A 57,671-nucleotide genomic window follows, 5' to 3' on the forward strand; every position below is an offset into this window, starting at 1 on the left:
GGTCTGAAAATCACCCGTCACGCCCCTCTCCGCACCCACCCCCTCCACCGCCCCCTCCCGCAGCGCGTCCCTCTCGCCTGGGTCGGGTGAGGGGGGAGGGGGGTGGTGGGGGTGGGTGGGGTGGTGCTGGGGGGTGGGTTGGTGGGGGTTCGGGATACTGGGGGTATGAGGCTGACCGAGTTCTGGCGACGGATGTATGCGCACTTCGGGGAGGGGTACGCGGAGTCGTTCGCGGCGGATCATGTGATGAGTGAGTTGGGTGGGCGGACGGTGCGCCAGGCGTTGGAGGCGGGGTGGGAGGCCAAGGACGTGTGGCGGGTGGTGTGTGAGACCCAGGGGGTTTCGGCGCAGTTGCGCTGACGGGTGGTGGGACAGACTGTCGGGGTGACTACGAGCGGAGAGCAGAGGGGCCGGGGCGAACCGGTGCGGGGTGGCGAGGGGGAGCGGTCGTGGGGTGGGATGCCGCCCTGGTTGCCGCGGGCGATGGTGCTGTTCCTGGTGCTGGTGGGGGTGTTCCAGCTCGCGGACTGGGCGTTCCGGCAGTTGATCGACCTGTTCGTGATGCTGCTGGTGGCGTTCTTCCTGTCGTTGGCGCTGGAGCCGGCGGTGGACCGGATGGCGGCGCGGGGGGTGCGCCGGGGGGTGGGGACCTTCCTGGTGTTCGTCGCGGTCGGGGTCGCGGTGGTGGGGTTCCTGGCGGCGCTGGGCACCTTGTTGGTGGATCAGGTGGCGAAGATCGCGGGGGACCTGCCGCACCTGGTGGACAACCTGATCGGCTGGGTCAACCGGACGTTCCACCAGGAGCTGTCGCTGGGGGAGCTGCAGAAGCGGCTGTTGAAGGACTCGGGGACGCTGGAGAACTACGTCCAGCAGGCCGCCGACAACGTCTGGGGGGTGTCCTCCACCCTGCTCGGGGGGCTGTTCCAGGCCTTCACGGTGGGGCTGTTCACGTTCTACTTCACCGCCGAGGGGCCGCGGGTCCGCCGGACGGTCTGTTCGCTGCTGCCGCCCGCCAAGCAGGGCGAGGTGCTGCGGGCCTGGGAGATCGCGCTGGCCAAGACCGGCGGCTACCTGTACTCGCGGGCGGTGCTGGCGGTGGTGTCGGCGGCCGGGCACTGGGTGATGTTCGCGCTGATCGACCTGCCGTACTCGGTGGCGCTGGCGATCTGGGTGGGCGTCATGTCGCAGTTCGTGCCGACCATCGGGACGTACCTGGCGGGTGCGCTGCCGGTGCTGGTGGCGCTCACCGTGGAGCCGGTGGACGCGCTGTGGGTGCTGGTGTTCACGGTGGTCTACCAGCAGGTCGAGAACTACGTGCTGCACCCGAGGATCACCGCCCGGACGGTGGACGTGCACCCGGCGGTGGCCTTCGGGGCGGTGATCGCGGGGGCGGCGCTGCTGGGCGCGGTGGGCGCGCTGATCGCGATCCCGGCGGCGGCGACCCTGCAGGGCTTCGTCGGGACGTACGTGCGGCGGTACGAGGTGGCCACCGACCCGCGGATCGACCGGGGGGAGCAGCGGCGGGCCCGGCGGGAGCTGCGCCGGGAGGCGGCGCGGCGGCTGCGGCGGATGGTCGGCGGCGACGGGGGATGACGGTCGGCGGGGCGGGTGGTCGGGAGGGATCCGGCGGCCCGCCCCGCGGTGTGTTCGGATCTGCCGGGGCTTGAATCGAACAGATGTTCCTTTGTACTCTCCGGCGTGGAGTTTTCCACAGGGCGAGCCGGGTGGGGCTCGTTTGTCAGTGGGACGCGCTAGCGTCGAGGACGATGAAGCGCACAGCACAGAACCCGAGGGAAAAAGCCATGGCAGGTACGGACAAGGAGAAGGCCCTCGAGGCCGCGCTCGCCCAGATCGAGCGGCAGTTCGGCAAGGGCTCGGTGATGCGCCTCGGTGAGAAGGCCAACGAGCCGGTCGAGGTGATCTCCACCGGGTCGACGGCCCTGGACGTCGCCCTCGGTGTCGGCGGCATCCCGCGCGGCCGGGTGGTCGAGATCTACGGCCCCGAGTCCTCCGGTAAGACCACCCTGACGCTGCACCTGGCCGCCAACGCCCAGCGGGCCGGCGGCACGGTCGCCTTCGTCGACGCGGAGCACGCGCTCGACCCGGAGTACGCCAAGAAGCTCGGCGTGGACACCGACGCCCTGCTGGTCAGCCAGCCGGACACCGGTGAGCAGGCCCTGGAGATCACCGACATGCTGATCCGCTCCGGCGCGATCGACCTGGTGATCATCGACTCGGTCGCGGCCCTCGTCCCGCGCGCCGAGATCGAGGGCGAGATGGGCGACTCGCACGTCGGTCTGCAGGCCCGTCTGATGAGCCAGGCGCTGCGCAAGATCGCCGGTGCGCTGAACCAGTCGAACACCACCGCGATCTTCATCAACCAGCTGCGCGAGAAGATCGGCGTCATGTTCGGCTCGCCGGAGACCACGACCGGTGGCCGGGCGTTGAAGTTCTACGCCTCGGTTCGGCTGGACATCCGCCGCATCGAGACCCTCAAGGACGGCACCGAGGCGGTCGGCAACCGCACCCGCGTCAAGGTCGTCAAGAACAAGGTCGCCGCGCCGTTCAAGCAGGCCGAGTTCGACATCCTCTACGGCATCGGCATCAGCCGCGAGGGCGGCCTGATCGACATGGGCGTCGAGCACGGCTTCATCCGCAAGTCCGGCGCCTGGTACACCTACGAGGGCGACCAGCTGGGCCAGGGCAAGGAGAACGCCCGTAACTTCCTGCGGGACAACCCGCAGCTCGCCGACGAGATCGAGCGGAAGATCAAGGGCAAGCTCGGCATCGGCCCGAAGACCGAGGAGCCGGCCGAGGGTGAGCCGGAGACCGCGGCTGCCGACGGCGCGGCCAAGCCGATCACCGCGACCGCCGCCAAGACGGCCGCGGCGAAGAAGACGGCGGCTGCCAAGGCCTGAGCCGTTGATGCAGTACGACATGGTGGGCGGCGGCCCGGCGGACCCCGAGGGCGACGACTTCGGCCCGCCGGACTGGTTCGCTGCGGTCGCCGAGGAGCCCGAGCCGGAGTTCGACCGGGCTCCGGTCCGGGCGGTGCGCGGCCCGGAGCCGGCGGAGCCCTCGGTCGAGGCGCTCGGGCTGGTCGCCGCCTCCGAGCTGCCCACCGGCCGGCGCCGGCGCCGCTCGGCGTTGGCGGCCGAGGAGTCGGGTGCTGCCGGCGAGTGGCGTGGGGCCGGGGCGGCCGGTCACGGGGGTGCGGCCGCCCCGCCCGCCCGCTCGCGCCGGGCCCGGCGCGGCGAACGCTCCGACCAGGGCCTGCCGGCGGAGGAGAAGGGCACCGCCCGCGGCTCCCGCAAGCGGGCCGAGGAGCAGACCGATCCGGAGACCCGCGCCCGGGACATCTGCCTGCGACTGCTCACCGGCGCCGCCAAGAGCCGCAAGCAACTCGCCGACGCGCTGCGCAAGCGGGAGATCCCGGAGGACGTCGCCGAGCAGGTGCTCACCCGGCTGGAAGAGGTCGGGCTGATCGACGACGCGGCCTTCGCCGCGGCCTGGGTGGAGTCCCGGCACGCCGTCCGGGGCCTGTCCCGGCGGGCGCTGGCCCAGGAGCTGCGGACCAAGGGCGTCGCCGCCGACCTGGTCGAGCAGGCCCTCGTCCAGGTCGACCACGACGACGAGACGGACGCGGCCCGGGCGCTGGTCGAGCGCAAGCTGCGGTCCACCCGCGGCTTGGACCCGCAGGTCCGCACCCGGCGGCTGGTCGGCGTGCTGGCCCGGCGCGGCTACTCCGAGGGCCTGGCCTTCCGGGTGGTGCGCGCCGCGCTGGAGGAGGAGGCCGCAGAGCCGGCGGGACCCGAGTGGGAGTAGCGGCGGTTCGCTCTCTTGGCCCGGACCAGGCCGAGTCTTGACCCTTTCGTGACCCGCACCTAGCCTCGCACGCATGAGGATCTCGGCGGGCACCGCTATCGGTGGCTCCCTGGTGCCGATCGTCGGGTCGGCCGTCGCCGTCCTGCTGGTGGTCGCGGTGCTGGTCGTCCTGGTGGTCAGGCGCGCACAGGCCGCCCGGCGGCAGGTGCTGGCCGAGGGGGAGCGCCGCCGGGCCGAACTCGCCCGGCGCGAGGATGACTTGGCCGAGGAGCTCCGTCGGCTGCGCCGGCGCGAGGACGAACTGGCCGCGCGCTCGGCCGAGTTGGAGCGCGCACGGGGCGAGGTCGAGGCGCTCGCGGCCCGCCGGGCGGCGGCCCTGGAGCACGCCGCCGGGCTCTCCGCCGAGCAGGCGCACGCCCAACTGCTGCGCGAGGCCGAGGAGTCGGCCCGGCGGGAGGCGGCCGTCACGGTCCGGGAGATCGAGCGCGGGGCCAAGGAGGAGGGCGAGCGCCGGGCCCGGTCCATCCTGGCCGGGGCGATCCAGCGGCTGGCCTCGGAACAGACCGCGGAGAGCGCCGTCACCGTCCTCCGGCTGCCGGGCGAGGAGATGAAGGGCCGGATCATCGGCCGCGAGGGCCGCAACATCCGCGCCTTCGAGGCGGTCACCGGCGTCAATCTGATCATCGACGACACCCCGGCCTCGGTGCAGCTGTCCTGCTTCGACCCGGTCCGCCGGGAGGCCGCCCGGCTCACCCTGGAGCAGCTGGTCGAGGACGGCCGGATCCAGCCGAGCCGGATCGAGCACGTCCACGAGCGCAGCCGGGCGGAGGTCGAGCAGCGCTGCGTCCGGGCCGGCGAGGACGCCCTGCTGGACGCCCGGATCGGCGGACTCCACCCCGAACTCGTCCGCACCCTGGGCTCCCTGCGCTACCGCGCCTCCTACGGGCAGAACGTGCTCGGCCACCTGCTGGAGTCCGCGCACCTGGCCGGGATGATGGCCGCCGAGCTGGGGGTGGACCCGGAGCCGGTGCGCCGGGCGGCGCTGCTGCACGACATCGGCAAGGCGCTCACCCACGAGGTCGAGGGCAGCCACGCGGCGGTCGGCGCGGACTTCGCCCGGCGGCACGGGGAGTCCCCCGAGGTGGTGCACGCGATCGCCGCCCACCACGGCGAGGTGGAGCCCCGCACGGTGACCGCCGTGCTGACCCAGGCCGCGGACGCCTGCTCGGGCGGACGGCCGGGGGCGCGCAAGGAGTCGCTGGAGCTGTACGTACGGCGGCTGGCCCGGCTGGAGGAGATCGCCCGTTCGCACGCCGGGGTGGCCGAGGTGTACGCGATGCAGGCCGGGCGCGAGGTGCGGGTGATGGTCCGGCCGGACACGGTGGACGACCTCGGGGCGGAGCTGATCGCCCGGGAGGTGGCCCGGCAGGTCTCGGCGGAGCTGACCTACCCGGGCCAGATCCGGGTGACGGTGGTCCGGGAGAGCCGGGCCACGGCGGTGGCCGGTTAGCTGGCCGAGTCGACCTGCTGGGGTTCGGGCTCCGGTGCCGTCCCGGGCTGGGGTTCGGGCTCGGGCTCGGGCGGGCCGGCGATCGGGGCCGGGCCGCCGCGGGCGCGGTCGGCGAGGGCCAGGAGGTCCTCGGCGGCGGCGCCCTGGGTGACGCCGACCAGGTGCCCGTCCGGACGGATCAGCAGGACGGTGTGCGGCCCGGCGCCCGGGTACTCCTCGGTGACCAGCACCTCGGCGGGCACCGGCAGCGCGGCGGCGACCTCGGCGAGCCGGGGCATCAGGCCGGCGCCCAGCCAGTGCTCGGTCGACCAGACGGCGGTGCCGGGGGCGACCAGCAGCAGCAGGAAGGTGGCGCCCAGCCGGGAGTGCAGGTGGTCCGGGGTGCCGTCGGCGGCCAGTACCGGGAGGTCCGGGACGAGTACGCCGGGGGCGGTGGCGGGCAGCAGTTCGCTGAGCGAGGTGGTGCTGCGGGCGCCGCGCTGGACCGGGACCCTCCCGGGGACGCCGGAGGGCGCCGCCGGGTAGGCGGGGGCGCCGCCGAAGCGGCCGGTGCCCAGCTGGCCGTCGGCGAGCATCGGGGCGTGCTTGCGGAAGCCGCCGACCAGCAGCGAGCGGCGGGTCTGCTGCCAGCCGCGCAGCGGGCGCAGCAGCGGCATCGCCTGGTCGACGGCGCGCAGCCGGGCGCCGACCGCGCCGCGCCGTTCGGCCTCGTAGCCGTCCAGCAGCGAGCCGCCGGGCTGGGGGCCGCCGGAGTGGAGGTGCCAGGCGAGGGCGAGCCGCCAGGCGAGGTTGTCGGCGTCGCGCAGCCCGTCGGCGAGGTTCTGCATGCCGAGGGCGCCGTGCAGGTGGGCGGCGTCGCCGGCGAGGAAGCAGCGGCCGTTGCGGAAGCGGGCGGCGAGGCGCTGCTGGGCGGTGTGGTCGGCGGCGGCGAGCAGCTCGTAGCGGGGGAGTTCGCCGCACCAGCCGGTGAGGGTGGCGGTGACCCGGGTGAGCAGGGTGTCGCCGGTGACGATGCCGGGCCAGGTGGCGTGCGGGTCGACCTGTTCGGTGGGGGCGGGGCGGCCGGGGGGCAGGCGCCAGTCGATCCGCCAGACGCCGTCGGGCAGCGGGCGGGCGGTGGCCTCGCGGTCGCCGCGCCACGGGGGTTCGCGGTGCAGCCGGGCGCCGTCGAAGGGCAGGTCGACCCGGACGGTGGCGATGGCGTTGCGGTCGACCGCGGGGCGGCCGGGGAAGCGGATCTTCAACAGCTTGCGGACGGCGGACCGGGCGCCGTCGCAGCCGACCAGGTGGCTGCCGCGCCACCAGGTGCTGGAGCCGTCCTGGGTGCCGTGGGTGCGGACGCTGACCCCGTCGCGGTCCTGTTCGAGTTCGACCACCCGGTTCAGCGGGACCAGCCGGACCAGCGGGGTGCCGGTCAGGGCGTCCCGCAGGCCGCGCTGGAGGCGGTGCTGGGGGAGGTGGAAGGTGGGCGAGTCGGTGAGGTCGATCCGCAGCACCTCCTGACGGCGGCGCCAGACCGCGAAGGAGTCCCACAGGGCCGAGTCGGAGACGGCCCGGGAGTAGCCGATCCGGGTCAGGAAGGCGGTGGAGTCGGCGCCGAGGACGACGCTGCGGGGCCCCTCCGGGCAGAGCCCGGAGCCCTCGTCCAGGACGACGGTCGGCACCTCGTGCCGGGCCAGCGCGAGGGCCAGGGCCAGACCGACCGGTCCGGCCCCGACCACGATCACCGGATCCATGCGGGGACCTCCGGGGACGAACCGGCCCATGGGCCGGCGTCAGTTACCGCTGCCGCATATGCCGCGTGGATGCTCCCGGGAGGTGTCACGAAGAGCAATGCAACAGTTCGCCTGGGTGTCCGTCAAGCAGCAGATGAAGTGCGCCGGTTCGCGCCGCGGCGGCCACGTGCTTCGATCCACCGCGCGAGCGCGGTCAACAGGAGGCACAGGACGATGTAGATCGGGGCGATCACCAGGACCACGGGGATGTAGGGGAAGCCCGCGGCGTTCATCGGCTGGCTGGCGATCTTCTTGCCCATGAACAGCAGCTCGTTGTACGTGATGATGTAGCCCAGAGAGGTGTCCTTGAGGGTGACGACCAGCTGGCCGATCATCGACGGCAGCATCGAGCGGACGGCCTGCGGCACCAGGATGCCGGACATCACCTGGGTCTTGCGCATCCCGAGGGCGTACGCCGCCTCGCTCTGGCCGCGCGGTACGGCGTTGACGCCGCTGCGGATGATCTCCGCCTGGACCGCGCCGTTGTACAGGGTGAGACCGAGCACCAGGGCCCACATCGGGTCCTTGGCGAAGAACGCGTAGTAGAGCGCGACGATCAGGATCAGCAGCGGCATCGCCCGGAAGAACTGGACGATCGAGGTGCAGGTCCAGCGGACCGGCTTGTGGTCGGACAGCTGTCCGGCGGCCAGCAGCGCGCCCAGGCTGAGCGAGAGGGCGGCCGCCAGGCCGAAGGCCTTGAGGGTGGACAGCAGGCCGTCCACGATCATCTGCTGGACGAAGGTGTACTGGAACGGGTCCCACAGGTCGGCGTCGAACTGGCCGTTGTCGGCGAGCGTGGAGACCACGTACCAGAGCAGGCCGGCGATGGCGACCGCCCCGAGGGCGCCGAACAGGCGGTAGCGGGCCCGGGCCCGGGGGCCGGGGGTGTCGTAGAGGACGCTCGCCGAAGCCTGGCGCTGGAACAGACTCATCGGGCCACCGCCAGTCGGGATTCCAGGAAGCGGAAGAACGAGGCGACCGTCGCGCTGATCAGCAGGTAGGCGCAGGCCACCCAGAAGAAGATCGCGAAGATCGAGTAGCCGCGCTCGGAGAAGGTCTGCTGGGCGCTGTACAGCTCACCGACGCTGAACGCGCCGGCGATCGCCGAGTTCCTCGGCAGGGCGATGAACACGCTGCTCATCGGGGCCAGCACGGTCCGGGCGGCCTGCGGCAGGACGACCAGGGTGAGGGTCTGGGCGAAGCTCATGCCGAGGCTGCGGGCGGCCTCCGCCTGGCCGAGCGGCACGGTGTTGATGCCGGAGCGGATCACCTCGCAGACGAACGAGGCGGTGTACCCGCCGAGCGCCACCACCGCGAAGGTGAGGTGGCTGAAGTGCACGCCCAGCGGCGGCAGGCCGAAGGTGACGGCGAAGAACAGCAGGGTCAGCGGGGTGTTGCGGAACAGCGTCACCCAGGTCGTGCCGAAGGCGCGCAGGACCGGCACCGGGGAGACCCGGAAGGCCGCCAGCAGGGTGCCCAGCAGCAGGGCGAGCAGGGCGCTGAGCGCGCTCAGCTCGATCGTCTGCAGGAAGCCGTCGCGGAACAACGCGAAGTTGTCCTGCTCGAACAGGAACCCCATCCGGCGGCCCTCCTCTCACAGATGGTCGGATCGGTTGGTCGGGGCCGGTCCCCCGGGGAGGCGGGGGACCGGGGGAGGATCAGTAGCGGTCGAGGGTGGGGACGGCGGGCGCGGCCGAGCCGGACGCACCGAGGGTGGCGTCGTAGGCCTTCTTCCAGTCGCCGTTGTCCTCGTGGGCCTTGAGGGCGTCGCTGATCGCGTCCCGCAGCGCCTTGTCGTCCTTGTTCAGGCCGACGCCGTAGTTCTCCTTGGTGAAGGGCTTGCCGACGACCTTGAGCTTGGGGGCGTACTTGGAGGCGTAGCCGTTGAGGATCGCGTCGTCGGTGGTGACCGCGTCGACCTCGCCGTTGAGCAGCTTCTCGACGCAGGCCGAGTAGGTGTCGAACTGGGTGATCTTCGGGCTGTACTGCTGGATGTTCTTGATCGAGGTCGAGCCGGTGGCGGTGCAGACGTTCTTGCCGCTGATGCTCTCCGGGCCGGTGATCGAGGTGTTGTCCTTCTTCACCAGGAAGTCCTGGCCGGCGATGTAGTACGGGCCGGCGAAGGAGACCGTCTTCTTGCGCTCGTCGTTGATGCTGTAGGTGCCGACGTAGAAGTCGATCTGGCCCTTGGCGATGGCCGGCTCGCGCTGCGAGGAGACCAGCGTCTGCCACTTGATCTGCTGCGGGGTGAAGCCGAGGTCGGCGGCGACCATCTTGGCGATCTCGATGTCGAAGCCGCTGCGGTCGCCGCTGGCGACGTCCTCCCAGCCGAGGTTCGGCTGGTCGGCCTTGGCGCCGATGATCAGCTGGCCGCGCTTCTTGGCCTCGGCCAGGACCGGGGAGTCGACCTTGACGTCGGTCTTGACCGTGTAGGTCGGCAGCGCCGGGGCGTTGCTGGCGCTCGCCGCGTTGGAGGAGGAGGCGGGGGTGCCGTCCTTGCCGCAGGCGGCGGTGGCGGTGAGCGCGACGGCACAGAGCGCCACGGCGAGGGTGCGGGAAGTCCTCATGAGGGTTGATCTCCTGGGGCTGGGCCACGGCGTCGACCGGGCTCTGGCGTCTGGAAGTTGGTGCACGTGCGGGGTCGGCCGGCGTCCTTTGCCGGCGGCGGCCCCGGTGGTCTCGGAGGTGTCCCGACCGGTCCCGGCCGTTCCGGCCGGGGGCCGGGCGTCAGTGGTGGAGGATCTTGGAGAGGAAGTCCTTGGCGCGGTCGGAGCGCGGCGCGGTGAAGAAGGCGTCCGGGGTGTTCTGCTCGACGATCTTCCCGTCGGCCATGAACAGCACCCGGTTGGCGGCGGAGCGGGCGAAGCCCATCTCGTGGGTGACCACGACCATGGTCATGCCGTCGGCGGCCAGCTGGCGCATGACCTCCAGCACCTCGTTGACCATCTCCGGGTCGAGCGCCGAGGTCGGCTCGTCGAAGAGCATCACCTTCGGCTTCATCGCCAGCGCCCGGGCGATCGCCACGCGCTGCTGCTGACCGCCGGAGAGCTGGGCCGGGAACTTGTCCGCCTGGGCCCCGACGCCGACCCGGTCGAGCAGCTCGCGGGCGGTCTTCTCGGCGTGCCCGCGGAGCACCTTGCGCACCTTGACCTGCGCCAGGACGACGTTCTCCAGCACGGTCTTGTGCGCGAACAGGTTGAAGCTCTGGAAGACCATGCCGACCTCGGCGCGCAGCCGCGCCAGCTCCCGGCCCTCGGCGGGCAGCGGGCGGCCGGACAGGGTGATCTCCCCGGAGTCGATGGTCTCCAGCCGGTTGATCGTCCGGCAGAGCGTGGACTTGCCCGACCCGGACGGGCCGATCAGCACCACGACCTCGCCCTGGCGGATCTCCAGGTCGATGTCCTGGAGCACGTGCAGCGCGCCGTAGTGCTTGTTGACCTTGTTCAGCACAACCAGCGGGGCGGCTGCGGGGGTGGAGTCCTCGACCGGGCTCTCGGACATCGCGCCTGCTCCCTAAACTGTGTCGAACCGGGGTAAACCCTGCCTGCCCCGGAAGTTCCAACTCCCTTGGGCGGCAATGGTGATAAGAAATCCGGGAGCCGCGACCGGCGGAGCCGCAGCCCCCGGTGGGGCGACCTTAGGAGCGGTGACGGTGCCCCGTCAGCCGATCTGAGCGGAACTTGAGGATCACGAAACGGCCACGCGATCCGTACGCACTGTTCGCGAGTGTGTCGACGGGGCATGTCACAGCGGGGATCCGGGCCGGTGCTCGCCGTCCCCCGCGGGCCCGGTCCGCGGTCGAACCTGGCGCCGGGCGGCACACTGGCCCATACTGCGCAGGACCGGTCCCGGACCGATCGGTCCGGTGATCACAAGGGGGAAGGAGGAGAACAGGATGCGACTGCTGCTCGTCGAGGACGACGAACGGGTGGCCGCGGCACTGGTCGCGGTGCTCGGCCGGCACGGCTTCCAGGTGCGGCACGCCCGCAGCGGGCACGAGGCGCTGGACGCCCTGGTGCCGGACGGCAACGACCCGTACCGCGTCGTACTGCTCGACCTCGGGCTGCCCGACCGCGACGGCTTCGAGGTGTGCAGCCGGATCCGGGCCGGCAGTGGAGTCCCGGTGATCATGGTGACCGCCCGCGCCGACATCCGCTCCCGGATCCACGGTCTCAACCTGGGCGCCGACGACTACGTCACCAAGCCGTACGACATGGGCGAGCTGCTCGCCCGCATCCACGCCGTCGCCCGCCGCGGCGCCCAGCCGTCCTCGGTGGCGGTGCCCGCGCCCGACGCCGTGCCGCAGCAGCGCGGCCCGCTGGAGTCCCGCGGCATCCGGATCGACCGGGAGCGCCGCCGGGTCAGCGTGGACGGCCGCGACGTCCCGCTCACCCGCAAGGAGTTCGACCTGCTGGCGCTGCTCGCCCAGAGCCCCGGCGTGGTCTACCGGCGCGAGCAGATCTTCAGCGAGGTCTGGCGCAGCGGCTGGGAGGGCAACGGCCGCACCCTGGAGGTGCACATCGGCTCGCTGCGCAACAAGCTGGCGCTGCCCGGCCTGGTCGAGGCCGTGCGCGGCGTCGGCTACCGGCTGATCCCCGACTCCCCGGCCTCCCCCGCGACCGACCGGACCCCGGCCTCCCCCGCGGAGCACTGACCGCACGTGCGCACCCGCCTGCTCGGCATCCTGATCGCCCTCATGCTCTGCGTCCTGGCCGCCCTGGGGCTGCCGCTCGCGGCGGCGTTCGCGGCGGCCGAGCAGAGCAGGGTGGTGGTCGACCGGCTCGACGACGCCGCCCGCTTCGCCCAGGACCTGCCCACCTCCGGCGCCTCCCTGGACTCCGCCCGCAAGGGCGACCCGGAGCCCGCCCCCGGCGACCTCAGCCGGCGGCACGCGATCGTCACCGAGGTCCAGCGCTACTACGACCTGTACGGCGTCCGGCTCGGCATCTTCCAGCGCGACGGCACGTCGATAGCGGTCGCGCCCGGCGACTGGGGGGTCCCCGCCGTCGGCTGGGGCGCCCAGGCCTTCCAGGAGGCGCTGGACGGGCGGCGCAGCCACAACCCGCCGCAGGTCTGGCCGTGGACCGAGGACCGGACGATCACCGTCGCCGCCCCCGTGGTGCGCGACGGCGACGTGGTCGCGGTGGTGCTGAGCGAGTCGCCGACCGGGGCGCTGCGGGCCCGGGTGCTGCACAAGTGGCTGGTGCTGGCGGGCGGCGAGGCGGCCGCGATGGCGGTCGCCGTGCTGCTGGCCGTCCGGCTCACCGAGTGGGTGCTGCGGCCCGTCCGCACCCTCGACCGGGCCACCCACGACATCGCCACCGGCCAGATGGCCGCCCGGGTCGCGCCCGGCGGCGGGCCGCCCGAACTCCAGCGGCTGGCACGCTCGTTCAACGAGATGGCGGACCACGTGGTGCACGCCATGGACCAGCAGAAGGCCTTCGTCGCGGACGCCTCGCACCAGCTGCGCAACCCGCTCTCGGCCCTGCTGCTGCGGGTCGAGGTGCTCGGCCTGGAGCTGCCCGAGGGGCACGAGGAGGAGCTCAGCGGCGTCCGGGAGGAGGGCTCCCGGCTGGCCCGGGTGCTGGACGACCTGCTCGGGCTGGCCACCGCCGAGCACGCCCGCCCCGAACCCGAGCAGACCGATCTCGCCCAGCTGACCCTCGCCCGGGTGGACGGCTGGCGGCCGGTCGCCGAGCAGCGCGGGATCGAGCTGCGCTGGGACGGCCCGGCACTGGCGATCGGGATGGCCGACCCGATCGGCTTCGGCTCGGCGCTGGACGCCGTCCTGGACAACGCGCTCAAGTTCGGCCCGGCCGGCAGCCAGGTGCGGCTGCGGGTCGTGGTGCGCCGGGACGAGGTCGCGGTGACCGTCAGCGACGCCGGGCCCGGGCTGACCGAGGACGAGCTCGCCCGGGCCGGGGACCGGTTCTGGCGCAGCGCGCGGCACCAGAACGTGGACGGCTCCGGACTGGGCCTGTCGATCGCCCGCACCCTGCTGGCGGCGGGCGGCGGCTCGCTGGGCTTCGCCCCGGTGCGGCCGACCGGGCTCGCGGTGACGCTGGCGGTGCCGCGGCCGGAACGGCCGTAGGGCCCCGGGCTGCCAGGGCCGCTGCGGCTGCCACGGCCGCTCAAGCTGCTACGGCTGCAACGGCCGTTACGGCTTTACGGAGCGGTAGTAGCGCGCGGCGCCCGTGTGCAGCGGGAGCGGGTCGGTGTAGACCGCGGTGCGCAGGTCGACCAGCTGGGCGGCGTGCACCTGGGCGCCGATCTGGTCCCGGCTGTCGATCACCGCCCTGGTCATCCCCTCGACCAGCCCCGGGTCCACGTCGTCCCGGGTGATCAGCAGGTTGGGCACGGCCATGGTGGCGACGGCGTCCTTGGGCTCGGCGTTCGGGTAGGTGCCCTTGGGCATGGTGGCCGCCCGGTAGGCGGCCACGCCGTCCCCCTCGGCCTTGTGCAGCGCCTCGGAGAGGTCGCCCAGCGGGACGACCCGGATCCTCATGTGGTCGGAGAGGTCGGTGAGCGCGCTGGTCGGCAGGCCGCCGGACCAGAAGAAGGCATCGATCTTGTGGTCGCGCAGCTCGTCCGAGCCGTCGCTGACGCCCCCGGGGACGGGGGTGATGTCGTGGTCCGGGTCCAGGCCCGCCGCGGTCAGCAGCCGCCTGGTGACCAGGTTCACCCCGGACTGCGGCAGGCCGACGCCCACCCGCAGGCCCTTGAGGTCGGCGGTGCGGTGCACCGGCGAGTCGGCCGGGACGATCAGCTGCAGGTAGTCGTCGTACAGCCGGGCGATCGCCCGGAGCCTGCCCTTGCCGGGGCCCTGGTAGGCGGCGACGGCGTCGGCGGTGGCGATGGCGAAGGTGTCCTGCCCGTCGACCACCCGGCGGAGGTTGTCCACCGAGCCCTCGGAGCTGTCCAGGGCCAGCCGCACCCCCGGCATGGTCTGCGAGACGTGGCTCTGCAGCAGCTGCCCGTACCGGTCGTAGACCCCGCGCGGGACGCCGGTCGCGAAGCGGGTCTCCCCGCGCGGGTAGCCGGGCGAGCGGCCCGCCGACAGCCACCAGCCGCCGAACCCGGCCACCAGCAGCACCAGGACCAGCACGGTCCGCCACAGCGGGCTGCGGGCCGCGCGGCGGACGGCGGCGCCGAGGCGTGACGGATCGGTGGGGGTCATGCAGGGATAGTGCCAGGCGCCCGGGCCGAACGGGAGGGGAACGGCCGGTGGAAAGCTCGGGGAGCCGTTCCGCGAAGATCCGGGGAAAGGCGGCCCGCGGCTGCCCGTACCCTGGTCTGGTGAGCGGTGAGAGCGGATTGAAGAGCTACAAGGTCGTCACGCACGGCTGCCAGATGAACGTCCACGACTCCGAGCGGCTGTCCGGCCTGCTGGAGGACGCGGGGTACGTCAAGGCCGGTCCCGAGGGCGACCCGGACCTGGTCGTGTTCAACACCTGCGCGGTGCGCGAGAACGCCGACAACAAGCTGTACGGCAACCTCGGGCAGCTCGCGCCGGTCAAGAGCCGCCACCAGGGCATGCAGATCGCCGTCGGCGGCTGCCTGGCCCAGAAGGACCGCGAGTCCATCGTGAAGCGCGCCCCCTGGGTCGACGTGGTGTTCGGCACCCACAACATCGGGCACCTGCCGGCGCTGCTGGAGCGGGCCGCGGTCGAGCGCAGGGCCCAGGTCGAGATCCTGGAGTCGCTGGAGACCTTCCCCTCCACGCTGCCCACCCGCCGCGAGTCGGCGTACGCGGCCTGGGTCGCGATCTCGGTCGGCTGCAACAACACCTGCACCTTCTGCATCGTCCCGGCGCTGCGCGGCAAGGAGGAGGACCGCCGCCCCGGTGACGTCCTCGCCGAGATCGAGGCGCTGGTCGACGAGGGCGTCATCGAGGTGACCCTGCTCGGCCAGAACGTCAACGCCTACGGCTCCGACCTGGGCGACCGCGAGGCCTTCTCCAAGCTGCTGCGCGCCGCCGGGCAGATCGAGGGCCTGGAGCGGATCCGCTTCACCTCGCCGCACCCGCGCGACTTCACCGACGACGTGATCGCCGCGATGGCCGAGACCCCGAGCGTGATGCACCAGCTGCACATGCCGCTGCAGTCCGGCTCGGACCGCGTCCTCAAGGCGATGCGCCGCTCGTACCGGCAGGACCGGTTCCTCGGGATCATCCGCAAGGTCCGCGAGGCGATGCCGGACGCGGCGATCTCGACCGACATCATCGTCGGCTTCCCCGGCGAGACCGAGGAGGACTTCGAGGAGACGATGCACGTCGTCCGCGAGGCCCGCTTCACCAACGCCTTCACCTTCCAGTACTCCAAGCGCCCCGGCACCCCCGCCGCGGAGATGGCGGACCAGGTGCCCAAGGAGGTCGTCCAGGCCCGCTACGACCGGCTGATCGCCCTTCAGGAGGAGATCTCCTGGGACGAGAACAAGAAGCAGGTCGGCCGCACCCTGGAGATCCTGGTCGCCGAGGGCGAGGGCAAGAAGGACGACCGGACCCAGCGCCTGTCCGGCCGCGCCCCCGACAACCGGCTGGTCCACTTCACCAAGCCGGACGAGCCGGTGCGCCCCGGCGACGTGGTGACCGTCGAGATCACCTACGCCGCCCCGCACCACCTGCTGGCCGAGGGCCCGACCCTCGCGGTGCGCCGCACCCGGGCTGGCGACGCCTGGGAGAAGCGCCAGGCCCAGCCGGCCGGCAAGCCGGCGGGCGTCATGCTCGGCCTGCCGAAGATCGGGGCCCCGGCCGAGCTGCCGCTGGCCGCCCCGGCGGGCGGCGCCTGCTGCGGCGACTGACCCGCGTGCCGTGAGACCGCACGGCCCGGCCCGAGCCCTCCGGCTCCGGCCGGGCCGTTCGGCATTCCGGCTAAGGTGATCCACATGCTGGTAGCCGCCGCCGTGTGCCCCTGTCCGCCGCTGCTCGTCCCCGAGGTCGCCGCCGGGGCCGCACCCGAGCTGGAGGGGCTGCGCGCCGCCTGCGACGAGGCGCTGGCGGCGCTGGTCGCGGCCGGGCCGGAGCTGGTCGTGGTGGTGGGCACCGGGCCGGAGGCCGAGGTGTGGACCGAGGGCGGGGCCGGCTCCTTCCACCGTTACGGGGTGCCGCTGGTCGCCAAGCTGCCCGGCGGGCGGGTCGAGGGGCCGGAGCTGGCGCCCTCGCTGACCGTCGGGGCCTGGCTGCTGGAGCGCGCCGGGGTGACCGTGCCGACGCACGCCTGCGCGGTGCCCGCGGACGCGCCCGTCGACCGGATGCTCGGCCTCGGCCAGGGCCTGGCCGGGCTGGCCGACAAGGTCGCCCTGCTGGTGCTCGGCGACGGCAGCGCCTGCCGCTCGCTCAAGGCCCCCGGCTACCTGGACGAGCGGGCCGAGGGCTTCGACGCCGGCCTGGCCGCCGCCCTTGGCTCGGCCGACGTACCGGCCCTGGCGGCCCTGGACCCGGCGCTGGCCGCCGAGCTCAAGGCCGAGGGGCGGGCGCCCTGGCAGGTGCTGGCCGGTGCGGCCGAGGGCGCCGGCCTCGCCGCGCGGCTGGGCTACCAGGACGCGCCGTACGGGGTCGGGTACTTCGTGGCGTCCTGGTCGTAGCCCCTTCGCCGGTCAGGCCTGCGGGGGCTGTGCCTCGCCGCCCGGCTTCGGCTTGTGGGCGAAGTCCTCCACCGCGCCCTTGGCCTTGTCGGCGCCGTGCTCGATCTTGTCGCTGTACTTGCCCTTGGTGGCCTTGTCGATCGCGCCGCCGGCCTTGTCGACCATGTGCTCGATCTGGTCGCTGTGCTTGCCCGCGAGCTCGCTGGCCTTCTCCTTGAGCTCCTCGGCCTTGCCCTTGAGGTTGTCCATCAGGCCCATGGTGATCTCCTTCGTTCCCTGTCTCCTGCACAACGCACGGGACCGGTCAAGAGTTCGCAAAGCCGGCCCGGTGCGGGGCGGGCCGGAGGCGGTCCGGGGAACAGTCACATCCTCGCGCAGTCGGCGGCGGGCGGCAGCCCGGCCCCGGGTGCCGCGCCGGTTTGGGAGACTGGAGCGGTGAGCAGCTCCCGTGTGATCAGCATCGTCGGCGCGACCGCCGCCGGAAAGTCCGACCTGGCCGTCGCCATCGCCCGCAGCCTCGGCGGCGAGGTGATCAACACCGACTCGATGCAGCTGTACCGGGGGATGGACATCGGCACGGCGAAGCTGACCGTGGCCGAGCGCGGGGGAGTGCCGCACCACCTGCTGGACGTCTGGGACGTCACCGAGGCCGCCAGCGTCGCCGAGTACCAGCGGCTGGCCCGGGCCGAGATCGACCGGCTGCTGGCCGCCGGGCGTACCCCCGTCCTGGTCGGCGGCTCCGGGCTGTACGTCCGGGCCGCGATCGACGAGATGGAGTTCCCCGGCACCGACCCGCAGGTCCGCGCCCGGCTGGAGGCCGAACTGGAGCAGGACGGCCCGTACGCGCTGCACCGGCGGCTGGCCGGGCTGGACCCGGCGGCCGCCGAGGCGATCCTGACCAGCAACGGGCGCCGGATCGTCCGCGCCCTGGAGGTCATCGAGATCACCGGGCAGCCGTTCACCGCCAACCTGCCGAGCAACACCGCGGTCTACGAGGCGGTGCAGATCGGCGTCGCGGTGTCGCGCCCCGAGCTGGACGAGCGGATCACCCTGCGGGTCGACCGGATGTGGGAGGCCGGGCTGCTGGACGAGGTGCGCGCGCTGGAGCGGGTCGGGCTGCGGGAGGGCCGGACCGCCTCCCGGGCGCTCGGCTACCAGCAGGTGCTCGACCACTTCGCCGGGGAGTGCACCGAGGACGAGGCACGGGCCGAGACGGTCCGGGCCACCAAGCGCTTCGCCCGCCGCCAGGAGTCCTGGTTCCGTCGGGACGACCGCATCCACTGGCTCTCCCGGCCGGCCGGGACCGACCCGGTCGAGCTGCTGGAACGGTCCCTGGAACTGATCGACCGTCAGGGAGTTCCGGCCGCATAGGGCCTGTTCCGGCCAATTCGGCGGTGCAGCTGCGCGCGCAGGCGACCGTGCAGGACGAACCGGGGGTCACGGCCCGATCACGTGATGGCCACGGATCACCCGAGGACCCCGGGCAGGGCCCGAACGCCCCCTCTGGACATGCCATCATCGATGCCGTAAGGGTCGGCCCGCGCGGGCCGACCGTGCCCGGCCGCGAGTCCGCTCGTGTCGAACTGTCAGGGGAGGCCGCGTGTCGACGGGTACCGGCCCCGAATCCGGCCAGAGCGGGAGTGTCACCGCACCGGCCGAGGAGTTCGACGAGTCGACCAGGGGCGACCTCCCCGTGCTGACCGGGCTGGAGGCGCCGACCTCGTACGCGGCCGCGGTGCCCGCACTGGACACCCGCACCCCGCCGGACGCCGCCGTGCACGAGCGGGAGATCCGGCCGCGGCGCCGGCTCCGCTGGTGGCAGACCCTGCCGATCGCCCTGCTCGGCACCCTCGGCTCGCTGATGTTCGCCTTCCCGCTCGCCTTCGGCTCGGCCGGGGCGCGGGCCACCATGGTCGGGATGCTCGGGCTGCTGTTCACCGCCGCCTCGGTCGGCTGGGGCGCGATGGCCGCCCGGCACGCCGGCTACAAGTGGCCGGGACTGCCGCGCCGGGGCTCCGGGCAGCGGGCCGGCTGGAAGGCCATCGTGGTCTACACCCTGATCGCGCTGGCCGCCTGCGCGCTCGCGGTGTGGCGGGTCGCCTACCTGCGCTGAGCCGGGCCCCGGCCCGCCCCGCCGGCGCCCTCAGTACCATCGGTGGGGTGAGCGCATCCTCTCCTCAGCGGCCGGCCGGTCTCCCCTTCTTCAAGGGCCACGGCACCCAGAACGACTTCGTGATCGTGCCGGACCCGGACGGCCTGCTGGAGATCGGCCCGGAGGCCGTCGCCGCGCTGTGCGACCGCCGGGCGGGCATCGGCGGCGACGGGCTGCTGCGCGTGGTGCGCGCGGCCGCCGACCCGGCCGCCGCGGACCAGGCCGACCGGGCCGAGTGGTTCATGGACTACCGCAACTCCGACGGCAGCATCGCCGAGATGTGCGGCAACGGCCTGCGGGTGTTCGCCCGCTTCCTGGTCGAGGCGGGCCTGGCGAAGCCCGGCGAGCTGGCGATCGCCACCCGCTCCGGGGTGCTCACCGCGACGGTCGCCGAGGACGCCGCGGACGGCACGCCCGGCGAGGTCACCGTCGACATGGGCCGGGCGAAGCTGCCCGGGCCGGACGGCATCGAGGTCGCGGTCGGCGAGCGGCGCTGGCCCGCCCTGAACGTCAACATGGGCAACCCCCACGCGGTGGCCTTCGTGGAGAGCCTGGACCACGCCGGGGACCTCTTCGCCGCCCCGCTCACCAGCCCCGCGGGCGCCTACCCGGAGGGCGTCAACGTCGAGTTCGTGGTGGACCGCGGCCCGCGGCACGTGGCGATGCGGGTGCACGAGCGCGGCTCGGGCGAGACCCGCTCCTGCGGCACCGGCGCCTGCGCCGTCGCGGTGGCGGCCATCCGCCGGGACGGCGCGGACCCGGCGGTCACCGGCGAGGCGGTCGCCTACACGGTGGACGTGCTGGGCGGCCGACTGGTCATCACGGAGCACCCGGACGGCCGGGTGGAGATGACCGGTCCGGCGGTGATCGTGGCGGAGGGGCGGCTCGACCCGCGCTGGTGGGAGTCGATCGGCCGACGGTGACGGCCCGGTTTGCCCAATTCGTACGGTGACGAATCCCCCCGATCGGGTGATAGCGGTCGCAGACGGGAATCACGGCGTCGCGGAACGTGCTCTGCTCGGTAGCATGGACCACCGGGTCGATCGCCCCTGGGAGGGGTAGCAGGATCAGCCCCCCGCAAGGGGTCGCGCCCGGCGACGTTGCCGGAGGTGCCGATGACCATCGAAGCCGGGCAGTCCCTCACGGGGCAGCCGACGACCGCACGGCAGGCCGGGGCCAGGCGGCCCCTGGGGGAGCTCGGCCGGGCCGCGCTCGGCCGGGCCGGGCGGGCCGCCCTGCTGGCCACCGGCCGGCCGCCCGTGCCGGACGCCCTGGAACCGCTGGTCCAGGTGCACCGGCGGCACCACCCGCAGGCGGACCTCGCCCTGCTGGCCCGGGCGTACCGGCTGGCCGAGGCCAGCCACCGCGGCCAGAAGCGCAAGAGCGGCGAGCCGTACATCACCCATCCGCTGGCCGTCACCATGATCCTGGCCCAACTCGGCGCCGGGACGACCACCTTGGTCGCCTCGCTGCTCCACGACACCGTCGAGGACACCGAGTTGACGCTGGAGCAGGTGGGCGCCGGGTTCGGGCCCGAAGTCGCCTACCTGGTCGACGGGGTGACCAAACTGGAGAAGGTCGACTTCGGTGCCGCCGCCGAGGCCGAGACCTTCCGCAAGATGCTGGTCGCCACCGGGGACGACGTCCGGGTGATGGTGATCAAGCTCGCCGACCGGCTGCACAACATGCGCACCATCCGGCACATGAAGCCGGCCAGCCAGGTGCGGATCGCCAAGGTCACCCGGGACGTGCTGATCCCGCTGGCCGAGCGGCTCGGCATCCAGGTCCTCAAGGCGGAGCTGGAGGACATCGTCTTCGCCACCCTGCACCCCGAGGAGTACGCCCGCACCCGGGGCCTGATGGCCGGTCACGAGGCCGAGCCGGACACCGTGCTGGAGCCCTTCGCCCGCCGGCTGGCCCGCCAGCTCGCCGAGACCGGGGTCGCCGCCGAGGTGACGGTACGGCCCCGGCACTGCGTCTCGCTGCACCGGGTGCTGATCAAGCGGGCCGCCGCGCCCGGGCGGGACGGCCGGCCGCAGGAGCCGCAGCCGGCCGACTTCGGGCGGCTGCTGGTGGTGGTCGAGGAGAACGCCGACTGCTACGCGGTGCTCGGCGAGCTGCACACCTGCTGGACGCCGCTGCCCGGGGAGTTCAAGGACTTCGTCGCCGCCCCCAAGTTCAACCTCTACCAGTCGCTGCACACCGCCGTCGCGCTGGAGGGCGGCGCGGTGGTCGAGGTGCTGGTGCGGACCAGGCGGATGCACGAGGTGGCCGAGACCGGGGTGGTCGCGCTCGGCGACCCGTCCCCGGCCGGGCCGGCCCAGGACACCGACGAGCTGGACCGCACCGACCCGGCCCGGCCCGGCTGGCTCAGCCGGCTGCTGGAGTGGCAGCAGGAGACCCCCGACCCGGACGCCTTCTGGTCCGCGCTCACCGCCGACCTGGCCGGGGACCGCGAGATCACCGTGGTGACGGAGAGCGGTGAAACGCTTCAGCTGAGGGCCGGGGCCAGCTGTGTGGACGCCGCCTACCTGCTCGGCGAGGAGACCGGCCACCGATGTATCGGCGCCCGGGTCAACGGCCGGCTCACCGCGCTGTCCACCCCGCTGCAGGACGGGGACGTCCTGGCGGTGCTCACCGAGAGCCTCCCGCCCGGCGGCGGGGCCCAGCCGTCCGGGCCGTCCCCGGAGTGGCTGGCGCACGCCCGTACCCCCGCCGCCCGGCTGGCCATCGAGCGCTGGCTGGCCGACCACCCGGTCGGGCTGCCGGTGGTGCGCACCGGCCCGGCCGGCGGCCAGCCCGCCCCGCCCGCGCACCGGGCGGGCGAGCGCCGCTCCGCCCCCGTCGTGGTGGCCGGCCGGCCCGGGGCGCAGGTGCGGCTGGCCCGCTGCTGCACGCCCGTCCCCCCGGACACGGTGGCCGGCTACCCGATCCGCGGCGGCGCGGTGGCCGTGCACCGCACCGCCTGCCCCGCCGGGCAGCGGCTGCGCGCCGACGGCCGGGCCGAACTGGAGGTCCGCTGGCAGCCCGAGGACGCCCCGGCGGCCGGGCACCGGGTGACCCTGCGGGCCGAGGCGCTGAACCGGCCCCGACTGCTCGCCGACCTCACCGCGGCGATCTCCGCCGAGGGCGTCGGCATCGTCTCCGCCGAGGTCGAACCGCCGCAGGAACTGCGGGTCCGGCACACCTACACCGTCGAGCTGCCCGAGCCGGGCGCGCTGCCCGCCCTGATGCGGGCGATGCTCAAGGTTTCCGGGGTGTACGACGTCAGCCGCCCGCACGCCCCCGAGGGGACGCAGACCCGGCACTCCGGCGGAAATGGGGGTGACCGGCCCGCACCGGGCGTGCGACCATCGTGGGGAATTCACGGCCGGTCCACGGCGTTCTCAGGGCAGAGGAGCCCCGGTGGGATCCACGGGACCACGCCGAAGCCATCCAGCGACCAAAGGACAGAATGACCTCCACGTTCGAAGCCCGCGACCACGCCGACGCCCCGCGCCGCCTCGACGGTCTGCGAGCGGAAGCCCTCATGGACGAGGACCTCGCGGCCATCGACGAGGACCTCGGCCACAGTTACGACGGCGACCAGTACGACCGCAGTGAGCGCGCCGCCCTGCGCCGGGTCGCCGGCCTCTCCACCGAACTCGAAGACGTCACCGAGGTCGAGTACCGCCAGCTCCGCCTGGAGCGCGTGGTGCTCGTCGGCGTCTGGACGGACGGCACCCTGGAGGAGGCGGAGAACTCGATGGCCGAGCTCGCCGCGCTCGCCGAGACCGCCGGTTCCGAGGTGCTGGACGGCGTCATCCAGCGCCGCGACAAGCCCGACGCGGCCACCTACATCGGCTCCGGCAAGGCGAAGGAGCTGCGCGACATCGTCGCCTCCACCGGCGCCGACACCGTGGTCTGCGACGGTGAGCTCACCCCCGGCCAGCTGATCCACCTGGAGGACGTGGTCAAGGTCAAGGTCGTCGACCGGACGGCCCTGATCCTGGACATCTTCGCCCAGCACGCCAAGTCCCGGGAGGGCAAGGCGCAGGTCTCGCTGGCGCAGATGCAGTACATGCTGCCGCGGCTGCGCGGCTGGGGTCAGTCGCTGTCGCGGCAGATGGGTGGCGGTGGCTCCGGCTCCTCGGGCGGCGGCATGGCCACCCGTGGTCCCGGTGAGACCAAGATCGAGACCGACCGGCGCCGGATCCGCGAGAAGATGGCGAAGCTCCGCAAGGAGATCGCCGACATGAAGAAGGGCCGCGACACCAAGCGCCAGGAGCGCAAGCGCCACCAGGTGCCGTCCGTGGCCATCGCGGGCTACACCAACGCCGGCAAGTCCTCCCTGCTCAACCGGCTCACCGGCGCGGGCGTGCTGGTGGAGAACGCGCTGTTCGCCACCCTGGACCCGACCGTGCGCCGGGCCGAGACCCCGAGCGGGCGGCTCTACACCCTGGCGGACACCGTCGGCTTCGTCCGGCACCTGCCGCACCACCTGGTCGAGGCCTTCCGCTCGACCATGGAGGAGGTCGCCGACGCGGACCTCATCCTGCACGTGGTCGACGGCTCGCACCCCGAGCCGGAGACGCAGCTGGCCGCCGTCCGCGAGGTCATCGTCTCGGTCGACGCGCAGAACGTGCCGGAGATCGTGGTGATCAACAAGGCCGACGCCGCCGACCCGCACGTGCTGCAGCGCCTGCTGCGCCGCGAGCCGCACGCCATCGTGGTGTCGGCCCGCACCGGGGCCGGCATGGAGGAGCTGCTCAAGCTCATCGACGACGAGCTGCCGCGACCGGCCGTCGAGGTGCGGGCCCTGGTGCCCTACACCCAGGGCGCGCTGGTCTCCCGGGTGCACAAGGAGGGCGAGCTGATCGCCACCGAGCACACCGGCGACGGCACGCTGCTGCACGCCAAGGTGCCGGCCGAGCTGGCCGCCGAGCTGGAGCACTTCGCGGTGGCCCTGCAGGGCTGATCCGCTCGTCGAGGTGGCCCCCGGACGTTCCGCGTCCGGGGGCTACTTCACGTTCTTGGCGAAGTAGTCGAAGGCCTGCTTGGCCTGGTCCTGGAGGGACGGACCGGCCCGGTAGCCCGCCGGGTCGCGGCTGCCGAGCGAGCTGACGCTGACCAGGTTGGGCCTGCCGTCCTTGGTGATGAACCAGCCGCCGCCGCCCGCGCCTCCGGTCATGGTGCAGCCGATCGCGTACATCGGCGGGCGGGACCGGTCGAAGGACAGCCGGCCCGGCGGGGCGGGGGAGTCGCAGCGCTCCAGCTCCGTGCCGTCGAAGGGCCGCTCCACCGGGTAGCCGAACGCCACCACCGAGGTGATCTGCTCGCGCGGGGCGTTGAACCAGACCGGGACGGAACCGCCGACCGCCTCCTCCAGGGACGGGCCGGAGGCGGACTCGCCGCGCACCCGGACGATCCCGTAGTCGTACTGGTCGTGGGCGCCGACCCCGCTCTCCTGGAGCCAGGTCGGCGACACCATGGCGCGTACCGCCGTCCACCGGCCGTACGGGGCGGCCTGCTGCTCGCCGTCCGGCTTGCCGCGGGCCGGCTGGCCGTCCCGGTTGCCCGCCTGGCCGTCCCGGTTGTAGGCGGGGACGAAGACCAGGTTCTTCACCCAGCCGCCGCCCCGGCCGTCGTGCAGGCAGTGCGCGGCGGTGTACACCAGGTTGCTGCGGCCCGGGTTGAGCGGGTCGGTGACCACCGTGCCGGAGCAGGCCGCGTCGCCCTGCGGCGTGGTCATCAGCAGCCTGCCCACCACGGCGGAGTCCGGGCCGTACGGGTGCGACTGCGGCCGGGCCTGGACGGGGGCCGGCGGGGCGTCCCGGTCGACCCCGGGGGGTGCGGCGGCGGTCGGGGCGTACTCGGGGGTGGGCCGGGCCTTGGCGGCCTCCGTCCGGGCCGTCGTCCAGTAGCCCGGGGGCACCTGGTTGGCGAAGCCGCTCTCGGCGACGTAGCGGGCCCAGTCCGCCGGCTTCCAGCCGCTCAGGTCGCCCAGGCTGGTCGGCGCGGCCTTGGGCAGCGCCGCGGGCGGGGTGGCGGGGGCGGTGGGGCCGTCCGGCGCGCAGGCGGCCGCGGTGAGCGTCAGGGCGGCGAGCAGCGCGGCGCCGGCCGCGGCGGCCCGCCGCCCCGCGGTGCGGGGGGTGCGGCGAGTGGTGCGGGTGGTGCCGGTGGTGTCAGTGGTGCTGGTGCCGGTGCTGTCGGTGGTGCTGGTGGTGCTGATGGTGCGCAAGCTGAGGAGTCCCCCTGGTGGTGCCGGTCACTGCTTCCTGGAGATCCAGTCCAGGGCCTGCTTGGCGACCGTCTCCAGGTACGGGCCGCTCAGCGAGGTGTGCTCCTGGGTGCCGATCGAGGTGTTGCTGACCAGGGCCGTCCGCCCGTCCGGCATGGTGGCGAACCAGCCGCCGCCGCTGGCGCCCTGGGTCATGTTGCAGCCGATGGTCAGCATGGACGGGCGCTTGGGGTCGAAGGACAGCCGGACGGGCTTGCCGCCGTCGCACTTGTACAGCTCCTGGCCGTCGAAGGGCTTGACCAGCGGGTAGCCGGTGGCCGAGACCCTGAGCTGGTCGCGGGGCGCGTCGAACCACACCGGGACGGCCGAACCGACCGTCTCCTCCAGGGACTTGCCGGTGTCGCTCTGGTTGTGCACGCGCATCACCGCGAAGTCGTACTGGTTGGCGGCGTCACCGGTCTGCCCGCCCTCGACCATCCACTGCGGGGAGGTGACGATCTGGTCGGCCCACCAGGTGCCCAGCGGGGCGAGTTCGGACAGCGGGGCCTTCTTGCCGCCGCTGGAGGCGCCCGAGTTGTTGTAGGCGGGGACGAAGACCAGGTTCTTGTAGAAGTCGCCGCCCTTGCCCTCGTGCACGCAGTGGGCCGCCGTCCAGACCAGGTTGCTCCGGCCCGGGTGCTGGGGGTCGGCGATCACCGTCGCCGAGCAGTTGCCCCGGCCGCCCTGGGCGGAGAAGAACACCTTCCCGGAGGGCTGCTTGAGGTACGGGCGGGGCACCTGGACGGCCTTGACCACCGGCGGCTCCGGGTCGGTCACGCCGTCGGCGGCGGCCGGCTTGGCGGTCGGCGGCGCCGGGTCGGCGGGCTTGGCGTCGCCCATCTTGTCCGGGTTCCAGAAGTCCTTCACCACCGGGTTGTTGAAGACGTGCTTGGACGCCCACTTGTCCCAGTCGTCGTACTTCCACTTCTTCAGGTCGTCCCAGGTCTTCGGCAGGCCCTCCAGCAGGCTGGTCGGCAGGCCGGACGGCAGGGTGATCCCGCCGATGACGCCGCCGGGGGCGGCGGAGCCGCTCGCGTCCGTGCTGGGCGGCGGTGCGGCGACGGTCCGGTCGGTGCCCGCCGGGCCGTCCGGCCCGCAGGCGCTGACGGCCAGCAGTGTTCCGGCGACCAGGGCGGCGGCCAGGGCTGACCGGTGGATCGGTGGCATCGGTGCGCTTCCCCCTGTGCTCGCTGTGCACGCTGTACTCGGTCGGACTGTGGCGGGTCGGTCCTCGGTGCGGCGGCCCGCCGCCCTGGAGTCTTCCATCGCCGTACAGGACGACGGCGGCCGCCCCCGGGTTCCGGGAGCGGCCGGAGGTCATCGATCCGTGACGCGGAACCGGTCCCCTCGTTGGCACAGCAGGGCCGCCCCGCCCGGTGACGCACTATCCCCGATCTTCACCCGGACGAGTGAGCAGTCCTTGTGATCACCCGTCAGGGATAGGTAACCCTTACCTGACGCGACGGTGCGAGCGCCCGCCGATCCCCTCCACCACCCGCGCGCGTCCGCACCCCCACGCGCACCAAGGAGCAGCCTTGAGCACCGCCCTCACCGGAGCCCCGCCCGTCGTACCGCCGCCGACCGCGCAGCGGGCCGCCTCCGGCCCCGACCCGCTGCTGCACCCCGACCCCGCCGTCGCCGCCGAACAGGCGGCCCTGGAAGCCCTGTTGCGCTGCTGGGCCCGGGAGACCGGGGCCCGCCCCGGCGCGGACGGCCGACTGCGGATCGACGTCCTCGGCGGGGCCGCCCGGCTCACCGCCGCCGTCCGGCACTGGTCGCCCGGCGGCTGGCACCGCTTCGGCCCGGCCACCCTCTCCGCCGGGGACGGCACCGCGGCGGCCCCGGTGGACGCCGTCACCGCCGCCGCCCTGCTCGCCGCCGCGGCCGCCGAACGGCCCGACCCCGGACAGGTCGCCGACCTAGCCGCCCGGGTCGCCGACTCGGTGGTGCGCACCGCCGAGATCCTCGCCCACCGCCGTACCGCCGCCGAACCCGGCGGGCCGGAGCGCTCCGCCTTCCTCGCCGCCGAACAGGCCCTGCTGCTCGGCCACCCCCTGCACCCCACCCCGAAGAGCCGCGACGGCCTCGGCCCGGCCCAGAGCGCCGCCTACTCGCCCGAACTCCACGGCTCCTTCCAGGTCCACTGGTACGCCGTCGACCGCGGCCTGCTCGCGGCCGGCTCCGCCGTCGCCGAGAGCGCCGACCGGATCACCGCCGCCCTGCTCGGCGGCCACGCGACCCTGCCGCCCGGCACCGCCGCCCTGCCGCTGCACCCCTGGCAGGCCCGCGAACTCGCCCACCGCCCGACCGTCGCCGCGCTGCTCGCCGACGGGCTGCTGCACGACCTCGGCCCGGCCGGCGAGCCCTGGTACCCCACCTCCTCGGTGCGCACCGTCTACCGGCCCGGCACCCCGTGGATGCTCAAGCTCTCGCTCGGCCTGCGGATCACCAACTCCCGCCGGGAGAACCTGCGCAAGGAGCTCCACCGCGGCCTGGAGGTGCACCGGCTGCTGGAGAGCGGCCTCGCCGCCGAGTGGCGGGCCGCCCACCCCGGCTTCGACATCGTCCGCGACCCCGCCTGGATCGGCGTCGACCACCCCGACCTCGGCGACCCCGGCGGGCTGGACACCGTGCTGCGCGCCCAGCCCTTCGGACCGGCCGAACGCGCCCTCTGCGTCGCCGGGTTCGTCGCCGAACAGCCGCGCGGCACCGGCACGACCGTGCCGTCCGCCCTCGGCGACACCCTGCGCGCGCTCGCCGCCCGTACCGGCCGCCCGCTGCGCACCGTGGCTGCCGAATGGTTCCTGCGCTACCTGGACGCCGTCGTGCTGCCCGTCCTCTGGCTGGACGGCCGCGGCGGCATCGCCCTGGAGGCCCACCAGCAGAACAGCATCGTGCTGCTGGACGCCGAGGGCTGGCCCAGCGGCGGCCGCTACCGCGACAACCAGGGCTACTACTACCGGGAGAGCGCCGCCGAGCGGCTCACCGCCCGGCTGCCCGGACTCGGCGAACAGAGCGACACCTTCCTCCCCGACGACGTCATCGACCACCACTTCGCCTACTACCTCGGCATCAACCACGTGCTCGGGCTGATCGGCGCCCTCGGCTCCCAGGGCCTCGCCGAGGAGACGGTGCTGCTGGCCGGGCTGCGCCGCTTCCTGGCCGGCCCGCGGGCCGCCGCCACCGGCTCCGCCCTGCCCGCCCTGCTGCTGGACGCGCCCACCCTGCCCTGCAAGGCCAACCTGCTCACCCGGATCAACGGCCTCGACGAACTGGTCGGCCCGGTCGCCACCCAGTCCGTGTACGTGGACATCCCCAACCCGGTGGCGGGCGCCTGATGCCCGACGAGCTGCCCGGGTGGGGCGAAGTCCCCACCCCGGCCGGCCGGTTCCGGCTCGGCCCGGTCCGGCTGCCGGAACACCTGGAGCTGCTCACCGGATGGATGAACGACCCCGAGGTCGACGCCTTCTGGGAGCTCGCCGGGCCGCCCGCCGTCACCGAGCGGCACGTCCGGGCCCAACTGGACGGCGACGGACGCAGCATGCCCTGCCTCGGACTGCTCGACGGCACCCCGATGAGCTACTGGGAGGTCTACCGCGCCGACCTCGACCCGCTCGCCGGGCACTACCCCGCCCGCCCGCACGACACCGGCGTGCACCTGCTGCTCGGCCCGGCCGCCAGCCGCGGCCGCGGCCTCGGGGCCCAGCTGCTGGCCGCCGTCGCCGAACTCGTCCTGCGCCACCGGCCCGACTGCCAACGGGTGGTGGCCGAACCGGACGTCCGCAACCGGCGCTCGGTCCGGGCCTTCGAACGGGCCGGATTCCGGGCCGCCGCCGAACTCGACCTGCCCGACAAGCGCGCAGCGCTGATGGTGCGCGACCGCGAAGCGCCACTCCCTGCCTAGGACACCCCTGTGGACACCTCGACACCCCACGATCCCCCCTACGACCTGCTCGGCGTCGGCATCGGCCCGTTCAACCTCTCGCTCGCCGCCCTCGCCGAGCCGGTGCCCGGGCTGCGCACGCTCTTCTGCGACCAGCGCCCCGAATTCCGCTGGCACCACGGCATGCTGGTGGACGGCGCCCGGATGCAGGTGCCCTTCCTGGCCGACCTGGTCTCGCTCGTCGACCCGACCAACCCGTGGTCCTTCCTCAACTACCTGCGCGCCCAGGACCGGCTGTTCCCGTTCTACTTCGCCGAACGCTTCCAGCTGCCCCGCCGCGAGTACGACCACTACTGCCGCTGGGCCGCCGACCGGCTGCCCAACTGCCGCTTCGGCACCGAGGTCACCGCCCTGCACCGGGACGGCCCGCTGTTCCGGGTCGAGCTGACCGACACCGCGACCGGCCGGCGCAGCACCGTACGGGCCCGCAACCTCGCGCTCGGCGTCGGCACCCGGCCGGTGCTCCCCGAGGCCTTCGCCGCCCTGGCCGACCACCCGCGAGCCTTCCACTCCGCCGAGTACCTGGACCGCCGGGCCGGGCTCGCGGGCGCCCGGGACATCACCGTGGTCGGCAGCGGACAGTCCGGCGCCGAGGTCTTCCTCGACCTGCTCCGCCGCCACCAGGACGACGGCGTCCGGCTGCGCTGGCTCACCCGCACCCGGGCACTCGCCCCCATGGAGTACTCCAAGCTCGGCCTGGAACACTTCACCCCCGACTACACCCGCTACTTCCACGGCCTGCCCGGCCCCGTCCGGGACGCCCTGGTCAGCGCCCAGTGGCAGCTGCACAAGGCCGCCAGCGCGGAGACCCTCGCCGAGATCCACGACCACCTCTACGAGCGCACCATCGGCCGGCCGATCGACACCGCCCCGGTCGAGATCACCCCCGGCACCGCCGTCACCGCGGCCCGGCCCGGGCCCTGCGGTGGACTCGAACTGGACTGCCGGCACACCGACTCCGGTGCCGAGCACGTGCTGCGCACCGACGCCGTGGTGCTCGCCACCGGCTACCGCGCCGCCCGCCCGGCCGCGCTCGAACCGCTCGCCCACCTGATCGACTGGGACGAGACCGGGCGCTACCGGGTCGACCTCGACCACCGGGTCGCCACCCGGCCCGAGCTCACCGGCGGCCTCTACGTCCAGAACGCCGAACTCCACACCCACGGGGTCGGTGCCCCCGACCTCGGCCTCGGCGCCCACCGGGCCGCCGTCATCCTCAACGCCGTCACCGGCCGGACCGTCCACCGGCTGCCCGGCCGCACCGCCTGGACCGGCTTCGCGCCGCCCGGGCCGGCGGCCGCGGCCCGGCCGGTGCCCGCGCCCGGGCCCGCAAGCGCTTCGATCGAGCAGACCCCCGTCGTCCCCCACCCCCAGGAGCTGTCCCGTGCCGCAACCGTCGGCCGCTGAACCGCCGCTCTACCTGCCCCCGCACCTCACCGCCGGGCACTGGCAGCGGGCCGGCCGCGCCCTGCTGGCCAAGATGCTCGGCGAGTTCGCCTACGAGGACCTGCTCAAGCCCGTCCCGGGCACCCTCGACGGCGAGTACCTGCTCAAGCTCCCCGAGGCCGAGTACCGCTTCGCCGCCCGGCGCGGCGCCTACGACAGCTGGCAGGTCGACCCCGGGTCGATCCGCTGCTCCCGCCCGGACGGCCTGGACCCGCTGCGCTTCCTCCCGTACGCCCGGGACGCGCTCGGGATGCGCGGCGACACCACCGCCCACCTGGTCCGCGAGCTGTCCGCCACGCTCACCGCCGACGCCCGCCAGCTCGCCACCGCGCTCACCGCCGCCGAGCTCGCCGACCTCGACCACCCCGCCCTGGAGGGCCGACAGGGCGGCCACCCGTGGATCGTCCCCAACAAGGGCCGGATCGGCTTCTCCGGCACCGACGCCGCCCGCTGGGCCCCGGAGGCCCGCAACCCCCGGCCGCTGCCCTGGATCGCCGTCCACCGCCGGCTCGCCGAGTACCGCGGCGTGCCCGGCCTGGAACGCCCCGAGCAGCTGTACGCCCGCGAACTGGACGACGAGGCCGCGCTGCGCGCCCCGCTCGGCGCCGACGCCGACGACTACCTGCTGCTGCCCGTCCACCCCTGGCAGTGGGACGAGACGGTCCTGACGCTGTTCGCGCCCTGGATCGCCTCCGGCGAGATCGTCCCGCTGGCCTCGGACGGTGACCCACGGCTGCCCCAGCAGTCCATCCGCTCCTTCTTCAACACCGCCCACCCCGAGCGCTGCACCGTCAAGCTGCCGCTGTCCGTCCTCAACACCCTGGTCTGGCGCGGACTGCCGGTCGAACGCACCCTCGCAGCGCCCGCCGTCACCGCCTGGCTGCACGGGCTGCGCGACGCCGACCCGTACCTGCGGGACGAGTGCCGGGTGATCCTGCTCGGCGAGATCGCCTCCGTCACCGTCGACCACCCGCTCTACCGGGAGATGCCCGACTCGCCGTACCAGTACAAGGAACTGCTCGGCGCGATCTGGCGCGAACCGCTCGGCCCCTTCCTGGCCGAGGACGAGCGCGCCCGCACCCTCGCCGCCCTGCTGCAGACCGGCTCCGACGGGCGCGCCCTCGCCGTCGAACTGATCGCCCGCTCCGGCCTCACCCCGGCCGAGTGGACCGCCCGGCTGTTCGCCGCGCTGCTGCCGCCGCTGCTGCACTTCCTCTACCGCTACGGACTGGTCTTCTCCCCGCACGGCGAGAACGCCATCGTGGTCTTCGACGACCGCGGCACCCCGACCCGGCTCGCGGTGAAGGACTTCGTCGACGACGTCAACCTCAGCGACCAGGACCTCCCCGAGCTGCGCGCCCTGCCCCCCGAGGTCGCCGACGTGCTGCTGCGGGAGAACCCCCAGGGGCTGTGCCAGTTCATCCACTCCGGACTGTTCATCGGCGTCTTCCGCTACCTCGGCCCGCTGCTGGAGGCGCAGGCGGGCCTCGCCGAGACCGAGTTCTGGGCCCTGCTGCGCGCGGAGATCCACCGCTACCAGGCCCGCTTCCCCGAGCTGCGCGAGCGCTTCGACCTGTTCGACCTGTTCCGGCCCCGGATCGACCGGCTCTGCCTCAACCGCAACCGGCTGCTCATGGACGGCTACCAGGACCGCCCGCACCGCCCGCACGCCGTCCGGCACGGCACCGTGCCCAACGCCCTGGTCGGCGTGGAGGTGCGGCTGCCCGGCAGCCGCCCCGGACAACGGGACCGGATTGTCGCCCCCGCCCCGTAGGGTGGAAGGGTCATGACGAACGACTCCGAATCCCAGCCCGCGACGGACCTCGGCGACGAGGCCGAGGAAGCCGTCGCCGTTCCGCGCTCGCGGATCCCCGAGCTGTTGCACGCCGCGGTCGAGGCCGTCGGCGGTGTGGAGCGCCCCGGCCAGATGCGGATGGCCGAGGCCGTCGCCGACGCCGTCGACCACTCCGAGCACCTGCTCGTCCAGGCCGGCACCGGCACCGGCAAGTCCCTCGCCTACCTGGTGCCGGCCCTCGCCCACGGCGACCGGGTGGTGGTCGCCACCGCCACCCTGGCCCTGCAACGCCAGCTGGTGGAACGGGACTTGCCGCGTACGGTCGAGGCGCTGCACCCGGTGCTGCGCCGCCGCCCGCTGTACGCGATGCTCAAGGGCCGCTCCAACTACCTGTGCCTGCACCGGGCCAACGAGGGCACCCCGAGCGACGAGGGCGAGGGCCTGTTCGACCCGGTCGACGCGCTCGGCGGGCCCACCGGCAAGCTCGGCCAGGACGTGCTCCGGCTGCGCGACTGGGCCGACGAGACCGAGACCGGGGACCGGGACGACCTCAGCCCCGGCGTCTCGGACAAGGCCTGGGCGCAGCTCTCGGTCACCTCCAAGGAGTGCCTGGGCGCGACCCGCTGCGCGTACGGGCAGGAGTGCTTCGCGGAGAAGGCCCGGGAGCGGGCCAAGCTCGCGGACGTCGTGGTCACCAACCACGCGATGCTCGCGATCGACGCGATCGAGGGCGCGCCGGTGCTGCCCGAGCACGGGCTGCTGATCGTCGACGAGGCGCACGAGCTGGTCAACCGGGTCACCGGCGCGGCCACCGCCGAGCTGACCGTCGGCGCCGTCAACCGCGCGGTCAAGCGGGCCGCCCGGCTGGCCAACGAGAAGGCCGTGGACGCCCTGCAGGCCGCCGCCGAGAACTACCACGGCCTGATGGAGACCGCCCAGCCCGGCCGGGTCGAGGAGCTGCCCGAGTACCTGGCCTACGCGGTCACCGCGATCCGGGACGCCTCCCGGCAGGTGATCACCTCGCTCGGGGAGACCCGGGACAAGGGCCTCAGCGACGAGGACGCCGTCCGCAAGCAGGCGATGGCCTCGGCCGAGGCCCTGCACGAGACCGCCGACCGGCTGCTGGAGGACTCCGAGTACGACGTCGTCTGGATCGAGCGCAGCGACCGCTACGGGCTGGGCACCGCCTCGCTGCGGGTCGCGCCGCTGAGCGTGTCCGGGCTGCTGCGGGAGGGCCTGTACAAGGAGCGCTCGGTCGTCCTGACCTCGGCGACCCTCAAGCTCGGCGGGGACTTCAACGGTGTGGCCGGTTCGCTCGGCCTGCCCAAGGAGACCAGGCTGCCGGACCAGCGCACCCCCGGTGACAACCCGGAGGCCGGCTCCGGCTTCGGCGAGGACGCCGTCCCGCACTGGCGGGGCATCGACGTCGGCTCGCCGTTCAAGTACCCCAAGCAGGGCATCCTGTACGTGGCCAAGCACCTCGCGGACCCCGGGCGCGACCCCGAACGGCCCGACATGCTCGACGAGTTGGCCGAGCTGGTCGAAGCGGCCGGCGGGCGCACCCTGGGCCTGTTCTCCTCGATGCGCGGCGCCCAGGCCGCCGCCGAGGCGATGCGGGAGCGGCTCGACCACCGGATCCTGCTCCAGGGGGAGGACACCCTCGGCGAGCTGATCCGGGAGTTCGCCTCGGACGCCACCACCTGCCTGTTCGGCACCCTCTCGCTCTGGCAGGGCGTGGACGTGCCCGGCTCGGCCTGCCAGCTGGTCGTGATGGACCGGATCCCCTTCCCGCGGCCGGACGACCCGCTGATGAGCGCCCGCCAGCGGGACGTCGAACAGCACGGCGGGAACGGCTTCATGGCGGTCGCGGCGACCCACGCGGCGCTGCTGATGGCGCAGGGCGCGGGCCGGCTGGTGCGCGCGGCGGAGGACCGGGGCGTGGTCGCGGTGCTCGACCCGCGGGTGGAGACCAAGCGGTACGGGGGCTTCTTCCGGTCCTCGATGCCGGAGTTCTGGTACACCACGGACCGCAACCAGGTGCGGCGCTCGCTGGCGGCGATCGACGCCTCGGCGGCGCCGGTGCGGCCGGTGGTGAAGCGGGGCTGAGCGGGCTCGCTGTGTAGAAGGCACTTGCCCGTAGGAACGACGGAGGGGCTCCCCGCTGACGCGGTGGAGCCCCTTCCCGTCGTAGTGCCGGCCGCTCGCGGTGGCGGCCGGGTGCCGCCGTCAGAGGCGGCGCAGGACCGCGACCACCTTGCCCAGGATGGTGGCGTTGTCGCCGTTGATCGGCTCGTAGGCCGGGTTGTGCGGCATCAGCCAGATCCGGCCGTCCTCGCGCTTGAGCCGCTTGACGGTGGCCTCGCCGTCGATCATGGCGGCCACGATGTCGCCGTTCTCGGCGACCGGCTGGCGGCGCACCGTGACCCAGTCGCCGTCGCAGATGGCCGCCTCGATCATCGAGTCGCCGCGCACGGTGAGGGCGAACAGCTCGCCCTCGCCGACCAGCTGGCGGGGCAGCGGGAAGACGTCCTCGACGGTCTGCTCGGCCAGGATCGGACCACCGGCCGCGATCCGGCCGACCAGCGGCACGTAGGAGGTGGAGGGCCGCCCGGCCGTCTCGGCGGTGTTGGGGCGGGCCACCTCGACGCCGCGGACCTCGTAGGCGCGCGGGCGGTGCGGGTCGCGGCGCAGGAAGCCCTTGCGCTCCAGGGCCATCAGCTGGTGGGCGACCGAGGAGGTGCTGGACAGGCCGACGGCCTGGCCGATCTCGCGCATGGACGGCGGGTAGCCGCGGCGCTGGACGGAGTCGCGGATGACCTCGATCACCCGGCGCTGGCGCTCGGTGAGGCCGGCCTCGTCGGTGCGGATGCCGGGGGGGCGGCCGGGCATCGCGCGGGCCGGGGAGGGGTGGTTGTCGTCCATGGTGGGGGAGTGCTCGATCGGCTGGTCGGGAACGCGGCCCGTGGTGGACACGGCCGGGCCGGAGAGGCGGTGGTCTTCGCTACGGTCCATGCTGATGTCCACGCTCTGCTGATTCGTGGTGCGCTGCCCCACCTTGAACTGGGAGTGTTCCTGCACCGGGATGGTGTTGGTTTCGACGGTGTTCACGGCGGCCCCTCTCGACGGCTGTCCTCTCCCCTTTTCCAGCCCAACGCGCCGCCTATCGAAAGGTTGCGCCAAACACACGTTCGAGTGAATTATTCGGGAGTTGACTGACTCGATCAAGGCTTTGTTGTACATCGAGTAAACGTTCGACCGGATGTCGACTCCGGAAGTCTAATCGGCGCCGACACGCCAGGGGTGTCGCTTCCCCCCGAGACCTAGATGTAGTGGCTAGAGTCCTCTCCGTGCCCAGTACTAGTGGTCGCGCCGCATGATCAGCTTGCCGAGGCCGGGGGCGCATCGCATAGACTCAACCGGTCCGCACGTCCTGCCAGGGAGGGATCCCCAGGTGCACTGCCCCTTCTGCCGGCACTCCGACAGCCGCGTCGTCGACAGTCGGACCACCGAGGACGGCAGCTGCATTCGCCGTCGTCGGCAGTGCCCGGACTGCGGCCGCCGTTTCACCACCGTGGAGACGGCCGCGCTCATGGTCATCAAGCGCAGCGGCGTCACCGAGCCCTTCTCCCGGCAGAAGGTCATCACCGGAGTCCGCAAGGCCTGCCAGGGCCGCCCGGTCACCGAGGACGCCCTCGCCCAGCTCGGCCAGCGGGTCGAGGAGTGCGTGCGGGCCAGCGGCAGCGCCGAGCTGACCACCCACGACGTCGGGCTGGCCATACTCGGCCCGCTGCGGGACCTCGACGTGGTCGCCTACCTGCGCTTCGCCAGCGTGTACCAGGCGTACGACGGACTCGAGGACTTCGAGGCCGCCATCGCGGAGATCCGCGCCGAGCGGCCCGCCCCCGAGGCGGACGGCACCTGCGTGCCCGTTCCCGCCGCCGCGCCCTAGGAGGCGCGCCGGGCCCCCGCGGGCCCGCCCAGGAGTCACCACCGTGCGGCCCCAGTGGGCCGGCAGCGCCACACCGGCCCCGCGTGGGCCCCCGCGTGCCCGAAACCGGGGCACGGAACACAACGAACCGTGCGCAAGCGGACGGGGTCCCGTCTGCCCGCACACCGGAAGAACGAACCAGCGGTGCCCGGATTTTTCGGGGCACTTCGGGCGTTTGCCCAGGAGGAGGAGCGAGAAGTGACAGACACCACGAGCGGTTCCGCACGCGGGTCGAAGTCCGAGAAGGCCGCGGCCAAGGCCGCCAAGGCCCCGAAGGGCGGTCTCCGGATGGAGCGCATCCACACCACCCCTGGCGTGCACCCGTACGACGAGGTCCGCTGGGAGCGGCGCGACGTCGTCATGACCAACTGGCGCGACGGCTCCATCAACTTCGAGCAGCGCGGCGTCGAGTTCCCCGACTTCTGGTCGGTCAACGCCGTCAACATCGTCACGTCCAAGTACTTCCGCGGCGCCGTCGGCACCCCCCAGCGCGAGTGGAGCCTCAAGCAGATCATCGACCGCGTGGTGCTCACCTACCGCGCGGCCGGCGAGAAGCACGGCTACTTCGCCACCAAGGACGACGCCGAGATCTTCGAGCACGAGCTGACCCACGCCCTCCTCCACCAGGTGTTCAGCTTCAACTCGCCGGTCTGGTTCAACGTCGGCACCAAGCAGCCCCAGCAGGTCAGCGCCTGCTTCATCCTGTCCGTCGACGACTCCATGGAGTCGATCCTCGACTGGTACAAGGAAGAGGGCATGATCTTCAAGGGCGGCTCCGGCGCCGGCCTCAACCTCTCCCGGATCCGCTCCTCCAAGGAGCTGCTCTCCTCCGGCGGCAACGCCTCCGGCCCGGTCTCCTTCATGCGCGGCGCCGACGCCTCCGCCGGCACCATCAAGTCCGGCGGCGCCACCCGGCGCGCGGCCAAGATGGTCGTCCTGGACGTCGACCACCCGGACGTCGAGGCCTTCATCGAGACCAAGGTGAAGGAGGAGGAGAAGATCCGCGCCCTGCGCGACGCGGGCTTCGACATGGACCTCGGCGGCGACGACATCACGTCCGTCCAGTACCAGAACGCCAACAACTCGGTCCGCGTCAGCGACGAATTCATGACCGCCGTCGAGAACGGCACCGAATTCGGCCTGCGCGCCCGGATGACCGGCGAGGTCATCGAGACCGTCGACGCCAAGAAGCTGTTCCGCAAGATGGCCGAGGCCGCCTGGGCCTGCGCCGACCCCGGCATCCAGTACGACTCCACCATCAACCACTGGCACACCTGCCCCGAGTCCGGACGCATCAACGCCTCCAACCCGTGCTCGGAGTACATGCACCTGGACAACTCCAGCTGCAACCTCGCCTCGCTGAACCTGATGAAGTTCCTGCGCGACGACGACTCGTTCGACGCCGAGCGCTTCGCCAAGGTCGTCGAGCTGGTCATCACCGCGATGGACATCTCCATCTGCTTCGCCGACTTCCCCACCGAGAAGATCGGCGAGACCACCCGCGCCTTCCGCCAGCTCGGCATCGGCTACGCCAACCTCGGCGCCCTGCTGATGGCCACCGGCCACGCCTACGACAGCGAGGGCGGCCGCGCCCTGGCCGGCGCCATCACCTCGCTGATGACCGGCACCGCCTACCGCCGCGGCGCCGAACTCGCCGGCGTCGTCGGCCCGTACGACGGCTACGCCCGCAACGCCACCGCCCACCAGCGGGTCATGAAGCAGCACGCCGACGCCTCCCTGGACGCCGTCTCCTTCGACGACCTGGACGCCCCGGTCTGGCTCGCGGCCAACAAGTCCTGGCAGGACGTGCTGCGCATCGGCGCGCAGAACGGCTTCCGCAACGCCCAGGCCTCGGTCCTCGCCCCGACCGGCACCATCGGCCTGATGATGGACTGCGACACCACCGGCGTCGAGCCCGACCTCGCCCTGGTCAAGTTCAAGAAGCTCGTCGGCGGCGGCTCGATGCAGATCGTCAACGGCACCGTCCCGCGCGCCCTCAAGCGGCTCGGCTACCAGGACGAGCAGATCGAGGCGATCGTCGCCCACATCGCCGAGCACGGCAACGTGGTCGACGCGCCGGGCCTCAAGGCCGAGCACTACGAGGTGTTCGACTGCGCGATGGGCGAGCGCTCCATCTCCCCGATGGGCCACGTGCGGATGATGGCGGCGATCCAGCCCTGGATCTCCGGCGCCATCTCCAAGACCGTGAACATGCCCGCCGCGGCGACCGTCGAGGACGTCGAGGAGATCTACTTCGAGGCGTGGAAGATGGGCGTCAAGGCGCTCGCCATCTACCGCGAGAACTCGAAGGTCGGCCAGCCGCTCTCGGCCAAGAAGAAGGACTCCGAGGCCAAGGCCGAGGAGACCCCCGCCGCCGTGGTCGAGAAGGTCGTCGAGTACCGCCCCGTCCGCAAGCGCCTGCCCAAGGGCCGCCCGGGCATCACCACCTCCTTCACGGTCGGTGGCGCCGAGGGCTACATGACCGCCAACTCCTACCCGGACGACGGCCTCGGCGAGGTCTTCCTGAAGATGTCCAAGCAGGGCTCGACCCTCGCGGGCATGATGGACGCCTTCTCCATCGCCGTCTCGGTCGGCCTGCAGTACGGCGTGCCGCTGGAGACCTACGTCTCGAAGTTCACCAACATGCGCTTCGAGCCGGCCGGTCTGACCGACGACCCGGACGTGCGGATGGCCCAGTCGATCGTCGACTACATCTTCCGCCGCCTGGCGCTGGACTTCCTGCCGTTCGAGACCCGCTCGGCGCTGGGGATCCACTCCGTCGAGGAGCGCACCCGCCACCTGGAGACCGGCTCGTACGAGCCGCTGGAGGCCGAGGAGCTCGACACCGAGTCCCTCGCCCAGTCCGCCCCGGTCGCCGCGGCCAAGCCGGCCCCGGCCCCCGCCCCGGCCGTGGAGGCGCCCAAGGCGGCCCCGAAGCAGGCCCACAACTCCACGGAGCTGATGGAGATCCAGCTCGGCCTCAACGCCGACGCGCCGCTCTGCTTCTCCTGCGGCACCAAGATGCGCCGCGCCGGCAGCTGCTACCTCTGCGAGGGCTGCGGCTCCACCAGCGGCTGCAGCTGACCGCAGCGCTGACCCCGCGCGGGTGAGCCACCGCTGAGGCGGGGCGAGCCGTCGCTGAGGCGGGGCGAGGACTTTTACGTCCTCGCCCCGCCTCTTCTCGTTGTCCCGGGGCGCCGATGTCACGAACCGGGGGTGGTGGTCGGTCGTAGGGGGTGACAGTGCTGGGTGAGAGGAGCGGTGTGGTGACGGGGACGGTGCTGGTGACCGGGGCGACGGGGACGTTGGGCCGGGAGGTGGTGCGGCTGCTGGCGGCGCGCGGGGTGGCGGTGCGGGGGTTGAGCCGGCGGGCGCGGGAGACGGGTGACGGGGTCGAGTGGGTGGTCGGGGACCTGGTGGGCGGGGCGGGGATCGCGGCGGCCGTGGCCGGGGTGGAGACGGTGCTGGACTGCGCGACCACGCAGGGGCGGAAGGACGTGGCGGGGGTCGGGCGGCTGGTGACTGAGGCCCGGCGGGCCGGGGTGCGGCACCTGGTGTACGTGTCGATCGTGGGGATCGACCGGGTGCCGCTCGGGTACTACCGGGCGAAGCTCGACTGTGAGCGGCTGGTGCGGGAGTCCGGGCTGGGGTGGACGGTGCTGCGGGCGACGCAGTTCCACGACCTGCTGCTCAAGGCCTTCGACCTGAGCGCGCGGCTGCCGGTGTTCCCGGTGGCGAGCGGTGCCGAGGTGCAGCCGGTGGACGTCCGGGAGGTGGCGGAGCGGCTGGTGGACCTGGTGGGGCGGGAGCCGGCCGGGTTCGCGCCGGAGGTGGGCGGGCCGCGGGTGCGGTCGTACCGGGAGCTGGCGCAGGCCTACCTGCGGGCGGCGGGGCGGCGGCGGCCGGTGCTGCCGCTGCGGGTGCCGGGGGCGGCGGGTCGGGCCCTGCGGGCGGGTGGGCTGACGACGCCGGAGCGGGCGGTGGGGCGGGGGAGCTTCGAGGAGGCGTTGGAGCGGCGGTTCGGCTGAGCCGGGGGCCCGTCGGTCGACCTTGATGAAGTTGTCAACCAGGGTTGACATTCCTGAGAGTGTCAACCAGAGTTGACGTCATGAGCGAGAGCGGAGAGCTCGCGGCCGCCGCGAGCAGTCGTGACCCCGCCGTGGGGCTCCGGGCGGTCCGCGCCCTGCGTGATCTGGCGGACCGTCTGGAGGCCCTCCAGGTGGGCAACGCCCGGTCACAGGGCTGGTCCTGGCAGGACATCGCGGTCTGCCTCGGGGTGACCAGGCAGGCGGTGCACAAGAAGCACGCACGGCGGGGGCCCGGCAAGGGCGAGGACGGAGGCTGAGCGATGTTCGAACGGTTCACTCAGGGGGCCCGGCGGGCCGTGGTCATCGCCCAGGAGGAGGCGAGGCAGCTGCGGGACGACCGGGTCGGGACGGAGCACCTCCTGCTGGGGATCCTGGAGCAGTCGCAGGACCCGGCACTGGCCGTGCTGATCGGGGCCGGCCTGGACCAGGAGGCGGCGCGGCAGGCGGTACGACGCCTGCGGGGGAAGGGGGACCGGCAGGTCCTGGCCACGATCGGGGTCGACCTGGACGCGGTGCGGGAGGCGGTCGAGGCGGCCTTCGGGGAGGGGGCGCTGGACGCCCCGCCGGAGGAGGGGCGCAAGCGCTGGGGCCGGTTCCGCTCCGGCGGCGCCACGGCCGGGCACATCCGGTTCTCGGCCTCGGCGAAGAAGGCGCTGGAGCTCTCCCTGCGGGAGTCGCTGCGCCTGGGGTCGAAGGAGATCGGGGCGGGCCACCTGCTGCTCGGGGTGCTCCGCGAGGGGGAGGGGCTCGGGGTGCTGGTGGTCGCCGACCACGGGCTGGACACGGCGGAGGTGCGGCAGGCGGTGGAGGCGGAACTGGCCTGAGCGGCGGTGCCGGGAAGGGGTGGAAGGTGTCGCCGTGCGGTGTACTCGGCGTGAATGAAGGAGATTGACCGTCAACTAGCGGGTTGAGGGCAATGTCTGAATCGATATGATCGGCCGAAAGCGTGAACCGATCAGCCGCCCGGAGACGTTTCGCGACGCCACCGGGCGGTCTGGTATGCGCCCGACCAGCTGTCGGCGGCCGCGACCGTCGCCGACCCGCCGCCCGCGCCGCCGCCCGCCGACGTTGCCGAGGACCGCCCCGATGAGAGAAGCCACCAGCCCCGACGGTCGGCCGCGCCGCCGCTCCGCGCGGCGCACCGTCGCCCTGACCGCGGCCGCCGTGCTGCTGGCGCTGGTCGCCGCGCCGGTCGGCATCGGCCGGGCCCTGGGCGCGCACCAACCGCTCACCGCGCTCGCGGTGGCCGCCGTGGCGGTGCTCTGGCTGATCGTGGTCGGCCTGGCCGCGAGCGGCGCCGAGCGCGCCCGCCGGCTGACCGGGGACCTGGCCGCCCAGCACCAGGAGACCCGGGCCGCGCTGGTCGCCGCCGGCACCGCCCGGCAGGCCGAGACGGCCGCCCAGGACCGGGCCGCCGCCGCGTTCGCCGAACGGGACGCCGCCCGGGCCGAGCACGCCCGGGTCGAGGCGGACCTCACCGCCGCGCAGGCCGAGTCGGCCCGACTGGGGGCCGAGCTGGCGGCCGAGCGGGCCGCGGCCGGCGCGGAGCGGGAGCGGGTCGCCGCCGAGCGGGCCGAACTGGAGCGGATCCCCGAGGGCGTGCTGCCCGAGCTGGTGAAGAAGCTGCGCGGGGGCGCGTCCGTGGACAGTGCGCTGGCCGCCCACCGCCGGCACCCCCAGTACGCGCTGCTGCGGGCGGTCGGCGAGGAGGTCGGCCGCGGCGAGCGGCTGCGGGCCGCCGCGCTCGCGGTCTGCGCGACCGCAGCCGGCCGGGTCCAGGCGCTGGCCACGAGCATGCACGCCGAACTGCGCGAGATGCAGCACCGGCACGACGAGGAGGTCCTCGGCGACCTGCTGCGGCTGGACCACTCGACCGCCCAGGCGGGCCGGATGGCGGACAGCATCGCGGTGCTCACCGGTGCCCGCTCCGGCCGCCGTTGGGCCAAGCCGATCGCGGTGGAGTCGGTGCTGCGCGGTGCGCTCGGCCGGATCGGCGCCTACCAGCGGGTGCGGCTGCACAACGCCAGCACCGCCGCGGTGGCCGGCTTCGCGGCCGAGGGCGTGATGCACGCGCTGGCCGAACTGCTGGACAACGCCACCAACTTCTCCGCCCCGCCGGCCGAGGTGCACGTCTACGTCGAGGAGGTGCCGGCCGGTCTGGCGGTCACCGTCGAGGACAGCGGGCTGGGCCTGAGCGACAGTTGGCTGCGCCGGGCCGAACGCGCCGTCTCCGCCGAGCCGCTGGACCTCGCCACGCTGTCCGCCGGCACCCGGCTGGGCCTCGCGGTGGTCGGTGTGCTGGCCCGTAAGCACGGGCTGCAGATCTCCTTCCGGCCGTCGGCCCGCGGCGGCACCGGGGTGGTGATGCTGATCCCGCAGCAGGTGGTCACCCACCCGGCTCCGGCGCCCGCCCCGGCGGCCGCGCCCGTGACGGCTTCCGGGGCGGCTTCCGGGCCCGCCGTGGAGTCCGTGCGCCCCGCGCTCACTCCCGCCCGCCCGGCGCCCGCCTCGTTGCCGCCCGTGCCCGCCGCGCCGAGCGCCGCCCCGACCGCGGTACCGACCGCGGCACCGGCCGCGGTACCGGCCGCGGTACCGGCCGCCACGGCGGTCCCGGCGCCCGCCGCGCCTGCCCAGACCCCGTCCGGGCCGACCCGGATGACCGACAGCGGCCTGCCGCAGCGCCGCCGCGGGCAGACGCTGGCCACCACCACCCCGGCGGCGGCCCCGGCCGCGAAGCCCGTACGGACCGACGCGGTGCGCGCCGCCGCCCGGTTCGGGGCCTTCCGCCGGGCCGCCCAGCCGGCGCTGCCCGCCCCCGGGACGGCGCCGACCGCGGACTCCGAGACCACGCCCGACGCTTCCCCCGTCACCGAGAAGGACTCCCGATGAGCAGCGCCACCGACCGCGACCTCGACTGGCTGTTGGAAAACCTGCTGGCGGCAACCCCCGGCTCCCGGCACGCCCTGGTGCTGTCCGCCGACGGCCTCAAGCTCTGCCACACCGCCGGGCTGAGCGCCGACCAGGCCGACCAGCTGGCGGCGATCGCCTCCGGGCTGCAGAGCCTGGCGCACGGCGCCTCGATCGAGTTCGGGGACGGCAGCGGCGGCGTCCGGCAGTCGATGACCGAGTTCCACGGCGGCATCCTGTGCATCGTGGCGGCCGGTGAGGGCGCGCACCTCGCGGTGGTCACGGACGACGAGGCGGACGTGGGCGTGGTCGGCCACAACATGCACGGCCTGATCGAGCAGATCGGCGTCCACCTCAGCGCGCCCGCCCGGGAGGCGGCCGCGGAGTCCGGCGCGGCCGCCGCGGGCGAGAGCGCCGGGATATGAACGCCGGGCCGGTGCTGCCGGGCCGGGACGACGACCCGGACCGCCTCTACACCATCACCGGGGGTCGCAGCCGCGCCCCTTCGGTCGCCTTCGACCTGGTCACCCTGATCGTCGCGGAGCGACAGCCGGCGCCGGGGATGCAGTCGGAGCACGTCCGGATCCTGCGGATGTGCGAGGCCCCGACGGCCGTGGTGGAGGTGGCGGCGGAACTGTCGCTGCCGGTCTCGGTGGTGAAGATCCTGCTCGGCGACCTGCTGGAGGCCGGGGCGGTCACCGCCCGGCACCCCAGGTTCGCGCCGAACAAGGCCCGGCTGCCCGATCTCGACACGTTGAAGCAGGTGCTGCATGGCCTCCAACGGCTCTGACCTCCAGGACCTCCGGCCCGCGGCGCGCACCCCGCTGCGGGCGACCGCCGACAACGCGCTGAAGATCGTGGTGGTCGGCGGGTTCGGGGTGGGCAAGACCACCCTGGTCGGCTCGGTCAGCGAGATCCGCCCGCTGAACACCGAGGAGGTGATGACCCGGGCGGGGGAGGGCATCGACCCGGCCGGCAGCTGGGGCAAGCGCTCCACCACCGTCGCCTTCGACTTCGGCCGGATCACCCTGTCGGAGCGCCAGGTGCTGTACCTGTTCGGCGCGCCCGGGCAGGAGCGCTTCTGGTTCCTCTGGGACCGGCTGTTCAGCGGTGCGCTGGGGGCGGTCGTGCTGGTGGACACCCGGCGGCTGGAGGACTCCTGGTACGCGATCGACCGGCTGGAGCACCACGGCACGCCGTTCGTCGTGGCCCGCAACAACTTCGGCGAGCCCGGCCACACCCTGGAGCAGGTCCGGGAGGCGCTGGACCTGCCGCCGGAGGTCCCGCTGGTGGACTGCGACGCCCGTGACCGGGAGTCCGGCAAGCGGGTGCTGATCGCGCTGGTCCACCACCTGGCCGCCCTCGCCGGGGCCGACGCGGCGGCGCTGGCCGAACCCGGCGAACCCGGCACGGCGGCGCCGGCCGAACCCGGCACGGCGGTCGGGCCCGATGCGGCCCCCGGACCCGATGCGGCCTCCAGGCCCGACGAGCCGGGTGAGCCGACCGTCCCCGGCGCACCCGACGCGATCTACGAGGAGAGCACCCCGTGACCGAGCCCGCCGTCACCCCGCCCCCGGGCTGCCCGGCGCACACCGGCGCCACGCCGCTGTACGGGCCGCGCTTCCAGACCGACCCGGCCCAGCTCTACCGCGAGCTGCGCGCCGCCCACGGCCCGGTCGCCCCGGTCGAGCTGGCCGGCGGCGTGCCCGCCTGGCTGGTCATCGGCTACCGGGAGCTCCAGCAGGTCACCGGCCAACCGCAGCTGTTCGGCCGGGACTCCAGCCGCTGGCACGCGTGGCAGACGCTGCCCGCGGACTGGCCGTTGAAGCCGATGATGGCCCCGGTGCCGTCGATCCTGTACGCGGAGGGCGAGGAGCACGTCCGGCGGTCCCGGGCGGTCACCGACGCGCTGGCCGGGATCGACCCGTACGAGCTGCGCAAGCACGCCGAGGAGATCGCCGACGGGCTGATCGACGAGTTCGCCGGGCGCGGCGAGGCCGATCTGGTCGCCGAGTACGCGCACCGGATGCCGCTGCTGGTGCTGTGCCGGGTGCTGGGCCTGGACGAGGAGCAGGCGCCGCAGCTCATCGCGGCGCTGCTGGCCATGCTGGACGGCGGTGCGGACGCCCCGGCCGGCGCCCAGCGGCTGCTGGAGCTGATGCTCGCGCTGGTGGAGGAGAAGTCCGAGCGCCCGGGGGCCGACGTGGCCTCGCGGATGCTGGAGCACCCGGCGGGGCTGACCCACGACGAGGTGATGCGGGACCTGCGGGTGCTGCTGATCTCCGGCCACCAGCCGAGCTCGTACTGGATCTCCAACGCGCTGCGGCTGATGCTCACCGACGAGCGGTTCTCCGCGTCGCTGGCGGGCGGGCGGCGCAGCATCAGCCAGGCGCTCAACGAGGCGCTCTGGGAGGACACGCCGGTCCAGATCTTCGCCGGGCGCTGGGCGGTGCGGGACACCCAGCTCGGCGGCCAGCGGATCGCCGAGGGCGACATGCTGCTGCTGGGTTTCGCCGGGGCCAACGCGGACCCGTCGGTGCGCCAGGCCGACGGCCGTCCGGCCGAGGGGAACCGGGCGCACATGAGCTACTCGTACGGCGAGCACGGCTGCCCGTTCCCGGCCCAGGAGGCGGCCGAGGTGATCGCCACCACCGCGATCGAGGTGCTGCTGGACCGGCTGCCGGACCTGCGGCTGGCGGTGGCCGAGCACGCCTTGGTGTGGCGGCCCTCGGCCTGGGTGCGCGGACTGGTCGCGCTGCCGGTCTCGTTCAGCCCGGGGTACTAGCCCACGCCCTGGGGAGGTCTTGCGGATCTTGGTCGGGCCGGTCAGGATCCACAGGACGTGCACAACCGTTCGAAGACCCCTTACGTCAAGGAGAGTTGCCGCCGATGACCGCTGCCCCGGCCCCGGCCCCGATCGCCCTCGACCCGTTGGCCCGCGACAACGCCGCCGAGGGTGCCCTGCTGCGGGCCGCCGGTCCGGCGGTGCCGGTCGTGCTGCCCGGCGGGGTCGCCGCCTGGGCGGTGACCCGGCACGCGGCCGCGCGCGACCTGCTGACCGACGCCCGGTTGGTCAAGGACGCCCGGCACTGGGCGGCCTACCAGCGCGGTGAGGTGCCGAAGACCTGGCCGCTGATCGGCCTGGCGGTGCCGGGCCCGAGCATGGTGACCACGGACGGTGCCGAGCACCGCCGGCTGCGGGCGCTGGTCGCCCAGGCCTTCACCCCGCGCCGGGTCGAGCTGATGCGCCCGCGGGTGGAGGAGATCACCCACGCGCTGCTGGACGCCCTGGCGGCCGGGGAGCCGCTGGTCGACCTCAAGTCGGCCTTCGCCTTCCCGCTGCCGATGACGGTGATCTGCTCGCTGCTGGGCGTCCCGGAGTCGGAGCACGGCCTGCTGCGCGACCTGTACGAGCGGTTCTTCGGGGTCAAGCCCGACCCGGAGGGCATCCAGGCGACCGTCGCCGGGCTGAACGCCTTCGTCAACGGCCTGGTGGCGCAGCGCCGTTCGGCGCCGGGCGAGGACCTGGCGAGCGCGCTGCTGGCGGCGGACACCGAGGGCGGGGCGCTCACCGACGCGGAGGCGGCGGCCACCCTGCGGGTGATCATCGCGGCCGGCCACGAGACCACCGTCAACCTGATCGGCAACGCGGTGCGGGCGCTGCTGGCGCACCCGGACCAGCTGGCGCTGGTGCGCGCGGGCGAGGTCTCCTGGGACGCGGTGATCGAGGAGTCGCTCCGCTGGACCCCGCCGACCAGCAACTTCCTGTTCCGCTTCGCCGCCGAGCCGATCGAGGTCGGCGAGCTGGTGATCCCGGCGGGCGACCCGGTGCTGGTCTCGTACAACGCCATCGGCCGGGACCCGCTGCAGCACGGGGTGACGGCGGAGCTGTTCGACATCACCCGGGACCCGACCCGGCACCTCTCCTTCGGCCACGGTCCACACGTCTGCCCCGGCTCGCCGCTGGCCCGGCTGGAGGCGGCGGTCGCGCTGCCGGCGCTGTTCGAGCGCTTCCCCGGGCTGTCACTGACCGTGCCGGACGGCGAGCTGCGGCCGAGCCCGTCGCTGGTGGTGAACAGCCTGCAGGAGCTGCCCGTCCGGCTCTGGTGACCGGCCCGACCGGCATCGTCTGACGGTTCGTCAGATACGCGGCCCCGTCCGGATTCCGGGCGGGGCCGCAGGGGTTAGCGGGGCATGCCCGCGGGCCCTCGGAGGGCGGTCGCCGGTTTCGGACGTGATGATCGGGGCACCGGTGTGGGGGAAGGTCGACCATGGACCTTGGCGGCGGCGGAAGGCTGCGTTAACGTCGTCGGACCGGTTCGGCCGTCCGTTCGTTCGTCCGTCCGTCCGTTCGTCCGCCCGCCCAGCGATCCCTGCACGCCCATCTCCGGTACAGCGCAATGTCGTTCAGTCCACCCGAGGCAGCCCACCCGAGGCAGCACGCCCTGGCGAGGAGGACCGCATTGACCCTCAACCCGAACGCGCCGTCCGCGAGTTCACGCCGTCGAACGGTGGCCGTACCCGCCCTGCTGGCGGCGCTGGCCCTGACCGCGGCCTGCTCGAACAGCTCCGGCGGTTCGGGCGGCGGCGACGGGGCGGCCCGGACGCTGACCGGCGACTGCGCCAAGTACCAGCCGTACGCCGGGCATTCGGGCACCACGGTGACGATGTTCGCCTCGATCCTCAGTCCGGAGTCGGACAACCTGGAGAAGTCCTGGGCCGAGTTCAGCTCGTGCACCGGGATCAAGATCAGCTACGAGGGGTCCAACGACTTCGAGTCCCAGCTGCCGGTCCGGGTGGCCGGCGGCAACGCCCCGGACTTCGCGATCATCCCCCAGCCGGGCCTGCTGGCGCAGATGGTGAAGAGCGGCAAGGTGGTCAAGCCGCCCGCCCAGACCGTCGCCAACCAGGACAAGTGGAGCCCGGTCTGGAAGACCTACGGCTCGGTCGACGGCACCTTCTACGCGGCGCCGATGAGCGCCAACATGAAGTCCCTGGTCTGGTACTCGCCGAAGGCCTTCAAGGCGGCCGGCTACGAGGTGCCGAAGACCTGGGCGGACCTCATGGCGCTCAGCGACCGGATCGCCAAGGCGGGCGGCCCCAAGCCCTGGTGCGGGGGCATCGCCTCCGGCACGGCCACCGGCTGGCCGGCCACCGACTGGCTGGAGGAGGTGGTCCTGGGCACGTACGGCGGTGAGGTGTACGACCAGTGGGTCGGCCACCAGGTGAAGTTCTCCGACCAGAAGATCGCCACGGCGATGCGGACGGTCGCCGACTGGATGCTGAACCCGGCCTGGGTCAACGGCGGTTACGGCGACGTCAAGTCGATCGCCACCACCACCTTCCAGGACGCGGGCGCGCCGATCCTCACCGGCAAGTGCGCGATGCTCCAGCAGGCCTCCTTCTACGAGGCGCAGTGGCCCAAGGGCACCAAGGTCGCCCCGGACGGCGACGTCTTCGCCTTCCACCTGCCCGCCGTCAACCCGGCGATCGCCAACCCGGTCGAGGGCGGCGGCGAGTTCCTGGCCGCCTTCTCCAGCAAGCCCGAGGCGCAGGCGGTGCAGAACTACCTGTCCAGTTCGGACTGGGCGAGCAGCCGGGTGAGGACCGCGACCGGCTGGGTCTCGGCCAACCAGGGCGTGGACAAGTCCCTGTACACGGATCCGATCGACAAGCTCTCCGCGGAGGCGCTGACCGACCCGAGCGCCACCTTCCGCTTCGACGCCTCCGACATGATGCCGGCGGCCGTCGGCTCCGGGCAGGAGTGGAAGTCGCTGACCGCCTGGTTCGCCGAGGGGCAGTCGATCCAGAAGGTCGCCGCCGACATCGACGCCGCCTGGCCGAAGTAGCCCACCGAGGCAACTGTTGGGGGCAGCTGTCGAGGCAGCCGTCGAAGCGGTCCGCCCGGCCGGACGTCCGGGACCACCCGCCGAGGGCGGTGCGGGGCCACCCACCCGCACCGCCCGCCCCTCCTCCCCGTCACCTGCTCCCTGATCTGCTCCCTGACCCCGCTTCCCCTTCCTGCTGGACGAACCGAAGGGACGTGCAGCCATGCCCGTAACCGGCTCCCCGCCGGCCGCCGGCTCCCTGGCCGTCGGCGCCTGGGGCGACGCGGCGATCAAGTTCGGCAACAGCTTCGGCGCGATCGCGGGCTTCCTCGGCGTCCTGCTGGTGGTCTTCCTGGTGGCCGGACGCGCCCGGGGCCGGCTGGCCCGCCCGCTGGCCGTCCTGGTCTTCCTGGGCCCGGCGGTGCTGCTGCTGGCGGTCGGCCTGGTGGCGCCGCTGATCCGTACGGTCTACCTGAGCCTGCACAGCGCGGACGGCAGCACCTTCGTCGGCGGCGAGAACTTCGGCTGGGCGTTCACCACCGACTCGGTGCGGAAGGTGCTGCTCAACACCCTGCTGTGGCTGGTGGTCGCGCCGCTGGTGGCGACCGGTCTCGGCCTGGTGCTGGCGCTGCTGGTGGACCGGATGCGCGGCCAGTCGGTCTACAAGTCGCTGATCTTCATGCCGATGGCGATCTCGCTGGTGGGCGCCTCGATCATCTTCAAGTTCGTCTACGAGGCGCGCGGCAAGGATCAGCCGCAGATCGGCCTGCTCAGCCAGCTCGCCCACGCGGTGGGCTGGTCGGACCCGCCCAACTGGCTGCTCAGCCAGCCGCTGAACACCTTCCTGCTGATGGCGGTGATGGTCTGGGTGCAGACCGGCTTCGCGATGGTGGTGCTCTCGGCGGCGATCAAGGCGATCCCGGACGAGGTGGTGGAGGCGGCCCGGCTCGACGGTGCGACCGGGGCGCGGCTGTTCTGGCACGTCACCGTGCCGATGATCCGCACCACGGTGATGGTCGTGCTGACCACTGTCATGATCATCACCTTGAAGGCCTTCGACATCGTCCGCACCATGACCGGCGGCAACTTCGGCACCCAGGTGCTGGCCAACGAGATGTACTCGCAGTCCTTCGTGCAGTTCAACGACGGGCGGGGCGGCGCCCTCGCGGTCCTGCTGTTCCTCGCGGTGCTGCCGCTGGTGGCCTACAACATCGTCCAGCTGCGGAGGGAGCGTGAGGTGCGGTGAGCACTCCTGAGGCGAAAGCCGTCAGCCGCCGTCCGGCCGGGGGGAGCCCCGTGCGGAAGGCTTTCAGCAGCCCCCTGGCCTCGCTGTTCGTGATCGCCGTGACGGTGCTCTGGACGGTCCCGACCCTCGGCCTGCTGGTGACCTCGCTGCGCCCCAAGCAGGACGTGACGAAGGACGGCTGGTGGAACGCCCTGCTCCACCCGGACTTCGGCCTCGGCAACTACCACGCGGTGCTGTTCGAGGGCGGCTCCGGCGGCTCCACCGGCCTGATGCCCTTCCTGGTGAACTCGCTGGCGATCAGCATCCCGGCCACCTTCTTCCCGCTGGTGCTCGCGGCGATGGCGGCGTACGCGCTGGCGTGGGTGCGGTTCCGGGGGAGCGACGCGGTGTTCTTCACGGTGTTCGCGCTCCAGGTGGTGCCGCTCCAGATGGCGCTGATCCCGCTGCTCCGGCTGTTCTCCGGCGGTGCGCACCTGGGGGCGCTGACGCTGATCCCCGCGGTGGACCTCAAGGGCAGCTACGCGCCCGTCTGGCTGGCGCACACCATGTTCGCGATGCCGCTGGCGGTGTTCCTGCTGCACAACTTCATCGCCCAGCTGCCGCGCGACCTGATGGAGGCGGCGGTGGTGGACGGCGCCTCGCACTTCAAGATCTTCCGTTCGATCGTGCTGCCGCTGTGCGCCCCGGCGCTGGCCTCGTTCGCGATCTTCCAGTTCCTCTGGGTCTGGAACGACCTGCTGGTCGCGCTCACCTTCGCCGGCGGCACGCCGGAGGTGGCGCCGATGACGGTCCGGCTGGCGCAGCTGTCCGGGTCGCTGGGCGGGCGCTGGGAGCTGCTCACGGCGGGGGCGTTCCTGTCGATCACCGTGCCGCTGGTCGTCTTCTTCGGCCTGCAGCGGTACTTCGTCCGAGGACTGCTGGCGGGCTCGGTCAAGGGGTAGGGCGGGCGGCTCCGGCGGTACGCCTTGGTGCCAGCGGGCCCGGGAGGCTTCTGAACGCGTTCAGAACCAACTTTTGAACTTGTTCAGAATCGTCTACAGTCGGCTGCGGCAGGGCGTCGAGAGCGCCCGCCCCGCGGACCGCCCGGAGGACGGCTTCCGCATGCCCGCCGACCACCGAGGGTGACTCATGCCAGGCCCGTCCACGCCTGCCCCGTCCGATCCGCAGCCGGGGGCCGAGCGCGGCCCGTCGGTCGACCACGGCCCGTCGGCCGAGCACAGCCCGTCGGCGGAGTACGGCCCGTCGGTCGAGTACGGCCCGTCGGCGGAGTACGGCCCGTCGGTCGAGTACGGCCCGTCGGCGGAGTACGGCCCGTCGGTCGAGTACGGCCCGTCGGCCGAGCCGGACGCGCAAGCCGCCCCGGACTCGCCGTTCGACATGTACCGGCCCGGCGCCCCGTACCGCTCGCCGAGCGCCCCCGTGCCCCCGCCGCCCGGCCGGCTGCGCGCCACCGACCCCGAACGGCACGCGGCCGCCACCCCCCGGGTCCTCCTGCTCGCCCTGCTCGCGGGTCTGCTGACGGCCTGGCTGCTGTACGACGGAGTCGGCGCCAACCTGCTGATCTGCGGTGCCGCCACGGCCGTCGTCGCCGGCCTGGTCGCCCGTACGGCCGGCCGCCGGATCCGGCCCTGGACCCTCGTCTGGAGCCTGCTGGCCCTCGCCCTGCTCGCCGTCCCGGCCCGCTGGGACGCGGGCTGGCCCGCGCTGCTCGCCTCCGGCTGCGCGCTGGGGCTGGCCTCGCTCGCCCTGCACGGCGGGCGCCGCTGGGCGGGGGTGCTGCTCGCCCTGCCCGCCCTGGTCTGGCAGTTGATCCCGGGCGTGAGCTGGATCTGGGACAGCCTGGAGGGCCGGCCGCTGCCGGGGGCCGGACGGGTCGTCCCGGTGCTCAAGGCGCTCGCGGTCGCCGCCGTCCTGCTGACCGTCTTCGGCCTGCTCTTCGCCGGCGCGGACGCCGCCATGGCGGACCTGCTGACCGGCCTGGTCCCCAGCTTCGACGTCCACCAACTGCCGGGGCGCGGCGCGCTGTTCGGGCTCGGCACGCTCGCCGCCCTCGGCTTCGCGCACATCGCCGCCGGACCGCGCCGCTGGGACCGGCTGGAGGTTCGCCCGGGCCGCGAACGGCGGCGGCTGGAATGGGCTCTGCCGCTGGTCGCGCTCGACCTGCTGTTCGGCGCCTTCGCGGTGATCCAGGCGGTCGTGGTGCTCGGCGGCGCGGACGCCGTGCTGGCCAACACCGGGATGAGCCGCTCCGCGTACGCCCGGCAGGGCTTCTGGCAGCTGAGCGTGATCACCGTGCTGACCCTGGTCGTGGTGGCCGTCGCCAAGCGCTGGGCGCCGCGCACCACCCCGGGTGACCGCCGACTGGCCAGGATCCTGCTCGGACTGCTCTGCCTGCTCGCGCTGGTCGTGGTCGCCTCGGCGCTCGGCCGGATGTGGTTCTACGTGGACGCCTCCGGGCTCACCAGGCTGCGGCTGTGGGTGCTGGTGGTCGAGATCTGGCTGGGCGCCGTGTTCCTGCTGCTGCTCGCCGCCGGCCTCACCCGCCGGGGCGGGGGCTGGCTGCCGCGCGCCGTCGTCCTCAGCGGGATGCTCACTGTCGCCGTGTACGGGCTGATGGGGCCGGACGCGATCGTCGCGGAGCAGAACGTGGCCCGGTACGAGCGGTCGGAGCAGATCGACCTGCGCAACGTCCGTGACCTCTCGGCGGACGCGGTGCCCGCCCTGGACCGGCTGCCCGAGCCGGAGCGGTCCTGCGCGCTGCAACTGATCCGGCGGGACCTGGACCAGGACACCCGGCCCTGGTACGCCGCCGGCGGCTCGGTCGCCGGGGCCCGGCAGGTCCTGACGGAGCGGCCGCTGGTGGAGGGGCCGAGGTCGGGCCGGGGGCCCTGCGAGTGGGCCGGGCTGGCGCCCGAGCGGGGCTGGTAGCGGGCACCGGGGTCGGGCCGGGTACGGCTCGGACGTGCTGCGGGCCGGCCGGGAGCGTGTTGCTCCCGGCCGGCCCGTTTGCGGTTCCGCCGCCCCTGCGGGGGCCGGTGCGGATCAGTGCATCGCGATGCCGGCGCTGTCGCCGCTCGGCAGGTCGCTCGCCTTCGCCTTGATGACGAGGATCGCGACCAGCAGCGCGACCCCGGCGAGCACCGCGCCGACGATGAAGCCGTGCGAGATCCCCTGGGCGAGCACCGAGTTGGCGGCCTCGGAACCCGGCGGGAAGTCGTGCTTCTCCTGGAAGTAGGCGAGCTGGTCCGGTGCGGCCGTGTGCATGAAGGCGGGCAGCTGCGCGTTGAACTCGGGCACGGCGTAGTGCGCGAAGACCGTGGTCAGGATCGACAGGCCGAGCGAACCGCCGATCTGCTGCATCGAGTTGAGCAGGCCGGAGGCGGCGCCGGTCTCCTCGCCGGGGACGCCCGCGACCGAGAGCAGCATCACCGGGACGAAGATCAGGCCCATGCCGAGGCCGAAGATCACCGTCGGGGCCAGCACGCCGTCCAGGTAGCCACTGTCCTTGTGGATCTGGGTCAGCCAGGTGAGGCCGATGGTGACCAGCAGCGCGCCGCCCACCATGAACGGCTTCGGGCCGTACTTGGCCTGGAAGGCCGAGGCGAGCTGAGCGGCGATGATGATCGACACGCTGATCGGCAGGAACGAGACACCGGCCTTGAGCGGGCTGTACCCGAGCGGGCCCTGCACGAACAGGACGACGTAGAAGAAGATGCCGAACATGGCCGCGGCCAGGCAGAGCATCATCACCAGGCCGCCGGTGCGGTTGCGGTCGGCGAACAGGTGCAGCGGGGTGATCGGCTGGTCTGTGCGCCGCTCGATCACGATGAAGGCGGCCAGCAGGAGCGCACCGGCGGCGAAGGAGCCGAGCGTCAGGGGGTCCGACCAGCCGTCCGAGGCGGCCCGGATGAAGCCGTAGACCAGGCCGACCAGGCCGAGGGTCGAGGTGAAGGCGCCGGGCAGGTCGAAGCGGCCCGGGTGGCGCTCGGACTCGGCGATGTAGCGCGGCGCGGCGATCGCGATCAGCACGGCGATCGGCACGTTGACGAAGAACACCCAGCGCCAGTCCAGGTACTCGGTCAGCAGGCCGCCGGCCAGCAGGCCGATCGCGGCCCCCGAACCGGCCACCGCCGAGAAGACGCCGAACGCCTTGTTGCGTTCCGGCCCCTCCTCGAAGTTGGTGGCGATCAGGGCGAAGGCGGTGGGTGAGCAGATCGCGCCACCGATGCCCTGGAGCGCGCGGGCGGCCAGCAGCAGCGTGCTGTCCTGGGCGAAGCCGCCCAGCAGCGAGGCCAGGCCGAACAGCAGGGTGCCGAAGATGAACACCCGGCGGCGGCCGAGGATGTCGCCCGCCCGGCCGCCGAGCAGCAGCAGCCCGCCGAAGGTCAGCGTGTAGGCGTTGATGACCCAGGACAGGTCGGTGGTCGAGAAGTTCAGCGCGTCCTTGATGTGCGGCAGCGCGATGTTCACGATGGTCGCGTCGAGCACCACCATGAGCTGGGTGGCCGCGATGACGGCCAGGGTGATGTTCTTCCCCCGGCCCTGGCCGGTTTTCGGCGGTGAGTTCTTGCTGAGCGTGTCGGAGATAGCCACGAACTGTGCCCCCTGCTGGCTGTGCGCGCGGTGCGGTCGGTGCGATGGGTGTGGTGGATGCGGTGGGTGTGGTGGTGCGCTCGGTGTGCGGGAACTGCGGTGCGTCGGCGGTGCAACGGTGGTGCATCGGTGGTGCTTCGCGTGTCCGGGGCCGCAGCGGATCCGCCGGCCCGAACGCGCCGCTGCGCTTCGGCGCAGGCTGGGAAGGAACGATGCCGTTCACTAATCTGGACGATAGCCTGGGCTCGATAGTGAACGCAAGCGTTCCTTAAGGATGGTGGCAATGGATCGGTTGACATGGCGCCCGGCGGCGGACCGGACGTCCGGGGGCTCCGCCGTGCCGTTGCCGTCCGGCGTGCTCCCGGTGGCGCCGGGGGTGCCGGGGGTTTCGGTGGCGCCAGGCGTACCGGCGGTGTCGGGCGTACCGGTGGTGCCGGGAGTGCAGCCGGTGTCGGGAGCGCCGGGAGAGGGGTCTGAGCGCTATTGCCCGGTCCAGGCCGTCCGCGAGGCGCTGGCCCGGCCGGTGCGGCGCCGGGGGAAGGAGTTGGAGAACGCGATCTTCGAGGCCGCGCTCGACCAGCTCACCTCCGGCGGATTCGCGCGGCTGACGATGGAGGGCGTCGCCGGCGCGGCGCGGACCGGGAAGGCCGCGCTCTACCGGCGCTGGGCGTCCAAGGACGAACTCGTCCTCGACGCCCTGGACGCCACTCTGCCACGCCCCTGCGGCATCCCCGACCTCGGGTCCACCCGGGCCGAATTGCTGCAGCTCATCGAGTTGTTCACGGACGAGATCTGCTCCCGGGCGGGCGCCGCCCTGCACGCGCTGATGGCCGAGCTCTCCCAGCAACAGGCCGAGGTGTTCAAGGACTTCATCGTGCAGCGGGTGGTCGGGCCGACCAAGGACGCCATCCTGGACATCCTCCGCCGCGGCGTCGAGCGGGGCGACGTCCGCCCCGACGCGGTCACCCCGCTGGTCGCCGACGTCGTCCCCGCGATGCTGATGTTCCAGGTGAAGGTCTCCGAGCAGGCCCTGGCCCCGGACTTCGCGGTCCGGCTGGTGGACGACGTGCTGGTCCCGATGGTCCGCCGGACGTAGCCGGTCGGGGGCCTCCGTAGGCGGGCTTAGGCTGGAGAGCGCCCCATCGGAGGGGGCTGCACTGCCGAACGGAGTCCGTGATGCCCATCGTCCCGCCGACGCACTCCGTCGAACGCTCGCTCCGCCGGGCCGGCGCCAAGGTCGTGGTCGGGCTGGACGAGGTGGGGCGCGGCGCCTGGGCCGGACCGGTCACCGTCGGGGCCGCCGTCACCGGCCTGCGCAAGCCGCCGGAGGGGCTCACCGACTCCAAGCTGCTCACCGAGCTGCGCCGCGAGGCCCTCGCGCCGGTGCTCGCCGACTGGGTCACCGCGTACGCGCTCGGTCACGCCTCGCCGCAGGAGTGCGACGAGCTCGGCATGACGGCGGCGCTGCGGCTGGCCGCCGTCCGCGCGCTGGCGGCGCTGCCGGTCGAACCCGACGCGGTGATCCTGGACGGCAAGCACGACTACCTCGGCGGCCCGTGGCGGGTGCGCACGGTGATCAAGGGCGACCAGTCCTGCATCTGCGTCTCCGCCGCCTCGGTGCTCGCCAAGGTCCACCGTGACGGGCTGATGGCCGAACTCGGCGAGAACTGCCCGGAATACGGCTTCGCGGACAACGCCGGCTATCCGTCCCCGGTGCACCGCTCCGCGCTGGACGAGTTCGGCCCCACCGAGCACCACCGGCTCTCCTGGGCGTACTTGGACGCACTGCCCAAGTGGCGTCACCTCAAGCGCGGCCGGGACGTCATCGGCGCCGGTCAGGGATCCGCCGACGAACAGTTGACGCTCGGTTTCTGACGGTCCGTCTGGAATTGCCCGGGGTGGGGGTGACGGAGGTCCCGTGCCCAATGGGTGGGGCGCCCGTGCGCGTTCGACCGGCATTTGATAGATATCCGGGTATGCCTGTCTTCCCCGAGGAGCCGGAGATTCACGAGAGCCTCCCGGGCCCCGGCGTTCCCTTCCCCCGCGAGTCGGACGCACAAGCCCTCCACGCGCCTGCCACCGGCGGCGCACCCGCCACCGCACCCACCACCACTGCCGCCGCGCCGCTCCCGGTGCCCGGCCCGCGCCCGGCGCCCCCGCGTCCGGCACCGCCGCGTGCCGACCGTCCGGGACCGTCGCGCCTGATCCCCAAGCCCGGTCCGGCACCGCGCCGCCCGGCCACGGCTCCGGCCCCGGCCCCGGCTCCGGCCCCGGCCACGGCTCCGGCCCCGGCCACGGCTCCGGCCCCGGCCCCGGCTCCGGCCCCGGCCACGGCTCCGGCCCCGGCCCCGGCCACGGCCCCGGCCACGGCTCCGGCCTCGGCCGCCGCTCCGGCCCCGGCTGCGTCGCAGGTCGAGGTCCAGCGCATCGCGGCCACCCCGGCGCAGGCGCTGGAACGCGCCGACGACGCGGTCGATCTGCTCCTGGAGTCGGGCCGCGACCCGGGCCAGATCCTGGTGCTGACCGTCGGCGACGCCCACCCCTGGCAGCAGCACGAGCTGTCCTTCGGCGAGGAGCGCTACTGGGCGCAACTCGCCGAGGGCGGCGACGTGTTCTACGCGGACGCGGCGCTGACCAGGCCGGTCCGCCGCGATGTGGTCGTGCTGGTGGTCAACGGCGGTTCGCCCGCCCGGGCCACCGAGGCCTACGCCGACGCGCTCGGCCGCGCCAACAC

47 protein-coding genes and 1 pseudogene (1 of these 48 running past the window's edge) are annotated in these 57,671 nt (G+C 73.4%); 37 read left to right on the forward strand and 11 right to left on the reverse strand.

Annotated elements, in window-relative coordinates; all coding sequences use genetic code 11:
• The first annotated feature begins 165 nt into the window (after positions 1 to 165).
• The 5 genes from AB0F71_RS22970 (at position 166) to rny (ending at position 5,335) form a co-directional block, all read left to right on the forward strand.
• On the forward strand, positions 166 to 360 hold the full coding sequence (locus tag AB0F71_RS22970; RefSeq protein ID WP_360237453.1) for a DUF3046 domain-containing protein: 195 nt from the start codon (positions 166 to 168) through the stop codon (positions 358 to 360).
• 99 nt (positions 361 to 459) lie between these two features.
• Positions 460 to 1,593, forward strand: coding sequence for an AI-2E family transporter (locus AB0F71_RS22975; RefSeq protein ID WP_360237455.1), 1,134 nt, complete (start codon positions 460 to 462; stop codon positions 1,591 to 1,593).
• 209 nt (positions 1,594 to 1,802) lie between these two features.
• Complete coding sequence (gene recA, locus AB0F71_RS22980) at positions 1,803 to 2,918, forward strand: recombinase RecA (RefSeq protein WP_360237457.1); 1,116 nt, start codon at positions 1,803 to 1,805, stop codon at positions 2,916 to 2,918.
• Between the two features lie 7 nt (positions 2,919 to 2,925).
• On the forward strand, positions 2,926 to 3,825 hold the full coding sequence (locus AB0F71_RS22985; RefSeq protein WP_360237459.1) for a regulatory protein RecX: 900 nt from the start codon (positions 2,926 to 2,928) through the stop codon (positions 3,823 to 3,825).
• Between the two features lie 73 nt (positions 3,826 to 3,898).
• Entirely contained in the window at positions 3,899 to 5,335 is a 1,437-nt protein-coding gene (rny, locus tag AB0F71_RS22990; RefSeq protein WP_360237461.1) for a ribonuclease Y, read from the forward strand.
• Here the strand turns inward: rny and AB0F71_RS22995 are convergent.
• The 5 genes from AB0F71_RS22995 to AB0F71_RS23015 form a co-directional block, all read right to left on the reverse strand.
• Positions 5,332 to 7,071: an FAD-dependent monooxygenase gene (locus tag AB0F71_RS22995; protein ID WP_360237463.1), complete on the reverse strand. Its 1,740-nt coding sequence runs from the start codon at positions 7,069 to 7,071 to the stop codon at positions 5,332 to 5,334. The genes rny and AB0F71_RS22995 overlap by 4 nt on opposite strands.
• Before the next feature lie 122 nt (positions 7,072 to 7,193).
• Positions 7,194 to 8,042 carry an amino acid ABC transporter permease gene (locus AB0F71_RS23000; protein ID WP_360237465.1) on the reverse strand — a complete coding sequence of 283 codons (849 nt, stop codon included), beginning with the start codon at positions 8,040 to 8,042 and terminating at the stop codon, positions 7,194 to 7,196.
• The gene (locus tag AB0F71_RS23005) at positions 8,039 to 8,689 is read right to left on the reverse strand and encodes an amino acid ABC transporter permease (protein WP_360237467.1); all 651 of its coding nucleotides are present in this window, start codon (positions 8,687 to 8,689) and stop codon (positions 8,039 to 8,041) included. Before AB0F71_RS23005 ends, AB0F71_RS23000 begins: the two co-directional genes overlap by 4 nt.
• 79 nt (positions 8,690 to 8,768) lie before the next feature.
• Positions 8,769 to 9,677: a glutamate ABC transporter substrate-binding protein gene (locus AB0F71_RS23010; RefSeq protein WP_360237469.1), complete on the reverse strand. Its 909-nt coding sequence runs from the start codon at positions 9,675 to 9,677 to the stop codon at positions 8,769 to 8,771.
• A gap of 160 nt (positions 9,678 to 9,837) precedes the next feature.
• Complete coding sequence (locus tag AB0F71_RS23015; protein ID WP_360237471.1) at positions 9,838 to 10,611, reverse strand: amino acid ABC transporter ATP-binding protein; 774 nt, start codon at positions 10,609 to 10,611, stop codon at positions 9,838 to 9,840.
• Between the two features lie 394 nt (positions 10,612 to 11,005).
• Here AB0F71_RS23015 and AB0F71_RS23020 point away from each other — a divergent pair, with 394 nt between their 5' ends.
• Positions 11,006 to 11,764, forward strand: coding sequence for a response regulator transcription factor (locus AB0F71_RS23020; protein ID WP_360237473.1), 759 nt, complete (start codon positions 11,006 to 11,008; stop codon positions 11,762 to 11,764).
• 6 nt (positions 11,765 to 11,770) lie between these two features.
• On the forward strand, positions 11,771 to 13,201 hold the full coding sequence (locus tag AB0F71_RS23025) for a HAMP domain-containing sensor histidine kinase (protein ID WP_360237475.1): 1,431 nt from the start codon (positions 11,771 to 11,773) through the stop codon (positions 13,199 to 13,201).
• Positions 13,202 to 13,267: 66 nt separating this feature from the next.
• Here AB0F71_RS23025 and AB0F71_RS23030 read toward each other — a convergent pair whose 3' ends face one another.
• Positions 13,268 to 14,287: a TAXI family TRAP transporter solute-binding subunit gene (locus AB0F71_RS23030; protein WP_360237477.1), complete on the reverse strand. Its 1,020-nt coding sequence runs from the start codon at positions 14,285 to 14,287 to the stop codon at positions 13,268 to 13,270.
• A 119-nt stretch (positions 14,288 to 14,406) separates the two neighbouring features.
• Here AB0F71_RS23030 and miaB point away from each other — a divergent pair, with 119 nt between their 5' ends.
• Entirely contained in the window at positions 14,407 to 15,909 is a 1,503-nt protein-coding gene (miaB, locus tag AB0F71_RS23035) for a tRNA (N6-isopentenyl adenosine(37)-C2)-methylthiotransferase MiaB (RefSeq protein WP_360237479.1), read from the forward strand.
• Positions 15,910 to 15,993: 84 nt separating this feature from the next.
• Positions 15,994 to 16,692: a hypothetical protein gene (locus AB0F71_RS23040; RefSeq protein ID WP_360237481.1), complete on the forward strand. Its 699-nt coding sequence runs from the start codon at positions 15,994 to 15,996 to the stop codon at positions 16,690 to 16,692.
• Between the two features lie 12 nt (positions 16,693 to 16,704).
• Here AB0F71_RS23040 and AB0F71_RS23045 read toward each other — a convergent pair whose 3' ends face one another.
• Positions 16,705 to 16,950: an antitoxin gene (locus AB0F71_RS23045; RefSeq protein WP_360237483.1), complete on the reverse strand. Its 246-nt coding sequence runs from the start codon at positions 16,948 to 16,950 to the stop codon at positions 16,705 to 16,707.
• A gap of 177 nt (positions 16,951 to 17,127) precedes the next feature.
• Here AB0F71_RS23045 and miaA point away from each other — a divergent pair, with 177 nt between their 5' ends.
• The 5 genes from miaA (at position 17,128) to hflX (ending at position 23,801) form a co-directional block, all read left to right on the forward strand.
• Complete coding sequence (gene miaA, locus AB0F71_RS23050; RefSeq protein ID WP_360237485.1) at positions 17,128 to 18,063, forward strand: tRNA (adenosine(37)-N6)-dimethylallyltransferase MiaA; 936 nt, start codon at positions 17,128 to 17,130, stop codon at positions 18,061 to 18,063.
• 229 nt (positions 18,064 to 18,292) lie between these two features.
• Entirely contained in the window at positions 18,293 to 18,805 is a 513-nt protein-coding gene (locus tag AB0F71_RS23055; RefSeq protein ID WP_360237487.1) for a hypothetical protein, read from the forward strand.
• A gap of 47 nt (positions 18,806 to 18,852) precedes the next feature.
• Positions 18,853 to 19,767 (forward strand): diaminopimelate epimerase, encoded by a 915-nt coding sequence (gene dapF / locus AB0F71_RS23060; RefSeq protein ID WP_360237489.1) that lies wholly within the window; start codon positions 18,853 to 18,855, stop codon positions 19,765 to 19,767.
• A 192-nt stretch (positions 19,768 to 19,959) separates the two neighbouring features.
• The gene (locus tag AB0F71_RS23065; RefSeq protein ID WP_360237491.1) at positions 19,960 to 22,302 is read left to right on the forward strand and encodes an HD domain-containing protein; all 2,343 of its coding nucleotides are present in this window, start codon (positions 19,960 to 19,962) and stop codon (positions 22,300 to 22,302) included.
• Complete coding sequence (gene hflX, locus AB0F71_RS23070; RefSeq protein WP_360237493.1) at positions 22,299 to 23,801, forward strand: GTPase HflX; 1,503 nt, start codon at positions 22,299 to 22,301, stop codon at positions 23,799 to 23,801. Before AB0F71_RS23065 ends, hflX begins: the two co-directional genes overlap by 4 nt.
• A 42-nt stretch (positions 23,802 to 23,843) precedes the next feature.
• On the opposite strand, the gene AB0F71_RS23075 is transcribed toward hflX, so the two are convergent.
• On the reverse strand, positions 23,844 to 25,064 hold the full coding sequence (locus AB0F71_RS23075; RefSeq protein ID WP_360237495.1) for a hypothetical protein: 1,221 nt from the start codon (positions 25,062 to 25,064) through the stop codon (positions 23,844 to 23,846).
• 27 nt (positions 25,065 to 25,091) lie between these two features.
• On the reverse strand, positions 25,092 to 26,270 hold the full coding sequence (locus AB0F71_RS23080) for a hypothetical protein (RefSeq protein ID WP_360237497.1): 1,179 nt from the start codon (positions 26,268 to 26,270) through the stop codon (positions 25,092 to 25,094).
• Positions 26,271 to 26,638: 368 nt separating this feature from the next.
• On the opposite strand from AB0F71_RS23080, the gene AB0F71_RS23085 reads away from it, so the two are divergent.
• The 5 genes from AB0F71_RS23085 to AB0F71_RS23105 are packed head-to-tail and all read left to right on the forward strand — an operon-like array spanning position 26,639 to position 34,393.
• Positions 26,639 to 28,441, forward strand: a complete 1,803-nt coding sequence (locus AB0F71_RS23085; RefSeq protein WP_360237499.1) for an IucA/IucC family protein — start codon at positions 26,639 to 26,641, stop codon at positions 28,439 to 28,441.
• Positions 28,333 to 29,007: a GNAT family N-acetyltransferase gene (locus AB0F71_RS23090; protein WP_360237632.1), complete on the forward strand. Its 675-nt coding sequence runs from the start codon at positions 28,333 to 28,335 to the stop codon at positions 29,005 to 29,007. Before AB0F71_RS23085 ends, AB0F71_RS23090 begins: the two co-directional genes overlap by 109 nt.
• Positions 29,008 to 29,016: 9 nt before the next feature.
• Positions 29,017 to 30,453 (forward strand): SidA/IucD/PvdA family monooxygenase, encoded by a 1,437-nt coding sequence (locus tag AB0F71_RS23095; protein ID WP_360237501.1) that lies wholly within the window; start codon positions 29,017 to 29,019, stop codon positions 30,451 to 30,453.
• Entirely contained in the window at positions 30,431 to 32,266 is a 1,836-nt protein-coding gene (locus AB0F71_RS23100) for an IucA/IucC family siderophore biosynthesis protein (RefSeq protein ID WP_360237503.1), read from the forward strand. The genes AB0F71_RS23095 and AB0F71_RS23100 overlap by 23 nt, the downstream gene beginning before the upstream one ends.
• 12 nt (positions 32,267 to 32,278) lie before the next feature.
• Positions 32,279 to 34,393, forward strand: coding sequence for an ATP-dependent DNA helicase (locus AB0F71_RS23105; protein ID WP_360237505.1), 2,115 nt, complete (start codon positions 32,279 to 32,281; stop codon positions 34,391 to 34,393).
• A gap of 120 nt (positions 34,394 to 34,513) precedes the next feature.
• On the opposite strand, the pseudogene lexA reads toward AB0F71_RS23105, so the two are convergent.
• Positions 34,514 to 35,182: pseudogene (gene lexA / locus AB0F71_RS23110) on the reverse strand (transcriptional repressor LexA); the annotation flags it as partial.
• 556 nt (positions 35,183 to 35,738) lie between these two features.
• On the opposite strand from lexA, the gene nrdR reads away from it, so the two are divergent.
• The 15 genes from nrdR to AB0F71_RS23185 all read left to right on the forward strand — a co-directional run bounded on the left by nrdR (position 35,739) and on the right by AB0F71_RS23185 (position 53,272).
• Entirely contained in the window at positions 35,739 to 36,236 is a 498-nt protein-coding gene (gene nrdR / locus AB0F71_RS23115) for a transcriptional regulator NrdR (RefSeq protein WP_360237507.1), read from the forward strand.
• 237 nt (positions 36,237 to 36,473) lie between these two features.
• Entirely contained in the window at positions 36,474 to 39,359 is a 2,886-nt protein-coding gene (locus tag AB0F71_RS23120) for a vitamin B12-dependent ribonucleotide reductase (RefSeq protein WP_360237509.1), read from the forward strand.
• 182 nt (positions 39,360 to 39,541) lie between these two features.
• Complete coding sequence (locus tag AB0F71_RS23125; RefSeq protein WP_360237511.1) at positions 39,542 to 40,303, forward strand: NAD(P)H-binding protein; 762 nt, start codon at positions 39,542 to 39,544, stop codon at positions 40,301 to 40,303.
• An 80-nt stretch (positions 40,304 to 40,383) separates the two neighbouring features.
• Entirely contained in the window at positions 40,384 to 40,620 is a 237-nt protein-coding gene (locus AB0F71_RS23130) for an RNA polymerase subunit sigma-70 (protein ID WP_350513675.1), read from the forward strand.
• 3 nt (positions 40,621 to 40,623) lie between these two features.
• Complete coding sequence (locus AB0F71_RS23135) at positions 40,624 to 41,187, forward strand: Clp protease N-terminal domain-containing protein (protein ID WP_360237513.1); 564 nt, start codon at positions 40,624 to 40,626, stop codon at positions 41,185 to 41,187.
• 262 nt (positions 41,188 to 41,449) lie between these two features.
• Positions 41,450 to 43,252 carry an ATP-binding protein gene (locus AB0F71_RS23140; RefSeq protein ID WP_360237515.1) on the forward strand — a complete coding sequence of 601 codons (1,803 nt, stop codon included), beginning with the start codon at positions 41,450 to 41,452 and terminating at the stop codon, positions 43,250 to 43,252.
• On the forward strand, positions 43,249 to 43,695 hold the full coding sequence (locus AB0F71_RS23145) for a roadblock/LC7 domain-containing protein (protein WP_360237517.1): 447 nt from the start codon (positions 43,249 to 43,251) through the stop codon (positions 43,693 to 43,695). The genes AB0F71_RS23140 and AB0F71_RS23145 overlap by 4 nt, the downstream gene beginning before the upstream one ends.
• Entirely contained in the window at positions 43,692 to 44,060 is a 369-nt protein-coding gene (locus AB0F71_RS23150) for a DUF742 domain-containing protein (RefSeq protein WP_360237519.1), read from the forward strand. Before AB0F71_RS23145 ends, AB0F71_RS23150 begins: the two co-directional genes overlap by 4 nt.
• A complete protein-coding gene (locus AB0F71_RS23155; protein ID WP_360237521.1) occupies positions 44,041 to 44,820 on the forward strand; it encodes an ATP/GTP-binding protein in 780 nt (259 codons plus the stop codon). The genes AB0F71_RS23150 and AB0F71_RS23155 overlap by 20 nt, the downstream gene beginning before the upstream one ends.
• Positions 44,817 to 46,055 carry a cytochrome P450 gene (locus AB0F71_RS23160; protein ID WP_360237523.1) on the forward strand — a complete coding sequence of 413 codons (1,239 nt, stop codon included), beginning with the start codon at positions 44,817 to 44,819 and terminating at the stop codon, positions 46,053 to 46,055. The genes AB0F71_RS23155 and AB0F71_RS23160 overlap by 4 nt, the downstream gene beginning before the upstream one ends.
• A gap of 104 nt (positions 46,056 to 46,159) precedes the next feature.
• Positions 46,160 to 47,380 carry a cytochrome P450 gene (locus AB0F71_RS23165; RefSeq protein ID WP_360237525.1) on the forward strand — a complete coding sequence of 407 codons (1,221 nt, stop codon included), beginning with the start codon at positions 46,160 to 46,162 and terminating at the stop codon, positions 47,378 to 47,380.
• A gap of 353 nt (positions 47,381 to 47,733) precedes the next feature.
• Positions 47,734 to 49,119 (forward strand): ABC transporter substrate-binding protein, encoded by a 1,386-nt coding sequence (locus AB0F71_RS23170; RefSeq protein WP_360237527.1) that lies wholly within the window; start codon positions 47,734 to 47,736, stop codon positions 49,117 to 49,119.
• A 202-nt stretch (positions 49,120 to 49,321) separates the two neighbouring features.
• Positions 49,322 to 50,344, forward strand: coding sequence for a sugar ABC transporter permease (locus AB0F71_RS23175; RefSeq protein WP_360237529.1), 1,023 nt, complete (start codon positions 49,322 to 49,324; stop codon positions 50,342 to 50,344).
• 50 nt (positions 50,345 to 50,394) lie between these two features.
• Positions 50,395 to 51,285: a carbohydrate ABC transporter permease gene (locus AB0F71_RS23180; protein ID WP_360237531.1), complete on the forward strand. Its 891-nt coding sequence runs from the start codon at positions 50,395 to 50,397 to the stop codon at positions 51,283 to 51,285.
• Positions 51,286 to 51,472: 187 nt separating this feature from the next.
• A complete protein-coding gene (locus AB0F71_RS23185; RefSeq protein WP_360237533.1) occupies positions 51,473 to 53,272 on the forward strand; it encodes a DUF4153 domain-containing protein in 1,800 nt (599 codons plus the stop codon).
• Between the two features lie 114 nt (positions 53,273 to 53,386).
• On the opposite strand, the gene AB0F71_RS23190 is transcribed toward AB0F71_RS23185, so the two are convergent.
• Positions 53,387 to 54,871, reverse strand: a complete 1,485-nt coding sequence (locus AB0F71_RS23190; protein ID WP_360237634.1) for an MFS transporter — start codon at positions 54,869 to 54,871, stop codon at positions 53,387 to 53,389.
• 514 nt (positions 54,872 to 55,385) lie between these two features.
• Here AB0F71_RS23190 and AB0F71_RS23195 point away from each other — a divergent pair.
• The 3 genes from AB0F71_RS23195 to AB0F71_RS23205 form a co-directional block, all read left to right on the forward strand.
• The gene (locus AB0F71_RS23195) at positions 55,386 to 56,033 is read left to right on the forward strand and encodes a TetR/AcrR family transcriptional regulator (RefSeq protein WP_360237535.1); all 648 of its coding nucleotides are present in this window, start codon (positions 55,386 to 55,388) and stop codon (positions 56,031 to 56,033) included.
• Positions 56,034 to 56,113: 80 nt separating this feature from the next.
• Entirely contained in the window at positions 56,114 to 56,812 is a 699-nt protein-coding gene (locus AB0F71_RS23200; protein ID WP_360237537.1) for a ribonuclease HII, read from the forward strand.
• Between the two features lie 101 nt (positions 56,813 to 56,913).
• Positions 56,914 to 57,671, forward strand: the 5' portion of a protein-coding gene (locus AB0F71_RS23205; RefSeq protein WP_360237539.1) for a hypothetical protein. 82 nt of this gene lie beyond the right edge of the window; only the first 758 of its 840 coding nucleotides appear in the window; its start codon is at positions 56,914 to 56,916; the stop codon falls past the right edge of the window.

It is taken from the genome of Kitasatospora sp. NPDC028055 (assembly GCF_040637885.1).
Lineage (GTDB): Bacteria > Actinomycetota > Actinomycetes > Streptomycetales > Streptomycetaceae > Kitasatospora.

Bases quoted from the DNA above. Each gene is read 5' to 3' on its own strand.
- AB0F71_RS22970 (WP_360237453.1), top strand. From the start codon at position 166: ATGAGGCTGACCGAGTTCTGGCGACGGATGTATGCGCACTTCGGGGAG.
- AB0F71_RS22975 (WP_360237455.1), top strand. From the start codon at position 460: ATGCCGCCCTGGTTGCCGCGGGCGATGGTGCTGTTCCTGGTGCTGGTG.
- recA (WP_360237457.1), top strand. From the start codon at position 1,803: ATGGCAGGTACGGACAAGGAGAAGGCCCTCGAGGCCGCGCTCGCCCAG.
- AB0F71_RS22985 (WP_360237459.1), top strand. From the start codon at position 2,926: ATGCAGTACGACATGGTGGGCGGCGGCCCGGCGGACCCCGAGGGCGAC.
- rny (WP_360237461.1), top strand. From the start codon at position 3,899: ATGAGGATCTCGGCGGGCACCGCTATCGGTGGCTCCCTGGTGCCGATC.
- AB0F71_RS22995 (WP_360237463.1), bottom strand. From the start codon at position 7,071: ATGGATCCGGTGATCGTGGTCGGGGCCGGACCGGTCGGTCTGGCCCTG.
- AB0F71_RS23000 (WP_360237465.1), bottom strand. From the start codon at position 8,042: ATGAGTCTGTTCCAGCGCCAGGCTTCGGCGAGCGTCCTCTACGACACC.
- AB0F71_RS23005 (WP_360237467.1), bottom strand. From the start codon at position 8,689: ATGGGGTTCCTGTTCGAGCAGGACAACTTCGCGTTGTTCCGCGACGGC.
- AB0F71_RS23010 (WP_360237469.1), bottom strand. From the start codon at position 9,677: ATGAGGACTTCCCGCACCCTCGCCGTGGCGCTCTGTGCCGTCGCGCTC.
- AB0F71_RS23015 (WP_360237471.1), bottom strand. From the start codon at position 10,611: ATGTCCGAGAGCCCGGTCGAGGACTCCACCCCCGCAGCCGCCCCGCTG.
- AB0F71_RS23020 (WP_360237473.1), top strand. From the start codon at position 11,006: ATGCGACTGCTGCTCGTCGAGGACGACGAACGGGTGGCCGCGGCACTG.
- AB0F71_RS23030 (WP_360237477.1), bottom strand. From the start codon at position 14,287: ATGACCCCCACCGATCCGTCACGCCTCGGCGCCGCCGTCCGCCGCGCG.
- AB0F71_RS23040 (WP_360237481.1), top strand. From the start codon at position 15,994: ATGCTGGTAGCCGCCGCCGTGTGCCCCTGTCCGCCGCTGCTCGTCCCC.
- AB0F71_RS23045 (WP_360237483.1), bottom strand. From the start codon at position 16,950: ATGGGCCTGATGGACAACCTCAAGGGCAAGGCCGAGGAGCTCAAGGAG.
- AB0F71_RS23065 (WP_360237491.1), top strand. From the start codon at position 19,960: ATGACCATCGAAGCCGGGCAGTCCCTCACGGGGCAGCCGACGACCGCA.
- hflX (WP_360237493.1), top strand. From the start codon at position 22,299: ATGACCTCCACGTTCGAAGCCCGCGACCACGCCGACGCCCCGCGCCGC.
- AB0F71_RS23080 (WP_360237497.1), bottom strand. From the start codon at position 26,270: ATGCCACCGATCCACCGGTCAGCCCTGGCCGCCGCCCTGGTCGCCGGA.
- AB0F71_RS23105 (WP_360237505.1), top strand. From the start codon at position 32,279: ATGACGAACGACTCCGAATCCCAGCCCGCGACGGACCTCGGCGACGAG.
- AB0F71_RS23130 (WP_350513675.1), top strand. From the start codon at position 40,384: ATGAGCGAGAGCGGAGAGCTCGCGGCCGCCGCGAGCAGTCGTGACCCC.
- AB0F71_RS23135 (WP_360237513.1), top strand. From the start codon at position 40,624: ATGTTCGAACGGTTCACTCAGGGGGCCCGGCGGGCCGTGGTCATCGCC.
- AB0F71_RS23140 (WP_360237515.1), top strand. From the start codon at position 41,450: ATGAGAGAAGCCACCAGCCCCGACGGTCGGCCGCGCCGCCGCTCCGCG.
- AB0F71_RS23145 (WP_360237517.1), top strand. From the start codon at position 43,249: ATGAGCAGCGCCACCGACCGCGACCTCGACTGGCTGTTGGAAAACCTG.
- AB0F71_RS23150 (WP_360237519.1), top strand. From the start codon at position 43,692: ATGAACGCCGGGCCGGTGCTGCCGGGCCGGGACGACGACCCGGACCGC.
- AB0F71_RS23155 (WP_360237521.1), top strand. From the start codon at position 44,041: ATGGCCTCCAACGGCTCTGACCTCCAGGACCTCCGGCCCGCGGCGCGC.
- AB0F71_RS23165 (WP_360237525.1), top strand. From the start codon at position 46,160: ATGACCGCTGCCCCGGCCCCGGCCCCGATCGCCCTCGACCCGTTGGCC.
- AB0F71_RS23175 (WP_360237529.1), top strand. From the start codon at position 49,322: ATGCCCGTAACCGGCTCCCCGCCGGCCGCCGGCTCCCTGGCCGTCGGC.
- AB0F71_RS23185 (WP_360237533.1), top strand. From the start codon at position 51,473: ATGCCAGGCCCGTCCACGCCTGCCCCGTCCGATCCGCAGCCGGGGGCC.
- AB0F71_RS23200 (WP_360237537.1), top strand. From the start codon at position 56,114: ATGCCCATCGTCCCGCCGACGCACTCCGTCGAACGCTCGCTCCGCCGG.